We start from the raw sequence: 56636 nt of genomic DNA on the forward strand, positions 1-56636 counted from the left end.
GAGGAGGACGGGCTGACCCAGACCGGGTTCGGCTTCTCGGTGGGGCGGGAGCTGGGCGACCTGGTCCCGGCCGACGCCTCCGACGACGCGGTGATGCGCTCCACCCGCCTGCTGGGGGCGACCAAGCCGGCCAGCACCCGGGCCACGGTGGTCCTCGACCCCTACGTCACCGCCCAGGTCATCGCCATCCTGGGCTCGACCCTGTCGGGCGAGGCGGTGCTCAAGGGGCGCTCGCCGTTCGCCGAGCGCCTGGGCGACGAGGTGGGCTCGCCGCTGGTCACCCTGGTCGACGACGCCACCAACCCGTTGGCCTACACCGCCTCGGCCACCGACGGCGAGGGCCTGGCCAGCCGGCGCACCTCGCTGCTGGCCGACGGGGTGCTCCAGGCCTTCGTGCACAACGCCTACACCGGGCGGTGGGCCGGGACGGCCTCCACCGGCAACGCCGTGCGGGGCGGGTTCAAGTCCACGCCCGGCGTGGGGTGCCGGGCCCTGGCCCTGGCCCCGGGCCAGCTGGACCAGCCGGCGCTGCTGCGCCAGGTCGGCGACGGGGTGCTGGTCTCGTCGGTGATCGGCATGCACTCGGGGGTGAACCCGGTGAGCGGCGACTTCTCCACCGGCGCCGAGGGCCTGCGCATCGCCGGCGGTGAGCTGGGCGCCCCGCTGCGGGAGTTCACCATCGCCTCCACCCTCCAGAAGATGCTGCGCGACGTGGAGGCCGTGGGCTCCGACGTGGACTGGCTGCCCATGAGCGCGGCCGGGGTCAGCCTGGTCATCCGCGACGTCACCATCTCCGGCACCTAGCCCGACCCCGCCGGGCGGCGGCGGCCGGGATGACGGGACCGGTGTTGCCGTTCAGGCAGCATGAACGACGTGTCGTTCGTCGAAGCCGTCGTCCTGGGGATCGTCCAGGGGCTGACCGAGTTCCTGCCCGTGTCCTCGAGCGGTCACCTGCGCATCGTGCCGGCCCTGCTGGGGTGGGACGACCCGGGGGCCGCCTTCACCGCGGTGACCCAGCTGGGCACGGTGCTGGCCGTGGTCATCTACTTCCGGCACGACCTCTGGCGCATCGGCACCACCTGGCTGCGCTCGCTGCGGGATGCCGAGCTGCGGCGCACCCTCGACGCCCGGCTGGGCTGGTACCTGATCCTGGCCACGGTGCCCATCTCCGTGTTCGGCCTGGCCTTCAAGGACCAGATCGAGACGGGGGCCCGGAACCTGTGGCTGGTGGCCACCACGTTGATCGTCCTGGGTGGGGTGCTGTTCGTGGCCGAACGGGTCGGGCGCCGGACCCGGGGGATCGAGGACGTCGACACCCGCACCGCCGTGGTCGTCGGCCTGGCCCAGGCCCTGGCCCTGGTGCCCGGGGTGTCCCGGTCGGGGGCCACCATCAGCGCCGGCTTGTTCCTTGACCTGGATCGGGAGTCGGCCGCCCGCTTCTCGTTCCTGCTGTCCATCCCCGCCGTGGTCCTGTCCGGGGTGGCCACCGCTCCGGACGTCACCTCGGGGGACGGCCCCGGCGTGGCGGCCACGGTGGTGGCCACGGCCCTGGCCTTCGTGGTCGGCTACGCCGCCATCGCCTGGCTGCTGCGCTACCTGACCCGCCACCCCACGACGGTCTTCGTCGTCTACCGGGTGGCCTTGGGGCTCGTCCTGCTGGGCCTGCTCAGCGGGGGCGTGATCGAGGCCACCTGAGGTCGTGTCGGCGCGGTGGGAGCGCGCCGACGTCCTCTCCCGCCACCAGAGGGCAGGTGGGTCAGGCCGGCAGCTGGTAGCGCTGGAAGAACTCCCACATGGCCTCGCTGGCCGCGATGTCGTCGGTGGTGGGCCCGACGATCCTCTCGATCTGCTTCGAGAACTCGCTGCCGGGCCAGGAGTGCCCGCCGCCCACCACGATGACGAGCTCGACGGGGGCGCCGGCCGGGCAGCGCCAGGTGCGGTCGAGGATCTCCTCGGTCAGCTCCTCGTCGGAGGCCTCCGGGTCGCAGCCGTTGAACGCCGCCCACTGCCGGGCCGTCTCGGGGTAGCCCTCGCCGTCCAGGTCGGCCTCGGGCACCTCGACGCTCTCGGGGGCCTCCCCCCCGGTGACGATGCTCAGGTCGCCGATGCCGCCGTTGAAGTACAGGATCGGATCGGCGGTGCCGTGGAAGGCCAGGATGGGCACCGGGCGTCGGGGCTGGCACCCGTCCCAGGTGCTGAGGCCGGCCACGGGGGCGAAGGCGGCGAAGCGGTCGGCCCGGGTGCAGGCCAGCATCGAGGTCATCATGGCCCCGTTGGACAGGCCGGTGGCGTAGACCCGGGACGTGTCGATGCACCGGGCGGCCAGCACGTCGTCGAGCAGGGCGTCGACGTAGGGCAGCTCCGGCGAGTCGACGCCTTCGGCGAGCACCTCCCAGGCCACGGGCTGGCCGGTGCCGTTGGGGAAGGCGGTGGCGAAGCCCTGCTCCAGGCCCAGCTCGCCCATCTCGCTCATGAGGGAGTGGATCTCGGCCCCTTCGGACAGGCCGTGGAAGTCCACCACCAGGGGCACCGGTTCGGTCCCGGCCGGGGCGGTCAGCAGGTACCAGCGGGCCGCGCCCTCGTCGTCGTCGATCCCGTCCAGCTCATGGCGCTCCTTCGCCACCTGGTCGCCGGGGGTATCGGTCCGGCACCCGTCCGAGGGGACGCCCGGCCCGTCGGAGGGTCCGAGCTGCCGGGCCTCGGCGCCGGGCACCAAGTCGCCGGAGGTGCCAGTCCCGCCGGCCCCGTCCCCCGGCCGGGCCGTGGTCGCGGTGGGGTCGTCCCCGCGGGCCGAGGACGGGTCGTCGTCACCCCCGCACCCGGCGGCCAGCGCGGCGGCGACGAGGGCGAGGGCCAGGGCACGGCGGGTGCGAGGGATGGCGGGACCTCCAGCTCGAGCCTGCGGGGGACAGGGTCTGGCCTCGCACCGTATCCCGGTGCTGCGCCCCATGGTCCGGCTCCCCGGTGGGGCCAAGACTCAGCCGCCGGGTGGTCGGAGGGCCAGGACGAGGGGCCCGGCGGTGAGGGCGGCGGCCACGTCGGGCGCCACCGATGCGGCGACGGCCACCACCACCGCTTCCTCGGCCACGTCGACCACGGTGGCCCCGGCGGCCACGACGTCGGGCCCCGTGGCCCCGACCGGCAGGTCACCGGCCGGCCCGCCGCCAGGACCGCCCCCGGACAGCACGTCGACCCGGTCCCCGGGCCGGAGGTCCAGGCCGGGGACGGTGATGGGCACGGGCACGGCCCGCTGGCCAGCGGCGAGCAGGGCGGTGCCGCCCCCGGCCCCGGGCGGGCCCAGGCGCCGGTCGGCCACGGCCTCGCCGGCCACCAGGTCGGCCCGGGCGGTGCGCCCGGTCGGGGCGGTGGCCAGCGCCCCGGGCGGGACGAGCACCGAGGGCCACCGCCGCACCACCACGTCGGCCGCCGTGACCACCTCGCCAGCGGCGACGTCCCGGGCCACGACGGCCACCGGCCGGCTGGTCCCGTAGGCCCCCTCGGCGGCGTCGGCCCGCCGCAGGGCGGAGGCGACGAGCAGGCCCGTGGCCCCGGCCAGCAGCAGTGCCGCCGCGTACCAGGGGATGGCCCGCCGGGGCAGGCGGGGGCGGACGGGCCGCAGGCTGCGGCGGGGACGGAACGACATCACGGGCGCGACCTCACGGTGGGGGGACCAGCAGGGGAAGCGACGTTGAGCTGGGCTGGGAAGGCCGAGTAGCGGGTGGGCCACCGGACCGGAGGTGCGCCCCGATGGGCGATCCGACAGGAGGCGTGGACGGGTGGGTTCGGCCGGAGGGGGCTGGATGGGTCGTCCGGCGAGAGGGGGCTCGATAGGTAGTCCGGCGGGAGAGGCAGTCCGACGGTGGCTAGCTCACGACCACCTGGCGCTCCTCGACGGTGACGGGCAGGGACCCGGTGAGGACGAACGGGTCCTGGACGCCGGTCTCGCCGGTGGACGAGCGCCAGGTGACCTCGTAGGTGACGGCGGCCCGGAGGGTGCGGGCGCCGGTGGTCGTGTAGACGTGCCCGCACGCCGTGGTGGCGCCCCGGGTGCCGGGGTGGGGTCGGCCCGGCCCGTCGCAGGTGACGGCGGCCCCGCCGTCGCCCGGCCGCCACACCGCGCGCACCGGGGTGGCGGTGACCTCGGCCCAGACACCGGGGATCTCGGCCCGGACGGAGACGGCCCGCCACTCGCCCTCGTCCATCCAGAACCAGGTGCGCTTGCCGGCCAGCTGGGGCACCCCGTCGGGCGAGGTGTGGAGCCGGGGCACGCTCACCGTCACCTGCTCCCGGGCCTGGAGGGCCAGGACGGCGGCGATGGCCGGTGCCGCCGCGGGCGCCGGCACGGCCGCGCCCGTGTCCGCCATCCACGCCAGGACGCAGTCCGCGGGGTCGAAGCTGATCCCGGCGCACGGGTCCACCCACGGCACCGCCGCCGCGCCGGTGCCCCCCGGCCCCGACGACGACGGCCGCGGCCGCGCCGGCACCCGTCCCGGCCGCTCCGATCCGTCCCCCGGCCTCTCCACCCCCACCCCGATCGACTGCGAACCTTCGTCATGCGCGGCATCGGCTGATGCCGCAGAGCCAGCCGCGAGAACGGCCGTCAAGGCGACAAGGCTGAGAACAAGTCGAGTCACGCCGGACATATCTCGCTGTCTTCGGTTCTTGACTCCGTCGTCCTTTGGGAGAGCCTCCAGCCCGAGTCCGTCTGGACAGCCCTCGTGATGAAACGTCGAGCGGCAATCTCGTCATTGATCACTTCGCCGGTGTCGCCGTCCTTCAGCACATCAGCGTCAACGACACACTCAACGATCTCGGCTCGGTCACCGGTGACAGAGACATCCTCCACGGTGGTCCTCGAACGACCTTGAGGATCGCGCTCCGTCACGTGGCCATTGGCGGCATCGTCCTGGACGTGTCGGCGGAACTCGGTGAGGTAGTCGCCGGTGACGTAGCGCTCGGCGATGGCGGGATCCTCGCCGTCGACGAAGATCCGGCGCACTGCTTCGAACCACTCCTCGGCGAGCTGGCGCAGGGCCTGCTCGTCCTCCTGCTGCTGGGAGAGGGTGGTGGAGGGCTTGGTGGTGGTGGGCGCGGGGTCGGTGGTCTGCGGGGACGGATCGTCGTCCGAGCAGCCGCCGAGGAGGAGCACGAGGGCAAAGGTGAGGCCCACGATCACGGGGGACCGGAGCTTCCTCCACGATGGGGTGGGCATCACATCACCTGAGACGGGCCGAGGACCTGGCGGGGGGTGCCAGCCCTTCTACCCCAGTGCCCACGGCCACCACACCCCGCCGGGGCGGATCATGGCCGATGCCACCGATGAGGAGCGCGCCCCGGGGCGTGCCGGGCGGATCGGTCAGGTGGACGAGGCGGCGGGGCTGGAGGTGCTCGGGCCGGAGCCGGAGCCGGAGCCCGAACCGGAGCCGGAGCCGGAGCCCGAACCGGAGCCCTTGCCCTTGTCCGACGACCCCGAGCCCTTGTCCGACGAGCCGGAGGAATCGGAGCCCGACGAGGACGAGGACGAGTCGCCCGAGGTGGAGCTGTCCTTCTTGGCATCGCCGGAGGCGCCGTTGCCCGTCCCGCCGGCGGCTTCCTTGGCCTTGCCGGCGGAGCCCCGGCTGTCGGTCTTGTAGAAGCCGCTGCCCTTGAACGAGATGCCGACGTTGCCGAACACCTTCCGCACCGCGCCCTGGCACGACGGGCACTCGGTGAGCGCGTCGTCGGTGAAGGACTGGTAGGCGTCGAAGGTGTGGCCGCAATCCTTGCAGCGGTACTCGTAGGTGGGCATCGGGTCTCCTCGGTGCGGCGGCTCCCACCGGTGGGCGTGCGGGGCCGGTCGTCGTTGGCACTCGGTGGTCGAGAGTGCCAATGGTACCTGCGCGCCCCATCGGTCCCGCCAGCCCGGCGGGGGGAGTCGGGGCGGTGGGGCCGGGCGCGGTAGACACTCAGCCGTGCAGACCCCTCGGCGCGTCACCACCGCGGTCATCCCCGCAGCAGGCCTCGGCACCCGGTTCCTGCCGGCCACCAAGGCCCAGCCCAAGGAGATGCTGCCGGTGGTGGACAAGCCGGCCATCCAGTACGTGGTCGAGGAGGCGGTGCGGGCCGGCATCGACGACATCCTCATCATCACCGGGCGGGGCAAGCGCAGCCTCGAGGATCACTTCGACCGCAACTTCGAGCTCGAGTACCTGCTGGGCAAGAAGGGCAAGCACGACCAGCGCGACGAGCTGGTCGACATCGCCGAGCTGGCCGACATCCACTACGTCCGCCAGGGCGAGCCCCTGGGCCTGGGCCACGCCATCTCGGTGGCCCGCAAGCACGTGGGCGACAACCCGTTCGCGGTGCTGCTGGGCGACGAGTGGATGCGGGCCGACGTGGGGCTGCTGGAGGGGATGATCGCCACCTATGACCGCTACCAGCAGTCGGTGATCGCACTGAAGGAGGTCTCGGACGAGGAGATCTCCCGCTACGGGTGCGCCCGGCCCGAGCCGGTGTCCGACGGGCTGGTCCGCATCCTGGACGTGATCGAGAAGCCCGATCCGGCGACGGCGCCGTCGAACCTGGCGGTGATGGGGCGCTACATCCTGACGCCGGAGATCTTCGAAGCGCTGGGCCGCATCACCCCGGGCTCGGGTGGCGAGTTGCAGCTGACCGACGCCATCGCCCTGCTGCTGGAGCGCCAGGCCGTCTACGGCTACACCTTCACCGAGGGCCGCTACGACACCGGGCAGGTGCTCGACTACCTGAAGGTCATCGTCGAGCTGGCCAGCGAGCGCGACGACCTGGGGCCCGAGTTCCGGTCGTTCCTGTCCGACTTCGTGCACCAGCGCGACATGTAGGAAGCCATGCCGGCGCCGGCCTCGGGCGGCGCCGAGCCCCGGCCGGGCTACCGTCACGGCCCGTGCGACCGCTGTCGGAGGTGCGGGGCCTGGTCCTGGAGCGGTGCCGGCCCCGGTCGGCCCGGGAGGTCGAGCTGCGCCTGGCCCAGGGTTGCGTGCTGGCCGAGGACGTGGTGGCCGACGCCGACCTGCCCGGCTTCGCCAGCTCGGGGATGGACGGCTTCGCGGTGCGGGCCGCCGACGTGGCCAGCGCCACCGAGGACCTGCCGGTGGTGCTGGAGGTCATCGACACGGTGTCGGCCGGCCGGGCCTCGGAGCGGGTGGTGGGCGGGCGCCAGGCCATCCGGATCATGACCGGGGCGCCGGTGCCGAAGGGCGCCGATGCCATCGTGCCGGTCGAGGTGACCCGCCACTCCAGCGGGGCCCGGGGCGACGGGGAGACGGTCGCCGTCCTGGCTCCCTCGTCGGCGGGCCTGCACGTCCGCTCGGCCGGTGACGACGTGGTGGCGGGCACGACCGTGATGCGGGCCGGGACGGTCCTGACCCCGCCGCTGGTGGGGGTGCTGGCCTCCGTCGGGCGGGCCACCGCCTGCGTCCACCCCCGGCCCCGGGTGGGCGTCATCTCCACCGGCGACGAGCTGGTCGAGCCCGTGCGCGGCCTGGAGGTGGGCCAGATCCGCGACTCCAACCGACCGATGCTCCTGGCCGCGGTGGCCGCCGCCGGGGCCACGTCGGTCGACCTGGGCTGGGTGCGCGACGACGTCGACGCCGTGGCCGCCGCCCTGCGCTCGGCCGCCACCCGCTGCGACCTGATCCTCACCTCGGGCGGGGTGAGCATGGGCGAGGCCGACGTGGTGAAGCTGGTGCTGGGGCGCATGGCCGACCCGCTGTGGGTGCAGGTGGCCATCAAGCCGGCCAAGCCCTTCGCCCTGGCCACGGTGGAGGGGGTGCCGCTGTTGGGCCTGCCCGGCAACCCGGTGTCGTCGCTGGTGTCGTTCGAGCTGCTGGCCCGCCCGGCCCTCCGGCGCCTGGGCGGCCATGCCACCCTGGACCGGGTTCGGCTCGAGGTCCGGGCCGGGACCGCCCTGGGGCGCCGGGCCGACGGCAAGGACCACTACGTGCGGGTCACCTTCGACCGGGCCGCCGACGGGGCGCTGGTGGTGGTGCCGGTGGCCGCTCAGGGCAGCCACCAGCTGGTGGCCACCGCCGCGGCCCAGGGCCTGGCGGTGGTGCCGGACGGGGCCGGGGTGGCCGAGGGGGGTGCGGTCGAGGTGATCGTCCTCGACCCGGTGGCCGCCCTGGGCGCAAGGGGGCCGGGCGCCCCCTAGGCTCGGGAGGTGTCCCGCCCGCTCGTCGACGGCCACGGGCGCGTCCATCGCGACCTGCGGATCTCGGTCACCGACCGCTGCAACCTGCGCTGCACGTACTGCATGCCCGAGGAGGGGATGCAGTGGCAGCCCCGGGACGAGCTGCTGACCTTCGAGGAGATCGAGCGCCTGGCCCGGGTCCTGGTCGAGCGGTGCGGGGTCGACGGCATCCGCCTCACCGGTGGGGAGCCGACGCTGCGGGCCCACCTGCCGGTCCTGGTCGAGCGGCTGGCCGCCCTGGGCACGGACCTGAGCATGACCACCAACGCCACCACCCTCGACCGGACGGCCGCCGACCTGCGGGCCGCCGGGCTGCGGCGGGTCAACATCTCGCTGGACACGCTGCAGCGGGACCGGTTCGTGGAGCTCACCCGGCGCGACGACCTGCACCGGGTGCACGCCGGCATCGACGCCGCCCTGGCCGCCGGCCTGGCCCCGGTGAAGCTCAACGTGGTGGCCATGCGGGGCGTCAACGACGACGAGATCGTCGACCTGGCCGCCTTCGGCCGGGACAAGGGCCTGTCGGTCCGGTTCATCGAGTTCATGCCCCTCGACGCCTCGGGCGAGTGGGACCGCGGCGCGGTGGTGCCGGCGGCGGAGATCGTGGCCGCCATCGACACGGTGTTCCCGGTCGAGGCCGTGCCCCGGGGGTCGGCTCCGGCGTCGCTGTGGCGCTACCGGGACGGGGCCGGCGACGTGGGTGTCATCCCCAGCGTCACCGAGCCGTTCTGCGGGGACTGCGACCGCATCCGCCTCACCGCCGACGGGGGTCTGCGGACCTGCCTGTTCGCCACCGAGGAGACCGACCTGCGGGCCCTGCTGCGGGGCGGGGCCGCCGACGATGACATCGCCGCCGTGGTGGCCGCCGCGGTGGGCGAGAAGGGCCCCGGGCACCTGATCGGCCAGCCCACCTTCATCCGGCCCCGCCGCTCGATGTCGCAGATCGGCGGCTAGGCGAGGGCGCCGTTCCGGGCCACCGTCGGGGGTCGGTCGGTGCGGCGGGGGGTGGGGTGCGGGCGTAGCATCGGTCCATGCCGGACCGTGGCCTGACCCACCTGGATCCCCTCGGACGGGCGCGCATGGTCGACGTGACGCCCAAGGACCCGACGCACCGCCGGGCGGTGGCCCGGGGCCGGGTCTACATGCACCCGGAGACCACGTCGCTGGTGGCCCGGGGGGGCGTGGGCAAGGGCGACGTGCTGGCCGTGGCCCGGGTGGCCGGCATCCAGGCGGCCAAGCGGGCCTCGGACCTGATCCCGCTGTGCCACCCCCTGCTGGTGGGGGCGGTGCTGGTGAACTTCCGCATCGAGGACGAGTTCATCGAGGTCGAGGCCCACGTCGACACCGTGGATCGCACCGGTGTGGAGATGGAGGCCCTGACCGCGGTGTCGGTGGCGGCCCTCACCATCTACGACATGTGCAAGTCGGCCGATCGCTCGATGACCATCGGCGACGTGGCCCTGTGGGAGAAGACGGGCGGCCGGTCGGGGACGTTCCGCCGCGACGCCGTCACCCCCTTCGACCGGAGCATCGACACGGTGCTGCGGGACAACGCCCTGGACGGGGCCGAGCCCGCGGTGGGCGAGGGCGCGGCGGGGATGATCGGCCCCTCCGGCCTGGGCGACCCGGCCGAGATCTGATCCGCCGCCGGCCGGCCGGTTGCTGTCCGAGCCGTGGTCCCGCCACGGTGACCAGGGTGTCAGTGGCTGCGGGGTGGCCCCGCCGTCACGTTCGTAGTAGAACTGTCACATTGCGGGCCCCGGTCGACGAGGACCGGACCCGCACCCCGACCACCGACCGGCGGTATGGCATCCCCCAGTGACGGGCGCCACCTCGCTACGGTCCTGAGCCAGGAGTCGAGCTGGAGAGCATGGGCGTGCCGGTCCTGATCCTTTTGGCCATCGCATGGGCGATCGTGCTGGTTCCGCCCTTCGTGCGGAACCGCACCGAGAGCCGCCCCGGGTCGTCGGTGGTGAGCTTCAAGCAGGGCCTCGACGTCCTGGGCCGGGCCACCCCCGGCGCTGCGCTGTCCTCGTTCCGCGGCGCCCGCGACCGGCCGGTCGGCTCCGGCTCGCCCCGGGGCCGGGCCGCGGCCCGCAAGCGTCGGCGCGACGTGCTCTTCGCCCTCGGCGGTGCGGCCGCCTTCACCCTGCTGCTGGCCGTGGCCTTCGGTGGGTCGATGGTGGCCCTGCACCTCCTGGTCGACGCGGGCCTGGGCGGCTACGTGTACCTGCTGGTGCAGATGCGCAAGTCCGCGGCCGAGCGGTCCCACAAGGTGCGGTACCTGGCGGTGCCGCCGCAGAGCCAGCCCACGCTGGTGACGCTGCGCCGCTCCGCCTCCGGTTGAACGCCCGCCCCCGGCCGTGACCGCACCCCCGGGTGAGCCCGGCGCGACCCGGGCCCGGCTGGAGGGGATCACCGACACCATCCGGGTCGGCCTGGGTGCCGCCAACGCGGCCCGCGAGGCGGCCCTGCCCTCGTGCCGGGCCACCATTCGCAGCGCGTCGCGGGCCATCCGGGCCGTGCACCGGGGCGAGCTCGACGCCGTGGCCCGCCACCTGGCCGAGGCCGAGACGTCGGTGCGGGCCGCCCAGCGGACCCTGGCGCCGTTCCCGTCCCTGGCCCACGCCGGGTTCCTCCACGACGCCGAGAAGGAGTACGCCGAGGCCCGCCTGACCGAGGCGCTGGTGGCCGGCGTGCCCGCCCCCGGGCCCGACGAGCTGGGCGTCGAGGCCACGGCGTGGATGCGGGGCCTGGCCGAGGCGGCCAGCGAGCTGCGCCGCAACCTGCTCGACCGGTTGCGCGAGGGGGAGACGGACCGGGCCGAGGCCCTGCTGGGGGCCATGGACGACGTGTACGACGTGCTGTCGGTGGTCGACTACCCCGACGCCCTGACCAGTGGCCTGCGCCGCACCCTGGACCAGCTCCGGGCCGTGCTGGAGCGCAGCCGGGGCGACGTGACCACCACCGTGCTCCAGGCCCGCCTCCAGCGGGCCATCGAGAGCCGCTGACCGTCCTGATACCGCCGCTGGCCCGTCGCTGGCGAGCCCGGCGGGCCGCCCCGTTACGGTGACGAGATGCTGAGCGAGGACAGCAAGCGGGACCGGGGCCGGGTCAACGAGGCGGTGCGGGGCGTGGCCCGGCGGAGCGAGCGGCTCCGCGATCTCTACACCCGGTCCAAGGCGGCCCGCGTCGCCTTCCGGTCCCCGGGCGACCACGGCCTGTCCTTCGACGACCTGGTGCCCTCGGCCGCCTTCCGCATGGCCTACAACGTGATCCTCCAGCGGGAGCCCGACCCTCATGGCACCGAGACGCTGCTGCCGGCGGTGGAGGCCGGCGCCCTGAGCTACCCGGAGCTGGTGGAGACGCTGTGGGGCTCGGAGGAGTTCATGACCCACCGCCGGTTCTGGCGCCTGGGCCCGTCGCTGCACTCCAGTCGGTGCGAGTTCATCCGGACCCTGCCCCAGGGCCGGCGGATCCTCGACCTGGGGGGCACGCACCAGCACCGCGACGAGGGGGCGCTGGTGGCCATGGGCTACCCGTACGACTTCGACGAGCTGATCATCGTGGACCTGCCGGTGGACGACCGCCACGAGATCTACCAGGCCCGGGGGTCGCTCACCGAGGTGCCGACCGAGCGGGGCCCGGTGCGGTACCAGTACCACTCCATGGCCGACCTGAGCCGGTACGAGTCGGGGTCGTTCGACCTCGTGTACTCGGGCCAGACCTTCGAGCACGTCACCGAGGCCGACGGCGACGCGGTGCTGGAGCAGGCGCTGCGGGTGCTGCGGCCCGGCGGGCACATGGCCATCGACACGCCGAACGGCCGGGTGACCCGCCTCCAGCAGGAGGAGTTCATCGACCCCGACCACGAGGTCGAGTACGACGAGCCGACCCTCACGACCAAGATCCAGCGGGCCGGGTTCGAGGTCGTCACCGTCCAGGGGCTGAACCACCTGGGCGCCGGCGCCGCGGACGACACGTTCTCCATGGCCGAGGTGGCGCACCGCTCCGGCATCTACGCGGCGGCGGCCGACTGCTACCTGCTGGCCTACATCTGCCGGAAGCCCGCCTGACGGTCCGGCCGCGGTTGTGGTCGGGTCTGTTGGCGCCGGCCCGGTCGGCTAGCGGCAGCCCTGCATGAACACCTGGACGGTGAACACCCGCCCGCCCCGGGTGGCGTGGCCGACGCCCACGTAGTCCCAGCGGCTGTCGAGGATGTTGGCCCGGTGGCCGGCGGATGCCATGTAGGCGTCCTCGATGGAGCTGACGCTGCGGCCGTAGCCCACGTTCTCGCCCAGGGACCGCCAGCAGCTCGGGGCGCCGGACTGGACCCGGGAGTGCGAGAGCCGGTTGTCCCGGGCCAGCTTCTCGGCCCAGGCCTGGGCCTTGGCGTCGAGCTCGGGGTGGGTGGGGAGCGTGCGCAGGCGGTTGCTGGACCGGTCGGCGTTCATCTCGTTGAGGACCGTGGTCTGGCCGGTGGACAGGCACGCGCTGGTGAGGAGGGCCAGCACCGTGGCGACGAGCGCCAAGGCGATCCTGGGCCGAGTGATCTTCCGCATGTGTCCCGATCGGGGCACAACCGCCGAACTTGAGCACACAGCGTGGCGGAACCTACTTAAGTGGCGAAATGGTCCGAACGGCCCAGGCCCGCAGCCTCCCCGCGACCTGGACGAAGCGACATCAGCCGACATGAAAGGGCAACCGCGGTCCGTGGCGCCGCCGTTGACACATGACGCTGGCGGACGCGCGTAGAGCGACCGGCGGGACCGGTCCTTGTTTCCGGGGCGCCCCGAGCCCGGAGGTATGCTGCCCCTCCCTCGGGGGTGTAGCTCAGTTGGCTAGAGCGCTTCGGTCGCATCGAAGAGGCCGTGGGTTCGAATCCCATCACCTCCACTCCTAGTTCTGACAGGCAACGACCTAGGTAGCGGTCCGCCCGGCCTGCGCCGGCGAGGACCTGCCAGTCCCACCAAGTTGCCTTCCGTCTCGTCCGTTGAGTCACGCGAAGGCACGGAAAGCCGACCCCGCAGGTCCTGGCCTATGGGCATGGCTCGACGGGGCGTTACCAGGGACAGATCAGTCAGCGACTCTTCCACGGCAGTCCCGTCCGTCGGAGTGATCCGGGGGGTTAGGACTGAGAGGCAGCCTTGGCCTCGACTGCCACTGCGTCGACCGCAACACAGATCACTTGGACCAGCGCCACACATGCACGCGCTGGACCGCGATTGATCAGCGGCAGCTCACCACGATGGACGATGGCGTGGCGCTTCTCGGTCCACTCATCGAGCCGAATCTGCGCTCTTTCTTCTCCAGCAGCTTCGACGGCTGCCCAGACTGAGTTAGACGACTGGCCCATTCGTTGGACCGTGCTCGCCACGGCCTTGGCGCCGTGATTGCTCACCTGGTCGTAGAAGTGAGTGACGATGGCGTCACGGAGCACCCCACTGCGGTCGACGTCTGGTCCAGCGATAGCCAGCTCTATTGCGAGGGTCGGGACCGTCCTTTGGACGGCCTCAACGATCTTCCTGCCATCGCCGGTGGCGTGACCAAGCTCGAACTGGGCGATCATCACCTCCGCAGCGACCTCGGACAGGTATGCGTCCAGTGCTCCGATCGCGAAGGTCACCGCTCCTCGGGGAAGTTCGCGTCGCTTGTTGTCGGGGGCACCTGGGCCCGTCTGCATGCTCTCGTGAATATCTAGGAAGTAGCCAGCTCGCTGAAGATTGCGGGTCGCAATCTTCAGGGCACGAGTCGGCACACCCGCATACTTGCAGGCTGAGGAAGAGCCGTAACAAGTTGGCGTCACCGCTCAACCATCAATGTTCGGAAGGACCAAAAGGGCTTCGTCAGCCGACTGGGCGAAGTGGATGACGGGCTCGGTGCTTGATCGGAGGAGGTTAAAGATCTCAGCGGTTGAGGTGTTGCCGACGCGGAGCCAGATGGCCTTGGGTGGGGGGCCATGGAGGAAGGCGAGCTGGCGAAAGTCTGAGTCCTTGGAGACGATCACGAAGTCGTGCTGGCCGGCGTAGGTCCAGATCTCTTCGTCGGATGCGGTGTCGAGGCCGAGGTGGACGACGTGGGCGCTGCACGGCAAGGTCGGTGCGAGCTGGTCGACCAGGCGCCGAGAGAGGTTCTGGTCGAGGAGGAGCTTCACGCAGGGGTGGCGAGGCGGCGCTCGCGGGCGGCCGCGAACTCCAGGGCGGCACGGATGTGGGCCTCGGTCAGCTCGGGGAAGTCGGCCACGATCTCCTCGTGGATCATCCCGCTCGCCAGGTAGTCCAGGACGTCGTAGACCGCGATCCGGGTCCCGACGAAGCACGGCTTGCCACTTCGCACCCCGGGGCGCACGTCGATCAGCTCCGACAGGTCCATTGCCGCAGCCTACCGGCCCCCCTCAGCCTACCGGCCCCCCTCCTCCCAGGCCCGGGGTTCATCGCCCTAGGGGTCCTCCCGTTGGGGGGGCGGCGGTCACCGCCGGTCTCGGCGGGGCGATGACGCGTCGTGCGGTGACTCCAGAGTGAAAATCCGTGAAGGCACGGGTGGTTCGGGTGGCACAGCGTAGATTCACAGCAAAGACCCTGCTCAGAGGCGTGGGCGCTTGTCAGGGGTTCGGTCGCATCGAAGAGGCCGTGGGTCGAATCCATCACCTCCGCCACAAATGCCGGCGAACCCGCAGGTCACCCGGCACTCCTCCGTGTCCTCCCGCACCGCCGAGCACCGCCGGTATCGTCCACTCCATCGTCTGCGGGCGCGCGGCAGTGGGTGCACAGCAGGCACGTGAGCCCGGCACCGGCGATGATCTCCGCCGGTTCCGACGCCGCTCACGCGGGGTTCGAAGGGCGGCCGCTGTTGGGCGTCGATCAGGTGGACGTGGCTTCGATCGAGTCAGGAGCCCTCGGCCGCACGATGCCGAAGTAGATCGTTCCCAGCGATCCAGCGATGATCCCCACCACCGGGATCCAAGGAGCGATGCCGACCTCGCCCGGATACGGATTCGTGACCGTGCTGTCGAACGGGAGGCCGTGGTACAGCAGGAACACGAGTCCAGTGAGTCCGGCCATCCACGCGGCCAGTCGCGGCGCCCAGGTCGCGTCCCGGCGCAGGCCGGAGCACGCCACAAGCAGCACGGCCTCGAGCATGCCGACCGCGACTGCGGCGGTCCATGAATACCGGCCGCCGATCGCGTCCGCCGGGATCACCAGATGTAGGGCCTGGAAGACGTACACGGTGGCGATCGAGAGCCAGAGCAGTCGGCTGTTCCGCTCGGGAGCCACCGCGACACCCTAAGCAGTGCTCAGCGATGCCTCCCTTCCAAGTCACACCTGGCGAACTCCAGAGCCGTCGGATCGCGTCGCCGCGCGTCGTCGGCCTGCGCCCGGCGACTTGGAGCTGGTCGCACTCCAAAGCATCTCGGAACACCTCGAGATGCCCGAGCACAGCCACACGCCGCGCTCGGAGACGTGGCGGTTCGGTTTTAGGGAAGGACGGCCACCGCCTCGACCTCGATCAGGAGGTCGGGCTCGCCCAGGGCGGCGACGCCGATGAGAGTGATGGGGCGCACGGCGGTGATGCCCAGCTCGCCGGCGGCCTGGAGGAAGCCCTCGCCGAGCTGGTCCATCTTCTCGGACGACCAGTCGACGACGTAGACGGTGAACTTGGCGACATCATCGAAGGTGGCGTCTACCGCGGCCAGGGCCGTGTGCACGTTGGTGAAGGCCTGAGCGGTCTGGGCGGCCAGGTCACCGGGGCCCACCGGTTCGCCGTCGGCGGTGCGGGCCACCTGGCCGGCCAGGTAGACGGTGCGGCTCCCGGTGGCCACGGCGACCTGGCAGTAGACGTCCGGGGTGGGCAGGCCAGGGGGATTCAAGGTGATGACAGGCATGGCCCTTTCCTAGCCCGCCCCAGTCCGGGACACGCCTCACGCCACGTTCCCAACGGGCTCAGGAGATGCTCAGGCCACGCTCGGCCGGGGGACAGGGGGCCCGGGCATGCTGACTCCACCGAGATCTGGCGGAACCTCCCGGAGGCCGCCGTGAGCAACGTCGAACCGGAACAGCACGATCACGACCCTCAACGTCCCCATCGCGTCCGGAGACAGGAGGGCGGGTGAACGTAGGATGCGCGGCGGCCGGGGATGTCGTCGGTCGTCATCGGGTTCGAAAGGGCAGGACGAGCGATGCCGGATCCCGGGCGGGTCCTCATCATGGGGGCGAGGTGGCCTGGGGTGGCTCGCGCCCCCGACCGGCTCGGGCACCGCGACCGGCTCGGACTAGGGACGGGGGACGGTGCCGGGCGGGTTGCCGGTTCCGTGGTCGGCGGCGCTGGCTTCGCCGGGACCGAGGCGTGACTCGTGATTGACCTGTCGGTCGTCATGCCGGTCTACGACGAGGTGGCGGTGATCGAGCAGGTCCTGCGTGAGCACCGCGATGTCCTGGACCAGAGGTTCGCGGCGGGGGCGGCCGAGCTCGTCGTGGTCGACGACGGCTCGACCGACGGCACCGGTGCCCTCCTCGACCGCCTGGCCGGTGAGATCCCCGGGCTCGTCGTGTTGCACCAGCCCCGCAACGCCGGGCCCGGTCCCGCGCTCTACCGGGCCATGGAGACGGCCCGGGGAGCCTGGCTCCTTCACCTCGACGCCGACGGCCAGACCGTGCCCCACGACCTGTGGCGGCTGTGGGACCGGCGCGATGAGGCCGACCTGCTGATCGGCGTGCGCCGGCCGCGGCGCGACCCGGTGCACCGGCTGGTGGTCACCCGGATGACCCGCCTCGTGGTGTGGGCCGTCAGCGGGCGCCGCCTCGAGGACGCCAACGCCCCGTTCAAGCTCATCCGCCGGGCGCTGTGGGACGACCTCCGGCCCGCCATCGACCCCACCGCCTTCGCCCCCTCGCTCCTGCTCGGCCTGGGCGCCGTCCGCCGCGGGTGGCGAGTGGTCGAGATCCCGGTCAGCCACCGGCAGCGGCCCGTGGGCCGCAGCACCTTCCGGATGGGCCGCCTGGCCGGGGCGGTGCTGGCCGCCGGCCGCCAGGCCGTCACCTTCCGGCGCTCGGTCGGCCGCCTGCCCGAACGCTGAGGAGTCTCAGGCCCGGCGGGCGCGGAGCACGACGCTGACGAAGGTCCGCTCGTCGCCCCGCAGGTGGTCGTTGCGGCGATCGACCCGGCGCAGCACGGCCACGGCCGCACCCACCGCTCCACCCACAGCCCCGCCCCGCCCCGGGGCCGTCCCCTCGGCCGGGAACCGACCCACGGCGGCGCCCACCGAGGCCGGCAGGAGCCCTCGTTCGAGGAGGGGCTTGCCGACCCCGTAGACCAGCTGGTGCGAGAAGGGGAAGGCGTGGTGGGTCTGCTCCTCGACCTCCTCGACCACGAAGCCGGCAGCGGCCACCCGCTCGGCCAGGTCGGCGGGCCGGTACAGCCGTTCGTGGCCGGTCCAGATCCCGACCAGCGGCCCGGGCCGGCGGATGGGGGCGCGACCGGCGGCTTCGAGCGAGCGGTTCACCGGGTCCCACCAGAAGGGGTAGTCGGCGTGGGGCACGCTGAGGACCAGGAGCCCACCCGGACGCAGCACCCGGTGCAGCTCCGCCAACCCGGCCGCGTCGTCGGGAAGGTGCTCCAGCACCTCCGAGGCCAGCACCCGGTCGACGCTGGCCCCGCGCAGGGGGAGGTGGGTCACGTCGGCCCGCACCACGGCGGCGGCCGGCACCTCCCGGGCGGCCCGGGCGGCGCGAGCCGGCGAGGCATCGGCGCCCAGCAGGTCGAGGCGGTGCAGCCGGTCGAGGAGGCGCAGGTGCGAGCCCAGGCCACAGCCGGCGTCGAGCACCCGCAACCCGTCGGCCAGGTCCAGCCGGTTGAGCATCCACCGGGTGCGGCGACGGTAGGCCATGTCGGCCTCGGCGCCCATCAGCGTGTCGATCAGCTCGGCCCGACCGGGCGTCGGCGGCACCGACCGGGTGGGCCGGGCCGACGGGGCGAGGGACTGGACCGACCGCGCGTGAGGCAGAGCCGACCGGGCGGAGAGTCGGGGCAGCCGGGAGGGGGGTCGGGGCAGCCGGGAGGGGGGTCGGACCGCCCGGCCGGAGGGTTGGGTCGACGGGTCGGAGGGTCGGACCGACCGGTCCCGCCGGGGGACTGACAGGTCGGAGGGGCGGACTGACGGGTCGGAGGGTTGGGTCGACGGGTCGGAGGGTTGGGCCGACCGGGCGGGCCGGGCGGAGGGGGCGGGGCGCTCGGCCAGGCGCAGCAGGGCCGCCTCGTAGCGGTCGACGGACTCGGTCGGGGAGTAGGTGTCGTGCACGGCGGCCGCGGTGGGCACCGGGGGCGCGGGGTCGCGCAGGGCGGCCACCACGGCCCGGGCCAGGGCCGGGGGGTCGTCCGGGGGGACCAGCCAGCCGAGCCCGGTGCGGGTGACGACCTCGCGGGCGCCGGGGATGGCGCTGGTGACCAGGGGCGTGCCGCACAGCAGGGCCTCGAGCTGGACGGCGGCGAAGCAGTCGCTCCGGGACGGCACCACCACCAGGTCGCACAGGGCGTAGAAGTCGGCCAGGCGCTGGCGGTCGAGCAGCAGGCCGAGCTCGGTGACGTGCGGGGCGGCCGCCGCGAACAGCGGGCCGCACCGGGCGTGGAAGTCCTCGTAGGCGACGGCGGTGTCGCCGGCGAAGAGCAGGTGGGTGCCGGGGGTGCCGGCGACGATGGCGGGCACGGCTCGCAGGAGCACGTCGAAGCCCTTCTCGGCCACGAAGCGGCCGGCGAAGCCCACGACCGGCCGCCCGGTGAGGCCCAGCTCCCGACGCCACCGGGCCACGGCCTCGGGGCGCGGCGCCGGGATCTCCACCGGCGGGTGGATGGCGCCGACGGGGCGCCCGAGCGACCGCAGGAACGGCGACGAGCGGGCGTAGTCGGCGCCGAGGGTCACGACCTCGTCGGCCGATCGGAGAGCGGCCCGCAGCGTCACGTCCATGGCCCGCTGGACCACGGCGTTGGCCGGCCCCGAGGGCATGACCACGTCGCCCTGGTGGGTCACCAGGAGCGGCGTCCCCCGGGCCCGGGCCGTGGCCGCCACCAGCAGCGCCTCGGCCATGGGGGTGTGGAGGTGCACCACGTCGTGGTCGGCCACGAGGCGGGCCAGGGCCGCCGGGTAGCCCGGCATCACCATGGTCCGGCTGAGCCGCCCCGCGGTGGGCACCCGCACCACCCGCACCCCGGCCAGCTCCTCGTGACGGGGGAGCGACCGGTCGTGCCGGGCGGCCAGCACCGTCACCTCGTGGCCGCGTGCGGCGAGGCCCTCGGCCAGCCGGGCCGCCAGGGCGGTGAGGCCGGTCCAGTGCGGGCGGTAGTACGTGAGCGTCACGAGGACCCGCACCGGGCCTGTCTACCACCCACCCACCGACCGCCGGATCGGCCCGGGCGCCGGGGCCGCGCCTGCGCCGGGACCCGAAGGGCATGATGGGTCGGTGGGCGCGATCGGGCGATGGCGGGCGGCGGCGGCGATCACCGCCCTGTCGGCGGTGGCCCACCTGTGGCGGCTCGGGCAGCGCCCGCTGGCCCACGACGAGGCCATCGACGCCTTCTTCTCGTGGCAGGCCCGCAGCGGCGGGATCATGCGCTACGACCCCGTCTACCACGGTCCGTTGCGCTTCTACCTCGAGGGCGCCGTCCTGGGGAACCTCGGCACCAGCGCCTTCCACGCCCGGCTGGTGGCGGCCCTGGCCGGCATCGCCGCCACCGCGCTGCTCGCCGGGTCGACCCGCACGCTCGGGCGGGTCGGGGCCCCGGTGGCCGCCCTGCTGTTCACGGTGAGCCCCACCGTGCTGACCGTGACCCGGACCGGGCGGGAGGACTCCCTGGTCGCCCTGGTCAGCATCGGCCTGCTGCTGGTGGTGGCCCGAGCCCTGACCGAGCCCCGGCCGTGGCACCTGGTCGCCGGTGGCGCGCTGCTGGCCGCCAGCTTCGGGCTGAAGGAGACCACGTTCCTGTTCGGCCTGAACGCGCTGGTGTTCTTCCTCCTGGGCGGGGCCGCCGCCCTCCGGCGCCCGGGCGCGGCCCGGGATGCGGCGCGGCGGGTGGGCGCCCTCGGGACCCAGCCGTGGGTGTGGACGCTGTGCGCCTTCGCCGTCACCTTCATGGTGATCTTCACCTCCGGGTTCCGCTACGCCGAAGGCCTCGAGTCGGGGCTCCTCGACGGGGTGCGGTACTGGTGGAGCCAGCACGACGTCGGCCGGGGAGGACAGCCCTGGTTCTTCTACCTCGCCGTCTACGCCGGCTACGAGTGGCTGATCGGGGGGGTGGCGGCCATCGGCGTGGTGGTGGTGGTGGCCCGGCGGCGGTCCCTGGTGGGGGCGTGGTTCGTGGCCATGGCCGTCGGCCAGGCGGCCCTCTACTCCTGGGCCGGGGAGAAGTTCGCCTGGCTGGCGCTGCACCCCCTGCTGCCGACGGTGCTGCTGGCCGGGCTCGGGGCCCAGGCCGTGGCCGACCGCGTCCGCGCCCCCGCGGCCCGCCGCGCCCTGGCCACGGTGGCCGCGGTGGGGGTGGCGATCACCGCCGTGGTCGCCGTCCGCCCGGCCATCACCGACGGGGCCGACCCCCGAGAGCTGCTGGTGACCGTGCAGACGTCGGTCGACGTCCCGCCCATCGTCGACCGCCTGGCCGCCGGGCAGCGCGACGGCACCATCGACTCCATCATCGTCGACCAGTCCGGCGGCGGCTCCTGGCCCTGGGCCTGGTACCTCCACGACCTGGAGAACGTCAGCTACGGCACCCTCGACCCGGAGGTGCTCCCCACCGACTTCGACGCCATGATCCTCCTGGCCCTCGAGCTCCCGCCCGAGGCCCCCGCGGGGTACCGGGTCGAGCGGTTCCGCCTCCGCGAGTGGTGGGTGCCGGACTACGCCAACGCCGGCGCCGGCGACCTGCTCCGATGGTTCGCCACCCGCGAGGTCTGGAGCCCCACCGCCAGCGCCGACCAGTACCTGGTCATCCGTGAGGCCGACCGCTGACCGAGGCTCACCGCGGCGCCACCGGCAGGCCGCCGGGCTGGCCGGCCAGGCAGGGCTGGTCGACGGCGGCGACGAAGGACGGGCCGTCCCGGAACACGACGGTCAGGCACGGAGCGGTGAGCAGGGCCCGGCGGCTCCGGGGGGTGGCCGCCGCCGCCTCCGTGGTGCCGAACACGACGTAGCCCACCGAGTAGCGCTGCAGCACCGACGTGATGACCCGGCCGTCGCCGCTCTCGTAGAGGGAGGACACGTCGGCCACCCGGTTGTAGACCGAGGGCTCGTAGGACCGGCGCTGCTGGCTCTGGTGGTACGGCCAGACGATGACGCTCGGCAGCCCGGTGTGCACCGCCACCCGCCCGGTCCAGGAGTAGTCCTCGCCCGGCATCTCGGCCACCGTCGGCGTGCCCCGCACGTTGCCCTGCAGCCAGGCGATGAGGGGGCGGTCCTCACCGGGGTCGAACGAGGCCGCGCCGGCGGTGACGGTGAGGCCGGAGTCCAGGTAGGCCAACCCGTCGAGGGAGAGGCCGCCGCTGCTGGTGCGGTCGCCGAGGCGGACCGGCACCGCCAACTGGACGAAAGCCGTCAGCATCAGCACGGCCCCCACCAGCACCGCCCGGGCGGCCAGGCCGGTGGCTCGTGCGGCCGGCGGCTGGCCCCGGAGCCGACCGAGCAGGCGCACCGGCGGCGCGGCCAGGGCGCTCAGGGCGACGGCCGACCCCAGGGCCAGCAGCAGCCAGGCCTGGTACCAGCCCTTGAACACCGTGTTCATGCGGTCGAAGTCGTTGACCACGCTGAACTGCTCGATGCCGGCCACCATGGCCCAGCCCAGGGCCAGCAGCAACGACGGCGCCAGCCCGGTGCTGCCCACCGGGGCAGCGGTGCGGCGGGCCCGCCAGGCGACGGCGGCGCAGCCCAGGGCCAGCACCGCCGAGATGGCCAGGGTGGTCCGCTCCGGCGCCAGGCGGGAGACGACCAGCACCACCACCGCGGCGGCCGCCGCCCCGGCGCCGAGGGCCGCCCGGCGGGGGGCCCGGACCGCGGCCGCGGCCAGCACCACGACGGTGCCCAGGGCCAGGAAGCCGAAGTGGGCCAGCCAGCTGGTGAACGGGGTGTGCATCGACGCGGCCTCGACCCCGGCGTCGGTGACCTCGGTGCGCCAGGCGTACGGGGCCCAGGCCACGAACACCACAGCCAGGGCGGCCAGGGCCGTCGCCCCGCAGCGGCGCCACGGCGCGCCGGCCAGCGTCGCCCCGGCCGGGGCCAGCGCCACCAGCAGCAGGGCGAGGGGCAGGTCCCAGGTGTTGACGGCGCGGGCCGCCCCCGCCAGGAGGCCGGTGAGGACGGCCAGGGTGGCCGGTTCCCGCCAACGGGCGGCCACCACCAGCGACCGGTTCCAGGCCAGGGCCGAGGTGACCACGGCCAGGAGGACGGGCAGGTCCATCACGTGGGGGTGCACGTCGCCGAAGAGGAGCGACCAGAGCGGGAACTCGGTGACGGCCGGCGACCCCGGGATGGTCCGGCTCAGGCCCCACCAGTCGAGCTCGCCGCGCTCCGAGCCGACGATCCGCCCCAGGATCGAGGGGACGATGGCCGCGTTGGGCAGGAGCAGCACGAAGCCGGCGGCGACGAGCCCGGCCCGGCGGATCGCTCCCGTGGGGGCCGCCGGTCGGTCGGCCGACCGACCGGTTCGGCGGTCGGGGCGGCGGCCGGGGCGCAGGGCGGCGAGTGCGCACCCGGCCGAGTAGGCGGCGCCGCCCACCATGCTGCCGATGGCCCCCAGGGCCAGGTTCATGGTCAGGGCCGGCGACGTCCGCAGGATGCGGGCCGGCACCGACAGGAGCAGGTAGCCGCCGTAGTAGTAGTTGAGCGTGCCGCCGGCGTACCAGGCGTCGTAGGGCGGCAGGGTCCGGGTCCGCAGGACCGAGGTGAGCATGGCCAGCTCGAACGGCTTCTCGCCGCCGCGGAAGAGGTGCCACAGGTCCGGGTTGGCGGCGCGCAGCAGGAGCAGGGCCACGAAGGCGGCGGCGGCGACCACCTCGGCCTGCACCAGGGCCCGGCGGCGCTCCGCCCACAGCTCGGCCAGCAGGGCCCGGCGCCGGTGGGCGCACCACGCCCCGAGCCCGACCCAGGCCGCCCCGCAGGCCACCACCACCCCGCGGGTCAGGGGCACGCCGGCCCAGGTGACGGCGGCGAAGACGGCGAAGCCGGTGACCACCAGGCCGACGACCTTGGCCATCCCCAGCCCGGCGTCGGGCAGGGCGCGCAGGGCCGGGGCCAGCACCACGAAGGTGGCCAGGCCGAGCAGCTCCAGCAGGGCGAACCAGCCCAGGGCGTGGACCAGGGGGTTCCCGTCGGTGTCGAAGTCGTCGTCGAACGTGCCGATCCTGGCGTTGGCGGCCCGCTCGCCGGCGTGGAGCATGGCGCCGTTGGCCGAGCCGTGGTCGGGGTGCACGGCCACCGCGGTGGCCGCCGCCACCGGGTCGAGGCGGGCCAGCAGGCCCTCCGGCGGCACGTCCCGCACCCGCCGCCAGATCCGCACCTCCGGGTGGTCGTAGACGGAGTAGGCCTCCTCGGCCCCCGACTCGTCGAGCTGCCACGGCCCCAGCCTCGGCGGGCTGGTGAAGGTGGCGACCCGCTCGAAGCCCAGCCTCCCGGTGTCGAGCTCCTCGAAGAACCGGATGGTCGAGGGGTACCGGGCCGGGATGCGGGTCACGGTCCCCCACACCCGGGGCGAGGACTCGACCACGTAGTCGATGCGGCCGAGCTGCTCGGCCAGGCGCTCGACCTTGTCGACGGTGTCGACCCCGAACAGGTCGAGCTGCTCGTACTCGTACGCCGTGGGCTCGGCCGGGGCCACGGCCAGCGGGAGCCCGTCGTCCCACGCCTCCACCGAGACCACGGCACCGGGCTCGACGTTCTGGGCCATCCAGCGCGAGGCGGTGACGCGGGTGTGCTCCTGGCCGTGGACGCCAGCCACGAACGCCACCCCCCACAGCAGGGAGAGCCCGACCACGGCCGCCGCCCCGGCCGCCGCGGCCCGGGCCACGCGGGGCTCGCGCTGGCGCGCCGCCCGGGCCAGGGCCACCAGCCCGTACCCGCCGCAGACGTGGAGGGCGGGCAGCATGGGCACGAAGTACCGGCCCGTGGTGACGCTCTGGCGCAGGACCAGGGCCAGGGGCACCAGCCAGGCGGCCACCACCACGGCGCTGGGCCACCGGCCCACGGCGGCCCGCCGGCGGACGAGGAGGGCGGCCCCCAGGGCGGCGGCGGCGAAGGTGCCGGGCCCGACGGTGAAGGTCACCAGCTGGCGGAGGGCGTCGAGGACCGGGGTGCGACCGGCCCACTGCAGGGCCGGCGGCAGGTCGAGGGCGTTCACCTCCCGGGTCCGGCGCAGGTCGGCCCAGAACTGGTCGGAGAGGCCGAGGCCCAGCCCGTCGAAGGCCGAGGGGTAGAGCACCCGGAAGGCCACCCCCGCCCCCACCACCACGGCCCCGAGGCGGATCCAGTCGGCCCGCCGGCGGCGGGTGGCGGCGAGCCAGCCGCAGGCCACCAGCGGCACCAGCACCAGCGGGGCGGCGGTCAGCTTGGCCGCCAGGGCGGCACCGGCGGCCAGGCCGGCGACCAGCCCCGTGCGGGCCGCCGGCCCGGCCCGTGGCCCCCGGTCGAGGCCGAGGGTGGCCAGCACGGCCAGGGCCGCGGCCAGCCCCAGCACCGGTTCGGAGCCCAGGAAGTGGGCGTGCTGGATGCCGAGGACCGAGACCGCGGCCAGGAAGGCGGCCGCCACCCCGACCCACGGGTCGCGCAGGCGCCGGCCGATGAGGCCGACGACCACGACGGTGGCGGCATCGGCCAGGGCACCGAGGAGGCGGCCCACGAGGTCGACCTCGTAGGCGTCGTCGAAGCGGGCGTGGCCGTCCTCGTCGATGAGGGGCACCCCGGCCGTGTCGACCGCCCCGGCCACCAGCGCCGCCGGTTGGTCGCCGCCCTCCACGCCGTCGTGCAGCCACCCGGCGACGCCCCGGGAGACGGCCAGGGTGGCCGGCCCGTAGACGAAGGTGTCGGCCCCCCGGTAGGCGTTGGCCGGTGACCGCTGGCCGTCGAGCCAGTCCAGGACCGGACCGGCCACCGTGCCGTGGGGTGCCGGCGGGGGGGCCTGGGCCAGGGCCGAGGAGGTGAGGGACCAGTGGCGCTCGTCGGGGTGGAGGTGCTGGCGCTGGTCGTGGTCCAGGTTCCAGGTGCGCAGGAGCAGGCCGACGGCGGCGCAGGCCAGCACCGCGGCCCACCACAGGGCCCGGCGGCGGGCCGGGCCCCGGCCGGCGGCGGCCACGGCCTACACCTCGTAGATCTGGTAGTCGCCGCCGGAGAACACGGGGTCGCCGCGGCCCCGCCAGTAGGCGTCGGACGCCCCGTGCTCGAAGCGCTCCCGCGGCCCGATGGCCACGTAGTCGACGCTGTAGCGGGTCAGGAGGGCGTCCACGCCGGCGCTCCCCGAGAGGATCGTCCGGGTGGCCGCCAGCCGTTCCCGCCAGTCGGGCAGCCCCAGGTCGTCGGTCCAGCCCGGGTAGCCGGTGAGGGCCGGGACACCGCTCAGGGCCGCCACCGCCGAGGTGTTGCTGGCCCCGTAGACCAGGGTGTCGCCGGGCTCCGCGGTGGCCCGCAGCCAGTGCGCGGCGGCCACGTCGTCGGCGTCGACCCAGGGGATGGCGCTGGAGCGCTGCATGGCCCGCAGCGTGTCGAGCGCCCCGGCGGAGGTGAGCGCCACGAGGGCCACGGCGGCGGCGACCGCCGCCGCGCCCCGGACGGCGGGGTGGCGGTGCCGGATCGGCCCCCGCACGGCCCGGGTGAGCAGCGCGGCGACGACCACGCAGGCCCCGAACTGCCAGAACAGGAAGAACTTGGTGTTGTTCCACTCCGACGGGTGGAAGGCCACCAGGTTCGGCACCACGAACCACAGCCACAGCGGGGCGCTCAGCCGCCGCAGCCGGCGTGGCACCCCGCCCAACAGGGCGACGGCCAGGACGAGGGGGAGGAGCAGCCCGACGTTGCGGACCCAGAACCACGGCCAGGACTGGCCCGACTGGGCCGCCATCCATCCCGGCAGCCACCGCAGCCGGCTCGTCGGCGGCCGGATGGCCAGGGCCAGGGGCAGGCCCACGGCCATCGCCGGCCCCAGGAACCACCACCAGGTGGCCCGCCGGTCGACCACCAGGGCCAGCCCGCCCAGGGCCAGGGCGCTGAAGAGCATGTGGACGTGCGAGATGCCGGTGGTGCCCACCAGCAGGCCGGCGGCCACGAAGCCGCTGCGCACCCAGGCGGGCCGGGCCGCCAGCAGGAGGGTGCCGGCGGCCAGGCCGGTGACCACGCCCAGCAGGGTCGAGCGCTGGGCGTAGAGCGAGGCGGAGATGGTGTTGTCGACCCACAGGTGCTGCTCGGGCATGCGGGCGTAGGTCTGCGGGAGCGCGGTGAGCGTGCGCCACCCGCTCTGGCGGACGTCCTGGGCGAAGTACCAGGCGCCCACCCCGCCGGTGAGGGTGAAGAGCACCACGGTCAGCCCCGAGGTCAGGCGCGAGCCGGTGAGGCGCAGCACGAACGCGAACATCAGCGGCGGGAGGGAGGCGGCCAGGAGCCAGGCCGACCAGACCAGGGCCTGGGGGAGCTCCAGGCCGGTCACGGTGAAGAGGGACCCGAAGTAGTTGGCCAGGACGTGGTAGCGCAGCGGCTCCCCGGCCGACAGGGGGAGCTCCAGGACCCGGTTGTCGCCGTAGGCGAAGGAGCCGGCGTAGGCCAGGTGGGCGGCCCAGTCCGCCCAGGTGGCCAGGCTGCCGGCCCGGATGCCCTCGCCGTCGGTCTGGTAGGCCAGCGCCAGGATCCGGGTGGACACCGCCCCGGTGACGAGGGTGAGCACGGCCAGCGGGCGCAGGCTGGCCGGGCGACGCCACGGCAGGCGCAGGCGGGCTCCGGCCCGTCGTGCCTCGCCCCGCAGCACCCCCCGGTGCCGGAGCCCGCCGGCGACCGCCGGAGCCCCGGGGAGGACGAGCCCGCAGGCCAGCGCGGCCCAGCCCATGCCGAACGCCTCGAACCCGACGAAGGACCCGGCCGACACGGTCACGGCCCCGACCACGATGCCGATGGGGAGGCGCTCCTCCAGGCGGAGCCGGACCCCGGTCCACGTGGTGAGCCCGACGCCGATCGCCGCGATGGCCAGGACCAGCGCCGCGCTCAGGACCATGGCCGGCGACAGTAGCGGTGGGCTCCGGCCGGGGCCGGACCCCCGGGCGACGACCGCCCGCCCCGGGGGTGACCCTCCGGGCGGGCACCGCAACTATGCTTCCGCCCACTCGATCTCCCCTGCTTGGAACGGGCGCCACAGGATGAAAGCCAAGATCGCCAACCTGTGCCTGGTCCTGGTGGTCGTCCTGGGCTTCTCGCTCTACGTCACCGGGCTGAGCCGCTCGACCGGGCCCGGCCAGGACGTGGTCGAGGTGGCGGCCGACGGCGGGGGCCGCCCGGAGGACGAGGGCGTCACGTTCTACGCCGAGGAGGGCGACGGGGAGACCGTCGACACCACCAGCGCCGGGGAGCCCCAGGCCGGGGAGCCCCGCGCCGGGGAGCCCCGGGCCGACGCCACGCCGACGCGCACCCCGACGCCGGTCAACATCGGGAACTTCGTGTGGGACGACCTGGACGGTGACGGTCGCCAGGACAGCGGTGAGCTGGGGTTGGCGGGGGTGACGGTGCAGCTCTGGAACGCGGCCAAGACGCAGTTGATCGACCAGGCGGTGACGAACGGGAGCGGGAACTACACGGTGGTGGCGCCGGCGCCGGGCGACTACCGGCTCCGGGTGCTGCTGCCGGCCGCCGGCGACCAGTTCTCGCCCAAGGACCAGGCCGGGGGCGACAACCAGCTCGACTCCGACATCAACCCGACGGGGGGCGACACGGGGTTCACCGACGTGTTCACCATCGCCTCCAACGTCATCTCCACCACGGTGCACGACGCCGGCATCCGTCGCTTCGTCACGCCCACGCCGACCCGGACGCCCACGCCGATCAACGTCGGGAACTTCGTCTGGGACGACGTCGACGGTGACGGTCGCCAGGACGGCGGCGAGCCGGGGTTGGCGGGGGTGACGGTGCAGCTCTGGAACGCGGCCAAGACGCAGTTGATCGACCAGGCGGTGACGAACGGGAGCGGGAACTACACGGTGGTGGCGCCAGTGTCGGGTGACTACCGGGTGCGGGTGCTGCTGCCGGCCGCCGGGGACCAGTTCTCGCCCAAGGACCAGGCCGGGGGCGACAACCTGCTGGACTCCGACGTGAACCCGACCGGGACCAGCACCGGGTTCACCGACATCTTCAACCTGGCCCCCAACGTCATCTCCATCACCTCGATCGACGCCGGGATCCGTCGCTTCGTCACGCCCACGCCGACGCGGACCCCGACGCCCATCAACATCGGCAACTTCGTCTGGCACGACCTCGACGACGACGGCCGCCAGGACGGCGGCGAGCCGGGCCTGGCGGGGGTGACGGTGCAGCTCTGGAACGCGGCCAAGACGCAGTTGATCGACCAGGCGGTGACGAACGGGAGCGGGAACTACACGGTGGTGGCGCCGGTGCCGGGTGACTACCGGGTGCGGGTGCTGTTGTCGGGGGGGACCAACGACTTCTCGCCCAAGGACCAGGCCGGGGGCGACAACCAGCTCGACTCCGACATCAACCCCACGGGGTCCGACACGGGGTTCACCGACGTGTTCACCATCGCCCCCAACGTCATCTCCACCACGGTGCACGACGCCGGGATCACCGGTGCCGTCGACCCCACCCCGACGCCGACGCCCACGGTGACGCCCACGCCCACCGTGACCCCGACCGTGACCCCGACCGTGACCCCGACGGTCACGCCCGACCCGTCCGGCACCCCGACCCCCGATCCGACCGCCACGGCGACGGCGACGGCCTCCCCTTCCCCCTCGGTGGACGCCGACGGCATCACGCGGCCACCGGGCTCGGAGCGGACCACGTCGCCCCGCGCCGGAGGTGGCGGCGCTCTGCCCCGGACGGGGGCGACCCTGATGGGACAGGTGCTCCTGGCCGGCATCGTCGTCGCCTCGGTGGGGCTCGGGCTCACGCTGCTGGCCCGCCGGCGCTCGCCGGGCTGATCGGCTCCGGGCCCGACCGATCGCATGACCCGTTGACCGCCGAGCTCCGACACCGCGCCGGCTGACCGCCGGGTCGACTCAGGAGCCCAGCCCGACCCGCACTCCGGGCCCCAGGCGGCTGGAGCACACCTCGTCGGCCGGGGGGTCCTGCCACGGCCAGTGGGCCATGTGGGGCATCCAGCCGGCCAGCCACTCCGATGCCGGGGGCCGGAAGCGGTAGGCCGGCAGGGCCGAGGACGGCGCCCCCCCGGCGGCCAGCGCGTAGGCCGCGCTCATGGACGAGGGGCGACGGTCCCACCGCTCGTCCAGCCAGAAGACCCCCACCGGGTCGATGTGGCCCACCGAGCGGGTCAGATGCGAGGCCCAGTCGGCCGAGTCGACGACCGGGAACCAGCACAGCCCCTCGACCGGGACCCCGGCGCCCACGGCCACCTCGCACTGCTCCACCGCGTAGCGGAGCCAGCTGGCCCGATCCGACGCCGCCCCGCACAGGTTGGTCTCGCCCAGGGCGGTGGGCAGCCGGTAGCGGTCCCAGTACTCGACGAACAGGTCCGAGAGGGGCGGGGGGGCGGGAGCCACGTTGGTCCCGCCCCGGCCCGTCCAGTGCCACTGGTTGTGGGCGTAGTAGTCGAGGCCCAGGACGTCGACCGAGCCGGGCTCCACGTCGAGGAGGTGGGCCCCGCCGTGGGCGGCCAGGTGGCGGGCGAAGGGGCGGTCGCGATCGACGGGGAGGCCGACGAGCAGGTCGGTCAGCAGGAAGCGCCGGTCGTTGCACAGCTCGGCCGCGGCCTCGCCGCCCCGGTCCCAGGTGTGGCGCTCGGCCGCCTCCACGTGGACGTGGCGGGCCGCCGGCAGCGCGTCGCGCAGGCTCCGGCTGGCGGCGGTGACGGCGGGCAGCAGCGACGAGGCCACGGCCACGAAGCCCTCGTCGCCCCGCAGGTGCGGGGGCCACAGGCCTTCCTGGCCGCACAGCAGGACGGTGGTGAAGGGCTCGTTGCACACGGTGTAGGCCGGGAGCCACGGGTAGCGCTCGGCCACCGCCTCCACGAAGCGCACGAAGGCAGGGCCGAAGCCCGGGGCGGCCAGGTCGCCCACCCAGCGGGGGTGGCTGGTGTGGTGCAGCAGGTCCACGATGGGGCGCAGGCCGCGGTCGCGCATGTGGCCCAGCACGGCGTCGGTGTGGGCCCAGTCGAAGCGGCCGGGCTCGGGCTCGATGCGATGCCACCGCAGGGGGTAGCGGAGGGTGTGGACGCCGCAGCCCTCCAGCAGGTCGAGATCGGCGCGCCAGCGCCGGTCGTGCTGGGTGGTCTCGACCACGTCGCGGTCGAAGGCGGGCTGATAGGTCGACTCGAAGCCGCCCCAGATCTCGACCGTCACCGCTCAGCCGGCCGTGCCGGCCGCCGCCGGCTCGGGGCGCAGGGGCCCGTCCCCGGCCCCGGTGGCCACCAGCGCCGCTTCGATCTCGGCCAGCTCGTCGGGGCCCAGGGACACGGCCGCGGCGCCGATCCACCCGTCGACCTGGGCCGCCGAGCGGGCCCCCACGATGGCGGCGGTGACCGCCGGCCAGGCCAGGGTCCAGGCGATGGCCAGCTCCGGCACCGAGGCTCCCAACCGCTCGGCCAGCGGTCGCAGGCGCTCGACCAGGTCCAGGTTGCGGGCCAGGCCCGGGGGCTGGAAGTCGGGATGGGTGGCCCGCCAGTCGTCCTCCGGCAGGGAGAGGGCCCGCTCCTCGGTGAAGCGCCCGCTGAGGAGGCCCGAGCGCATCGGGCTGTAGACGATGACGCCGGTGCCGTGGGCCTCGCACCAGGGCAGGACCTCGGCCGCGGCCTGGCGCTCCAGGACGTTGAGCTGGGGCTGCACGGTGTCGACGTGGCGGATGGCCTCGCACCGCTCCAGCAGGTCGACCTCGAAGTTGCTGACCCCGACGGCCCCGACCTTGCCCTCCTCGACCAGGGCGGCCATGGTCGCCCACGAGGCCTCCAGGGGCGTGCCGTCCTCGCCCGGCCAGTGGACCTGGAGCAGGTCGAGGCGCTCGACCCGCAGGCGGCGCAGCGAGTCCTCGCACTCCCGCCGGATGGAGTCGGGGGCCAGCACGTTGGCCACGGTGGTGCCGCCCGGCTCCCACACCAGCCCGCACTTGGTGAACACGGCGGGACGGTCCTCGGGGGGGAGCTCGGCCACCGCCCGGCCCACGACCTCCTCGGCCCGGCCCAACCCGTAGGCCGGGGCGGTGTCGATCCAGGTGACGCCCCGGTCGACGGCGTGGTGGATGGCGGCGATGGACTCGGCGTCGTCCTGGGGGCCCCAGCCGCCCTGCCACTCGCCACCGCCGATGGCCCAGGCCCCCAGCCCCAGCCGGGTGACGTCCAGGCCGGTGGAGCCGAGGGGGACCTGGGCGATGGGGGAGGAGGGGGTCGTCATCGGATGCCCTCCCCGGCGTCGCCCTCGCCCCGGGGGATCCAGGTGGCCTCGGGCTCGCCGTGCAGCACGTGGTCGACCCATTCGACGCCCTGCATGGCCGAGTGGTCCATGTTGCCGATCTCGTAGAGCCAGCCCCCGAAGCGGCCCCGGGACCAGATGTCCTGGGACCGCAGCCAGGGCTGGATCACGCCCAGCGAGGCGTCCCTGGTCACCGAGGGCACCGGGTAGCTCATGTCGGGCGAGCACAGCCACGTGGTGACGATGCGGCCCCGGTCCTCGTCGTCCATCAGCCCGGTGGCGACCAGGCCGTCGACGACCCGCTCGACGATGGTGGCCGCGTCCTCCGGCTTGTGGGGCGACCGCGACGTCTCGGTCAGCAGCAGGGTCTGGTCCGGGGAGGCGGTCATGTAGGGCGAGTAGTTCGAGAGGTAGGTGACCCGGTAGAAGGGCACGTCGGGCTCGGGGAAGTAGATCCAGTTCTTGGTCGAGCCCGCCGGGCGGTCGAGGCCGACGCCCACGATGTGGCTGCCGCTCCAGTGCAGGCCGCCCACCGCCTCCCGCACCGGGTCGGGCACGCTCTCGGTGCTCTCCACCAGCCGGTTGAGGGGCATGGTCGAGAGCAGCACGTCGTAGGGCCACACCCGCCCGTCGGCGGTGCGCACCTCCTTGGCCACGGGGTCGACCGAGGCCACAGGGGTCTCCAGCTCCAGGTGGTCCTCGATCTGCCGGCGCATGCCCTCGTAGAGGAAGCCGGTGCCGCCCCGCATGGGGTAGCGGAACGTGTTGTTGGGTCCCCAGGACACCTGTGGCTCCCCCAGGATGACGTTGCGCAGCACGCTGCTCACGTCGACCACCGAGACCCGCTCGCCGATCCAGACGTGGTTCATCAGCTCCGCCGGGGTGGCCCAGACCTTGAAGTTGTAGGGCAGCATGAAGTGCTCGGCGATGCCGCGGCCGAAGGTGGCGTCGACCCACTGGCGGAAGTTGGTCACCTCGTGCGAGCCGCGCTGGGCCTCGATCAGCCCGTCGACGCAGGCGAAGACCGTCTCCGGGTCCAGGCCACCGATGTTGTTCTGGAACGGGTAGGGGATGAAGCGGTCCTCCATCCACACCCACGCCTCGCGCTGGAGCTCGGTGAACTCGCCGCCCATGAGCTTCTCGACCAGCCGGTCGTAGTAGTCGTAGTGGCTGAACATCACGTGGCCACCGATGTCGTAGGTGAAGCCGGCGTCGTCGGTGAACGACGTGGCCAGCCCACCGACGTGGTCGGAGGCCTCCAGGACCACCCAGTCGTCGTAGCCCAGCTCCTCCAGCCGCCAGCCGGCGCCCAGGCCGGTGGGGCCGGCGCCGACGATCACGATGCGGGGCTCGCGGGTCACGCCGTCACCTCCCCGGCCGGGACGGCTGGCGCGTCGAGGCGTTCGATCAGCCCCCGCATGCGCTCCGCGATGCGGTCCCAGTCCTGCCGGGCCAGGAGCGGCGCCAGCTTCCGGTCCCGGTCGGTGAGGTCGTCGCCCCGCACCCGGCGGCAGGCGGCGGCGAAGCCCTCGGCGTCGTCCTGCAGGCACACCACGCTGGAGTGGTCGGCCACCACGTCGGGGACCCTGGTGGAGACCACCGGCAGGCCGGCGGCCAGGTACTCCAGGGTCTTGGTGGGGCTGATGGAGGCGGTGGCCTCGTTGCGGGCGAAGGGCATGAGGGCCACGTCGAAGCCGCCCATCACCTCGGGCAGCGCCGAGTACGGCTGCTGGCCCGGGTAGGCGACGTTGGGGCGCGGGGGCAGGGACATCGGGTCGATCTTGGCCACCGGGCCGACCATCTGCACGTCCCAGCCGGGCAGGTGGTCGGCCAACCCGGCCACCAGGTCGAGATCGACCCGCTCGTCGATCACCCCGACGTAGCCGGCCACCGGGCGGCCCTCCGGCTGCCGGTGGCGTCGCCGCCGGTGGCGGCGGGCCGGCTCGTAGTGCGCCGGGTCGACCCCGCTGGGGAAGAGGTGCGTCCCGGTCGGGCGGTGGGCCACCACCGAGCGGTGCAGGGAGCGCCCGCCGGTGAAGACGATGTCGGCCTCGTGCAGGGTCCGGCGCTGGTGCAGCACCAGCCCCTCTGGGGCGCCGGCGAAGGCGGCCAGGTCGTCCATCACGTCGTAGACCAGGCGCCGGGGCTCGAGGGGGGCGACCATGTCGAAGGCCATCGGCGTCTGCAGCCAGACCCAGCGGTCGTCACCCGGACCCACCAACCGGCACAGGGGCTCGGCGTGGGCCTCGGCCAGGGCGCGGTCCCACGTGCGGCTGGCCTCCAGCTCCGGCAGCTCCATCCACACCCGGGTCACGGGCCCGTGGCGCTCGGTCCGGAGCCTCGGCTCCGACCCGGTGCCCGGTTCCGGCTCCTCCACGAACCACGTGCGGCGACCGGCGGCCAGCCGCGAGATCAGGTGCTGCGGGCGTTGCCAGACCCCGGTCCAGCGCAGGTGGGAGAACACGATCAGGTCGGGGGGCATGCAACCTCCGGGTCGTCTGCCGGTGCAGGGCGGCAGGGGACATCGACGACGGGCCCGTGACCGGGCCACGGCGCTGTGTTGTCAACGCCTGGGTGCTCGGCGGCGGGACCCGCCGCCGCCGCACGCCTCCCCGAGCCGTCGTCCGTGAACCAACTTCTCCCCGACGGGTGAGCGGCGTGTGGCCAGCCGGCCTGCGGCCCGGACCGCCGGGCCCATCCGGCGCCACCGAGCCCGTCTCGTGCAGCCGGTACTGTCGGACGATGATCGTCGTGTCGGGCACCATCGTCCTCAACCCGGAGAAGGTCGACCGGGCCCTGGAGCTGACCAGGGCGCTGGTGGCCGAGACGCGGGCCGAGCCCGGCAACCTGGCCTACGGGTACTACGCGGACCTGGACGAGCCGGGCCGCTACCACCTCTACGAGGAGTGGGAGTCCGAGGAGGCGCTGGACGCCCACTCGGCGTCGGCCCACCTGGCCGAGTTCTTCACCGCCGTGCCCGAGCTGGAGATCTCCCACCTGGAGATCACCCGCTACACGGTCACCGATGCTCGCAAGGTGATGTGACGGCGCGCTACTCGCAGGCCACGCCGTTGCCGTCGCGATCGAGGTCGTAGCCGGTCACCTGCACGGGCCCTGACGCGTAGGCCGGACCGTCCCCCGAACCGCCGGCGCAGCGGTCGTGGGGGGCCCGGTGGTCGGGGCGCCCGCCAGATCGGGCGGCGGCCGGGCTCTACCATGGGCGGCGATGTCGTCCCCCGCCTCCTTCGACGGCCACCCCGGATCGCTCACCCCGGCTGAGCTGGAGCGGGCCCTGGACGCCCACCGGCGCGAGCTCACCGGCTACTGCTACCGGATGCTGGGCGCCGGCTCCGAGGCCGAGGACGCCGTGCAGGAGACCATGGTCCGGGCCTGGCGGGCCATCGACGGCTTCGAGGGCCGCTCGTCGCTGCGGTCGTGGATGTACCGCATCGCCAACAACGTCTGCGTGGACATGATCCGCAGTCCGCAGCGCCGGGCCCGGCCCATGGAGATGGGCCCCGCCACCCGCACCGCGGACGTGGTGCTGGGCGACCAGCGCGAGGAGCACGCCTTCGTGCAGCCCGTCGCCGACGAGCGGGTCATCGACCTGGGCGGCGACCCGGCCGAGGTGGCCGCGGCCCGCGAGTCGATCCGCCTGGCCTTCGTCTCGGCCCTCCAGCACCTCCCGGCCCGCCAGCGCTCGGCCCTGATCCTCTGCGAGGTCCTGAAGTGGCCGGCGGCGGACGTGGCCGAGCTGCTCGACACCAGCGTGGCCTCGGTGAACAGCGCCCTCCAGCGGGCCCGGTCCACCCTGGCCGAGGTGCGGGACCGGCCCCTCGACCCGGTGACCGATCCGGGCCAACAGGCCCTGCTGGCCCGCTACGTCCAGGCCTTCGAGAGCTACGACATGACCGCCCTGGTGGCGCTGCTGCGCGACGACGTGGTGTTGTCCATGCCCCCGTGGGACCTCTGGCTCCAGGGGCCCGACGACCTGGTGGCCTGGTTCGTGGGCGAGGGCATCGTGTGCAAGGACGGCCGGCTGCTGCCCGTCTCGGTCAACGGCACCGCCGGCTTCGGCAACTACCACCACCTGGGCGACGGGGTCTGGGAGCCTTGGGCCATCCAGGTGATCGAGGTGGCCGACGGGCGCATCGGCGGCCACCACAACTTCCTCTACCCCGAGCTGTTCTCACGCTTCGGCCTCCCGGAGCGCATCGAGGCCTGAGCCCTGCCACCGCCCCGGGCCGGGGGAAGCCACCGGGTGGCAGGATGGCCCCATGGACGAGCGCATCGAGGTGCAGCGGCTGATCGCGGCCGAGCCGCCGGCCATCTTCCGGGTGCTGTGCGACCCGCAGGGCCACGTGGCCATCGACAGCTCGGGGATGCTGCAGGCCGCCACCGGCGAGGCGGTCACTGCGGTGGGCGACACCTTCGTGGTCCACATGGATCGCGAGGCCCTCAACGACTTCCCGCTCGGCCTCTACGACGTCACCGTCACCATCACCGCCTTCGAGCCCGACCGGGAGATCGCCTGGAAGGTCCTGGGCGCCATCCGCCCCCAGATCGGCCACGTCTACGGCTACCGGCTGGAGCCGGCCGAGGGCGGGACCCTGGTCACCTCCTACTACGACTGGTCGGACATCGACCCGGTGTGGCGGGAGGCGAGCATCTTCCCCATCATCTCCGAGGGAGCGCTGCGGGCCACCCTGGGCATCCTGGGCCGCACCGTCGCCCCCGCCCGCCCGGCCGACTGACGCACCACCGGCAGAGCTCGGCCGGGTCGCCACAGGACAGGGCCCGCCGGGCGGCTCGTCCTCGGCGTCCAGCCGGGGATCGGGGGCGGCCGGGATCGGTCGAGGCCGAGGGCGGGTCATCCGACCAGGAGGCTTCGAGGTGAGCCGACGCCGGGGTCGTGGGAGGCTGCCGCCGTGACGTCGGTCGAGGGGGCTCGGGTGGAGGGACACGTCGAAGGTCGGCGTCGAGGCGCAACCCGGTTGGCCGGGCCGGTGGGGGTGCGGGCCAACGGGCGGCTGGCCCGCCGGCTGCTGGTGGACCCCATCCCGGTGTTGGACGAGTGCGCCGCCGCCTACGGGCCCACCTTCGCCCTGCGGCTGGGGCCGGCCCGGCTGGTGGTGGTGGGGGATCCCGACGACCTGAGCACGGTGTTCGCCCAACCCAGCGTCTCCTACCGGTGGGGCCACCTGGCCAACGTGCTGGGCTTCATCGTCGGCCCGACCTCGATGATCGTGTCCGACGGCGAGGACCACCGCCGGCGCCGGGCGGCCAGCCAGCCGGGCCTGGCCCGCCGGCGCCTCGATCGCTGGATCCCCATGATCGTGGGCCAGGTCGACCGGGCCATCGACCAGCACCTGGCCCCGGCCCTGGACGCCGGCCGAGTGGTCGACGTCCACCCCCTGGGCACCGACCTGGTGCTGGCCGTCACGGTCAGGGCCTTCTTCGGGAACGGTCTGGAGCACCGCACGGCCGAGATCGGCGCCCTGTTCGACGAGCTCCAGTCCTACCTGGAGCGGCCCGGCCTGCAGCAGCTCCCGCATCGTCTCCCGTTCACGGCCCGGGCCCGGGCCCGAGCAGCCCGAGCAGCCTTCAACGGGATCGTCGACCGGGAGGTGGCCCGGCGGCGGGCCGCCGTCGGCGCCGGCCCCGACGGCGACGACCTGCTCGACGTGTTCGTGGACGAAGCGGCGTCGGGCCTCACCGCGGAGGAGGTCCACGACCAGGTCACCACGCTCATCGGCGCCGGCTACAACACCACGGCCGCCACCCTGGCCTGGGCCGTGCACCGGTCCCTGGCCACCCCCGGGGTGTGGGACCGCCTCCGGGCCGAGGCCCACGAGGTGCTGGGGCCGGTCGGGGACGGCCCGACGCTCGGCGCCGAGGCCCACCGGGACCTGTCCTACGCGGCCGCCGTGGCCCAGGAGACGCTCCGCCTCCACCCGCCGGGGGCCCTCTCTCCCCGCCAGGCCGTGATCGACGTGCCCGTCGGCGACCGGGTCATCCCCCGCCGGGCCATGGTGGCCTGGTCGCCGCACCTGGCCGGCCGCCACCCCGGAGCCTGGGACGAGCCCCTGGCCTTCCGGCCCGAGCGCCACCTCGACCCCACCCCGGAGCAGGCGGCCCGGATGGAGGCGGCCTGGGTGCCCTTCGGCCGTGGCCCGCGGCGCTGCATCGGCTTCGCCCTGGCCCAGATGGAGCTGGCCCTGGTCCTGGCCCGGCTGGCCCAGCGGGTCGACATGGAGCTGGTCGACCCGGCGCCACCCCGGCCCCACGGCATGGTGGTCAACCGGCCGGCCGGCGGGGTCCGGGTCCGCCGGCCTCTGGCATTGACCGGCGATGTCATCCCCTCGATCGACGGCCTCCGGCGTCGCACGCCCGGCTGAGCTGGAGCGGGCCCTCGACGCCCACCGGCGCCAGTTCACCAACCGGCCCCCTGGGCGGGCTCGACGCCCAGGGCCTCAGGCACGCCGACCAGGTCGAGGAGCTCGTGCAGCTCGGAGCGGACCTCCACCAGCCGCAGGGTGGCGCCGTGGCGGCCGAGGGCCAGGCGGAGGGCCAGGAGGTCGTCCACCAGGTGCAGGTCGCAGGGCGCGGCGGCCCCGACCGGGCCCAGCGGGTGCTCGCGGCCGCCGACCAGCAGCACCAACCTGGCCCACGGCGCGTCGTCGTCCACCCCGTGCAGACGGCACGGGGGCCCGGAACTCAGCGCCCGGTGACCGGCGCCGGCGGGGCGGTTACTCAGCGGCGGTGGTCGTCGGGATGTCGATGCTCTCGGTGGCGCACTTGCTGCTGGCGGCCTCGACGGCGGCGGTGTTCTCGTCGCTCAGCGGCTCGTTGGTGTCGGCGCCGTAGAAGTCGTTGATCTCCTCCTGGTCGAGCTGGGCGAACAGCTCGTCGACGATGCAGGCGTCGATGTCGTTCTCCAGGCCGCTCTTCTCGGAGAAGTCCTCGAGGAACCGCTCCTTGGAGATGTCCTCGTCGCCGCCGCACCCGGTGGCGGCCAACCCGGCGCCGGCGAGCAGGCCGAGAGCGAGAGCCCCGGGGAGGAGCCGGCGGATCAGAGACGAGGCCATGCGAGGCCCTTTCGGGTCGAGGGGCAGGCCGCGGACCCTAGCCCAGGGTTCCCGGCGGGAGCCGGGACGGCACCCCTCCGGACCTCAGCCCGGCTCGGCGGCCAGGCACTCCCGGTTGATGACCTCGAGCGTGCCCTCGGCGTCGTCGGGCAGCTCCTTCACGGTGGCGGCCTGGACGATGGCGTTGATCTGGCCCTGCTCGAACTCGGCGTAGACCCGATCGGTGATGCAGGCCGCCGCCGCCTCGGGGATCTCGGTCCGCTCGACCAGCTTCTCCTCGAAGTCGTCCCGGGCGATGTCCTCGTCGCCGCTGCACCCCACGGTGCCGGCCACCAGGGCCACCACCGCGACGGCGACGGCGACGAGGCGGGCGGGGGATCGGGACGGGCGGGCTGCGGGCACGGGGCGCTCCTCGGGTGCGGACGCCCGAGGATACGGCGTGGGCGTCGGCGGCCACGATCCGCGCCGGTCCAGCCGACGGCGGGCGCCCGCGCCGGTAGGGTGGCCGGGTCCCATCGGTCCGCGTGAGGGGTCCACCATGCGCGTCGTCGTCGACTACGACCTGTGCGAGAGCAACGCCGTGTGCATGGCCGTCGCCCCCGAGGTGTTCGAGGTCCGCGACGACGACTTCCTCTACGTCCTGGACGACACGCCGCCCGAGGCGCTGCGGGCCAAGGTGACCGAGGCGGCCCTCCGCTGCCCCAAGCAGGCCATCACCGTCGAGGACTGAGGGCCCGCCGCCGCGCCCTCGACCCCAGCCCCGCCCCCATGGCCGTCCCCTCCTCGATCGTCGTGGTCGGCGCGTCCCTGGCCGGCCTCCACGCCGCCCGGGCCCTGCGCGGCGCCGGCTACGACCGCTCCCTGGTGCTGGTCGGGGCCGAGCCCCACCGGCCCTACGACCGGCCGCCGCTGTCCAAGCAGGTGCTGGCCGGCACCTGGGAGCCGGAGCGCACCGCCCTGGCCGGCGCCGCCGACGACGCGTTGGCCGTCGACTGGCGCCTGGGCGTGGCCGCCACCGGCGTGGACCTGGCGGCCCGGACGGTGGCCCTGGCCGACGGCACCTCCGTGGCCTGGGACGGCCTGGTGATCGCCACCGGGGCCACCCCCCGCACCCTGCCCGGGGCCGAGGGCCGGCCCGGGGTCCACGTGCTGAGGACGCTGGACGACTGCCTGGCCCTGCGGGCCGACCTCGACGCCGGCCCGGCCCGGGTGGTGGTGGTCGGTGCCGGCTTCGTGGGGGCCGAGGTGGCGGCCACCTGCCGGGGCCGGGGCCTGGACGTGACCCTGGTCGAGCCCCTCCCGGTGCCACTGGGCCGGGTGCTGGGGGGCGTGGTGGGCGACACCGTGGCCGCCGTCCACCGCGACCAGGGCGTCGACGTGCGCCTCGGCGTCGGCGTCGAGGCCGTCCTGGGCCACGACCGGGTCACCGGCGTGCGCCTGGCCGACGGCACCGACATCGCCTGCGACGTGGTGGTGGTGGGCATCGGGGTCCGGCCCGCCACCGGCTGGCTGGAGGGCTCGGGCCTGCCCCTCGACGACGGCGTGGTGGCCGACGCCACCTGCCGGGTCGCCCCCGGTGTGGTGGCCGCCGGCGACGTGGCCCGCTGGGCCCACCCGGGCTACGGCGAGCGCCTGCGGGTCGAGCACTGGGACCACGCCATCGCCCAGGGCGGCCACGCCGCGGCCACCCTCCTGGCCGGGGACGGCGGAGGGGAGCCCTTCGCCCCCGTGCCCTGGTTCTGGAGCGACCAGTACGACCGCAAGATCATGCTGGCCGGCCGCACCGCCGGAGCCGAGGAGGTCCGGGTGGTGGAGGGCAGCCTGGACGAGCGGCGCTTCGTCGCCCTCTACCGCCGGGGCGACCGGGTGGTGGCCGCCCTGGGCATGAACCGCCCCGCCCCCCTGGCCCGGTGGCGGGCCCGCCTGGCCGAGCCCGTGGCCTGGGACGAGGCGGTGGCCGCCACCGCGTAGGGTGCCGCGGTGGGCGAGCTGACCGGGGGCGCAGGGGTCCTGCTGGCCGTGGCCGCGGTGGCCGCCGTCGTGAACTGGGTGGGGGTGTGGCGCGACGACCAGCGCCTGGTCTACGGGGCCAAGCCCGCCACCCTGGCCCTGCTGATCGGCGCCGCCCTCGCCCTGCACCCCGACGACGGGACGGTCCGGGCCTGGTTCGTGGCCGGGCTGGTCCTGTCCCTGGCCGGCGACGTGTTCCTCATGCTGCCCGAGGACACGAGCACGCCGCTGCCCCCCTTCCTGCTCGGCCTGGGGTCGTTCCTGCTCGGCCACGTGGCCTACATCGCCGGCCTGGCCGGCGACCACCGGTCGTGGACCGCCACCGGGGCCGGGGTCGTGCTGGTGCTGGGCGCCCTGGCCGTCATCGCCCCCCGGGTCCTGGCCGGCGTCCGCGAGCGGGACTCGGCCCTGCGGGGGCCGGTGCTGGCCTACATGGCCGTCATCTCGGTCATGGTGGTGGCCGCCTTCGGCCGGACGGTGGCCGCCGGCGTGGTCGGCGCCCTGCTCTTCTACGCCTCGGACGCCACCCTGGCCTGGAACCGCTTCTTCGGGCCCCGCCGGAGCTGGCGCCTGGCCGTCATGGTCACCTACCACCTGGGCCAGGCCGGCCTGGTGCTCTCGCTGGTGGGCTGAGCGCCGTCGGGGGCCGGGGCGTGGCCCGGGTACGGTGCGGCCCGTGACGGGTCGAGACAGCGGCGCCAGGCGCCGGCGGACCCGGGTCGCGGGTGCGTGGGCGGCGGTCGCGGCCCTGCTGGGGGCGTGCGGCCAGCCCGCCACGCTGGACGACGACCGCACCGAGGCCAGCATCCGGAGCCGCCTGGCCGACACCTACGGGGTGTCGGTGGGGTCGGTCTCGTGCCCCGACGACATCGAGGTCGCCGACGGCGCCCGCTTCCGCTGCCGGGCCACGGTGGCCGGCGGCGCGGTGGAGGTGGACGTGCGCCAGACCGACGGCGACGGCGCCCTGGCCGTCGAGCCCACCCGGGCCGTGCTGGTGACCGACCGGGTGGCCGACGACATCGTCGAGGTCCTGGCCGATCGCTTCGACCGCGACGACGCCACCGTCACCTGCGAGGGCCCGGCCGTGCGGGTGGAGCGGGTCGGGGCCTCGTTCCGGTGCCTGGCCGCCGACGGCGACGAGGCCCGCGTGGTCGAGGTGCGGGTCCGCGACGTGCGGGGCGCCCTCACCTACACGCTGGTCCCCCCGGCCGGCGCCTGAACCGGGTCCAGGGCGACGGCCTCACCGGCCCCGGCGGGCCGGGCCACCGGGTCGGTCGCCGGCCCCACCGACCCCTGGACGGCACGGTCACGGCCCGCGGCCTTGGCCGCGTAGACGGCGGCGTCGGCACCGGCCATCAGCAGGTCGGGGTCGTGCGCCTCGGTGGTGGTGACGAAGCCGGCCGAGAACGTCTGGCCCATCGGCGTGCGCTCGGCCACCCGGGCCAGCACCCGCCGGGCCTCGTCGGCCGCGGTGTCGAGCATGAGCACCGCGAACTCCTCGCCGCCCCACCGGGCCAGCACGTCCGACGTCCTGAGCGCCCCGGTCCACCTGCCGGCCACCGCCTTGAGCAGCTGGTCACCGGCCAGGTGGCCGTGTTCGTCGTTGTACGCCTTGAAGTGGTCGAGGTCGAGGACCGCCACCGTGAGGGGGCGCCCCGTCCGGCCGGCCCGGGCCACCTCCCGGGCCAGGTGGTCGTCCCAGGCTCGGCGGTTCATCAGGCCGGTGAGGGGGTCCTGGCGGGCCAGGGCGGCCAGTTGCTCGACCATCTCGGCCCGCTCGATGGCCGCCGCCGCCTCGGTGGCCAGGAGGGGGAGCGACACCCGGACCGACGCCGGCAGGGCCCGGCGGCGGGGCTGGCACCAGCCCACGCTCAGCACCACGGCGGCGGCGCCGTGGCGGGCCGCCGGCTGGTGCATCCACGCCCGCATGCCCAGCGACTCCGAGGCGCCGGTCGCGGCCCGGGGGTCCCGGGCGGTGTCGAGCACCACCTGGGCCTCCAGCGTGGCCACCGCGGCCCGCAGGTGGGGGGTGACGGCGCCGGGGGGGATCACCACCCGGGGGAGGGCCACCCCGGACGACCCGGTCACCCGCAAGCCGTCGCCCGCCGGCTCGAGCATGACGACCAGGTCGGCCCCGGCCAGCTCGCGGGTGGCCTCGCAGATCAGGTGCCGGGGGTCGTCGCCCCGCATGGTGGAGCGGGCCAGGGCGCCGATGGAGTGGATGAGCCGGCGTTCCCGGCGCACGTCGCGCACGAGCTGCTGGATGACCCCGCCGATGATCGTCGACATGAGGGTCAGGAGGAGGACCTTGCGCCACTCCGTCGCCGGGTAGGTCGGCGCGCCCAGGGCCACGATGGGCACGGCCACGGTGGTGGCCACCAACCCGATGGTGGCCACCATCTCCCGCCGGTCGCCGTAGGCGCCCTGCCACACCACGACCAGCAGGAGGAGGCTGGCGTAGCCGGAGGCGGCGCCGCCGGTCGCCTCCCGGACCACGCCCACGCTGGCGCAGAACAGGACCACCACCGCCAGCCGGGACCAGATCACCGGCCGCTCCCAGCGGAGGGCGACGATCAGGGTGCCGCACAGGGCGAAGCCGGCGGTGGCCACGGCCAGGAGGGGCAGCCGGTTCGGCGGGCCGGGGGGGAGGGCGGCCAGGGCCACGGCGGCGCCCACGGAGACGACGAACGGCACGACGCGGGTGACCCGGTCCCACCGCTGGAACAGCGCCCGGGCGGGGGGGTCGCCGGCCGGGTCCCGGGTCCGTGCGCCTCGATCTGGGTCCACGGGCGCTCCTCGCCGCTGGCCGGCCCGGGGCGGGCCCGGGCGGTGCCGCGCCGGCCCTTCCTTCGTCGGTCAGGCCCGGGCCGATGTGAGGGCGGCGGCCAGGTCGGCCCCCACCCGCCGGCGCAGGGCCACGTTGGCCCGCATGCGCTCGCGGTGCTGGGCCAGGGGCTTGACGCTCTGGGGCACCGGGTGGTCGTCGAGGAAGGCCTCGACCTCGGCGGCCAGGGCCGGGTCGGTGATGGTGCGGATGCCCTCCAGGAGGCGGGCGATGCTGTTGGACCGGAACCGGGCGTTCACCTCGTCCCACCGGTCGGCCACCACGCGCCAGGCCCGGGCGGCCTGGGCCCGGTTGGTGAGGGCCCGGCGGATCACGAACGGGCCGTCCTGGGCCCGCACCGCGTCGGTGAGGGTGCTGGCCAGGATGGCCTCCATCTCGGCGTCGCCAGGCAGGTCGGCCAGGGCCCCCAGGTAGCGCAGGCGCTCCTGGGGCGTGTCGGCGGCGTCCATGCGCCGCCGCAGGTCGGCCGCGGTGGCGGCATCGCCGTGGGCGGCCAGGACCTTCACCGCGGCGTCGACCAGGTCGGCCGGGACCGGGCCCGGCCCGTCGGTCGCGGCCAGGACCTCCTCGGCCCGGCGGCGGGCGTCCGGGTCGGCCCCGGTGGTGCCCAGGGAGGCCAGCAGGGCGCCCCGCAGGGAGCCGGTGCGGGCCGACTCGTCGGGGGCGGGCTCGGCCCCCAGGCGCAGGAGCGCCGGGGCGACCAGGGCCCGCACCCAGGCCTGCAGGTCGGGGCGGGCCCCGTCGTCGACCAGGCGGTCGAGCGAGCCCAGGACGCCGAGCACCCGCTGCCACACCGACAGGTCGGTCTCCGAGGCGTAGGCCCGCACCAGGTCCAGCACCGCGGCCACGTCGGTGGTGCCGGCCAGCAGCGAGGCCCAGGCGTCGTCGACCAGGCCGTAGCGCTCCAGGGCGGTGAGCTCGGCCGCCCCGCTGGTCAGGGCCCGCAGGTCCTCGGGGCCGTACCGGACCCGGAAGAAGCCGCTGCCCCCGCTGTTGGCCACCACCCAGGCGGCCCGGGCCCCGAGCGGGACCTCGGCCTCGGGCCCGTCGAGCAGCACCCGCTCCAGGCCGGTGCTGGAGGCAGCGGCGCCGTCCCCACCACCGGTCTGCTCCGAGGCCCAGCGCACCAGCACCGGCACCGCCCACCGGGGCTCGTCGGCCCCCTCGCCGTCGTCGCCGTCACCCGTCAGGTACCGGGCCCGGCGCTGGGTCAGGTGCAGGGTGGCGTCCCCGTCCCCGCCCCGCTGCTCGACGCCGACCTCCGGGTGCCCGCCCTGGAAGATCCACGAGTCCATGATGCGGCGCACCGGCTCGCCGGTGGCGTCCTCGATGGCGTCCCACAGGTCGGTGGTCTCGGTGTTGCCGTGGGCGTGGCGCTCCATGTAGAGGCGGATGCCGTCCCGGAAGCGGTCCTGGCCCAGGTACTGCTCCAGCATGCGGACGACGGCCGCCCCCTTCTCGTAGGTCAGCACGTCGAACATGCCCTCGGCCTCGGCCGGCGAGACGACCTCGTACTCGATGGGCCGGGTCGAGGACAGGGCGTCGGTGTCGAAGGCGGCGGTGCGGGCGATGCCGAAGTCGGTCCACCGGTCCCACTCGGGCCGGAAGGCGTCGGTGCAGCGCATCTCCATGAACGTGGCGAAGGCCTCGTTGAGCCAGATGCCGTTCCACCAGCCCATGGTGACCAGGTCGCCGAACCACATGTGGGCGATCTCGTGGTGGATGACATCGGCCACCCGCTGGAGCTCGGGCTGGGTGGCCCGGTCCGGGTCGACCAGCAGCAGCGCCTCCCGGAAGGTGACGCAGCCCAGGTTCTCCATGGCCCCGAAGGCGAAGTCGGGCACGGCCACCAGGTCGAGCTTGTCGGCCGGGTAGGGCCGGCCGAAGTAGTCGGCGAAGTGCCGGAGGGCGAAGGCCCCCGACTCCAGGGCGAAGGCGGTGAGGGCGCCCTGGCCCACCGGGTGGACCACCCGCAGGGGCACGCCGTCCACGTCGACGGGCTCGGTGGCCTCCAGGGGGCCGACCACGAAGGCCACCAGGTAGGTGGACATGACCATGGTCTCGGCGAAGCGGACCCGGCGCCGCCCGTCGCCCACCGGCTCGGAGCCGACCTCGGCGGAGTTGCTCACGGCCACCAGGTCGTCGGGCACGTCGAGGGTGACGGCGAAGGTGGCCTTCATGTCCGGCTCGTCCCAGCACGGGAAGGCCCGGCGGGCGTCGGTGGCCTCGAACTGGGTGGTGGCGATGGTGCGGGTGGCGCCGGTCGTGTCGGTGAAGGTGGAGCGGTAGAAGCCCCGCAGCTTGTCGTTCAGGACGCCGGCGAAGGCCAGGTGCACGGTGGCGGGCCCGGCCGGCACCGGCTCGGGGAGGGTGAGGGTGGCGCGCTCGGCCTCGCTGTCCAGGGCCACGGCGGCCTCCAGGCGCCGGCCGCCGGCCTCGATCCAGGCCTCGTCCACGGTGAGCTCGATGGCGTTGAGCACCACGGTGGCGGTGGCCTCGGCCACCTCGACCTCGACCGCCACCGTGCCCGTGAAGGTGGCCGCCTCCAGGTCGGGGACCAGGTGCAGGTCGTACCGGCGGGGCAGGACGGTGCGGGGCAGGCGGTGGGGATCAGCGACCATCGGCCGACCCTACCGGCCCGATTTTGGGCCGTGCCCCCGTCTACCAGCCCCGGTACGTGGGGTCGCGGCGCTCGACGAAGGCGGCGATGCCCTCCTGGGCGTCGGCGGTGTGGAGGGCCAGCTCCTGGGCCAGGGCCTCGTCCGCGAAGGCGCCGGCCCGGTCGCTCTCCAGAGAGCGGTTCACCAGCCACTTGGTCAGGGCCACGGCCCGGGTGGGGCCGGCGGCCAGGCGGGCGGCCCACTCGGCGGCCGTGGCGGCCAGCTCGTCGGCCGGCACCACCCGGTTGACCAGGCCCAGCCGCTCGGCGTCGGTGGCGGCCAGGGCGTCGCCGAAGAACATCAGCTCCTTGGTGCGCTGGGGGCCGATGAGGCGAGGGAGCAGGTAGGCCCCGCCGCCGTCGGGGACGATGCCCCGGCGCACGAAGACCTCGATGAAGCGGGCCCCCTCGGCCGCCAGCACCAGGTCGCAAGCGAAGGCCAGGTGGGCGCCGAGGCCGGCGGCGGTGCCGTTGACGGCGGCGATCACCGGCACCTCGCAGTCGAGCACGGCGGCGATCAACCGCTGGGCCCCGTCCCGCAGGGTGCGGGCCACGTCGCCCACGGCCCGCTCCGGCGCCCCCTCGGGCCGGGTGGCCGGTACCCGGGGGGCCCGCAGGTCGGCCCCGGTGCAGAAGGCGGTGCCGGTGGCGGTGAGGACCACGGCCCGGGTGGCCAGGTCGGCCGAGGCCGCCCCCAGGAGCTCGATCACCCGGTCGCGCTGGCCGGGGGTGACGGCGTTGCCGACCTCGGGCCGGTTGAGCGTGATCCAGGCCACGCCGCCCTCGGCCCGGTGCTGCACCTGCTGGTCGAGGGGCTGGTCAGCCATGCCCCCACCCTAGGAGTCACCCCCTCCCCCTCGAACCGAGCACGAACGTGCCCGACATCCCGGTGCTTCGGTGCTCGGTTCGAGGGCAAGGAAGGACGAGCCAGGGGGTGGGGCCTAGCCTGCGGCGCCGTGCCCGAGCCTGTCGTGACCCTCGCCGCCGAGGCCAAGCTGACGCTCTCGCTGCGAGTGGTGGGGGTGCGAGACGACGGCTACCACCTGATCGACGCCGAGATGGTGAGCCTGGACCTGGCCGACACCCTCACCTTCGCCCCCGGGGACGGCCTGGAGGTGGTGGCCGCGGCCACCGGCCTGGAGGTGCCCGCCGGTGACGACAACCTGGTGCGCCGGGCCCTGACCCTGGTGGGCCGCACGGCCCGGGTCCGCCTGGAGAAGCGCATCCCGGCCGGCGGGGGCCTGGGGGGTGGCTCGGCCGACGCCGCCGCCGTGCTGCGCTGGGCCGGGGTCGACGACCCCGACCTGGCCGCCCTCCTGGGGGCCGACGTGCCGTTCTGCCTCCGGGGCGGGCGGGCCCGGGTCACCGGCATCGGGGAGCGGCTCGACCCCCTGCCGGCCCGCCCCGCCCCCTACACGCTGGTGGTGCCGCCCTTCGGGTGCGCCACCCCGGCCGTCTACCGGGCCTGGGACGAGATGGGCGGTCCCACCGCCGAGGGCCCCAACGACCTGGAGCCCGCCGCCCTACGGGTCGAGCCCCGGCTGGCCGCCTGGCGGGACCGGCTGGGCGAGGCCACCGGCGCCACCCCGGTGCTGGCCGGCAGCGGCAGCACCTGGTTCGTGCCCGGCGCCTTCCCCGGCCCCGACCGCCTGGTGGTGACGGCCACTGCGGGGGTCGATCAGCCGGTGCTCCCGTCCCATCCCGACCCCTCCTGAACAGCTCTGATCGGCCCCCCCTCAGAACGACCCGTCACGGTCGAGGGTGTAGGGACCGGCCACCCGGTCGGAGCCGATGGGCCGCACCCGCACGGTCAGCTCGCCGGTGTCGTCCCGGCCGCAGCGCTCGCCCAGCCGGGCCACCGCCGGGCGGCCGCCCTCGCTGACCCGGGTGGCCAGCACCTCGGCGCCCCGGGCCACCCGCAGTTCCAGGACCATGCCCTCGGGCCCGTCCAGGGTGAGGGTCAGGCGGCCCGAGCAGTCGAGGTCGAAAGCGTCCTCCACTGGCACGGCGAAGGTGTCGACGTCATCGCGGGGGACGATGGTGGCCTCCAGGGCCCCGGCCCCGTCGGCCAGGACGGCGCCGTCGGGCCGGTCGTCAGCCCCGGCCTCACAGCCGTTGCCGGTGTCGCCGTCGTAGTCGTCGAAGCCGGGGAGGCACGTGTCGCCGTCGGTGCCCGGGGCCGGCGCCCCCAGGCCGGCGGGGCCGCAGGGCCGGTAGCGCTGCGGCGTGCACGGCGGGGTGGTCGGGGCCGTGGAGGCCGGCGCCGCCCGGCTGGCCGGCCCGGGGCGCTCCGCGGCGGCGCCGTCGTCGTCGCCGCCCACCACGGCGACCACCCCCCCGACGGCCAGGAGCACCGCCACCGCCCCCACCCCGGCGGCGGCCACCACCCGGTTGCGGCGCACGGCGTCGGCCAGGCCGGTCCGCGGGCTGGTGCCGCCCACCCCGCCCCGGAGCCGGGCCGCCGAGGGGCGGCGCGCCGGGGCCCGGTCGAGGGCGGCGGTCAGCAGGGCCCGCAGGTCGGGGTCGAGGTCGCGGGGCGGGCGCCCGACGCGGCCCTGGGCGGCCCGGTGCATCAGCACCCGGGGGTCGCCGGCCGCCGGACCGAACGGCCCCTCGCCGGTGAGGGCGAACAGCAGGGTGGCCCCCAGGGAGAACACGTCGGCGGCGGCGCTGGCCGGCTCCCCCCGGGCCTGCTCGGGGGCCATGAACGCCGGCGTGCCCACCACCATCGAGGTGGCGGTCAGGCCGGGGGTCTGGTCGGTGGCCCGGGCCACCCCGAAGTCGACCAGCTGGGGGTCACCGGCTGCCGTGAACAGCACGTTCTCGGGCTTGATGTCGCGGTGGACGACGCCCTGGCGGTGGGCGGCGGCCAGGGCGTCGAGCAGCCGGTCGGCCAGGGCCCGCACCTCGTCCGGGGCCAGCGGCCCGGCGGCCGCCACCCGGTCGTGCAGGCTGCCCCCGGCCAGGTAGGGCATGACCAGCACCACGTCGTCGCCGTCGTCGAGCAGGTCGAGCAACCGGACGATGCCCGGGTGCCGGAGCGAGCCCAGGACCTCGGCCTCCCGGCGGAGGCGGGCCCGGGCCCGGGTGATCTCGTCGGGCGTGCCGTGCAGCGAGAGGCGCTTGAGGGCGACCTCGGCCCCGGCGGGCCCCACGGCCAGGTCGACCACGCCCATGCCCCCCCGGCCCAGCCGGCGCACCACCCGGTAGCTCGTCCCGGGACCTTGGTGCGCCACGGCCGCAGCCTACGGCTCCCCCCGGCCCCGCCCCGGAGGCGGGACGGCCCCCACTTCACCCTGCCGGGTCGATCCGACCCGCCGTGCGCGTGGTGGGGCCCGGGCCGGGGGGTAGAGTCGGCGGCGTGACTGCGACGACCGACGCCACCGTGATCGCTGAAGCGCTGACCGTGATCGATCGGGCCCTGGCCCAGGTCGGTTCGCGGGAGCTGGTGTCCTCGGCGGAGATGTCCGATCTGTTGCTCGACCTGCGCCTCCTGCTCATGTCGGCGGAGTCGGGCCGCCCCGCGGCCAGCGTGGGCGAGGGCAGCCTCCCCGCCTGACCCGGCGCCGGGCGCCGAGGGGCTCGGCCTCAGGTCAGGGCCAGGAGCTCGTCGAAGGCGGCCTCGATGCCGGCCCGCAGCAGCGCCGGGTCGGCCACGGCCCCGGTGTCCACGTGCAGCCCCATGTCGAGGCTGCCGTCGACCGAGATGGTGGTCAGGTTCCAGGCCGTGCCGCCCAGGGGGCCGATGGGGTGGTTGGCCTCGATCCGGGCCCCGGCGATGTAGAGGGGGAAGGGGGCGCCCCGCACGTTGGAGGTGGTGAAGTCCACCGTCGCCGTCTGCTGGCGCACCAGGCGGACCAGCACCGGCGCCGGGAGCAGGTTGCCCAGGCCGGCCACCGCCCCGGTCAGGCCCACGGCCCGCTCCTCCTTGGTGACGGCCAGGCGCTGGTGCACGGCCCGGAACCGGTCCCGGGGGTCCTCGTCGACCGGGACCCGCACCCGGGTGGGGGCGAAGGCGTTGCCGGCCGCCGAGCGGTCGGAGCGGGTGCTGATGGGCATGGCCATGCGCAGCTCCTCGACCGGGGTGCCGACGGCCCGGTGGTACGCCCCGGCCCCTCCGGCCGCCCCGGCCACGAACAGGTCGTTGACGCTGCCCCCCAGGGCGGTGGCCGCCGCCTTGGCCTCGGCCAGGGGCACCCGCAGCAGCTCCAGCCGGCGCTCCAGGGTCCGCTCCCGCCACAGCGGGGAGAGGGCCTCGCCGGTGACGCCCAGCTGGCGGGCCAGCGAGCGGGCGGTGGCGGCGGCGTCACCCGGCAGTGTGACCAGGCGGGACGGGTCGCCGACCAAGCCGGCGGCGCCCTCCACCGCTTGGCGGGCCAGGCCCAGGGGGGCCCGGGCCAACTCGGCCAGGGGCCCGACGACGGCGTCGAAGGGGCGGGTCGCCTCGGGCCCGGCCTCGGCCTCCGGCTCCGGTCGGGGCGGTGCCGGGGGCGCCTCGGCGTCACGCTCCAGGTCGATGAACTGGACCGACATCCGCACGCCGCCCTCGCCGTCGGTGATGGTGTGGTGCAACTTCTGCACCATGGCCCCCCGCCCGTCGGCCAGCCCGTCGACGATGACGAACTCCCACAGGGGGCGGTCCCGGGCGAAGGGGGCGCCGGCGATGTCGGTGGCCAGGGCCAGGAGCTGGTCCAGGTCCCCCGGCTGGTCGAGGGTGACCCGCCGCACGTGGTGGTCCAGGTCGACGTCGGGGTCCTCCACCCACGAGGGGGCGGCCAGGCCGGCCATCCCGCCCTCGACCCGGCGGCGCAGGCGGGGGATGACCCGGAGGGCGTGGGCCATGCGGGCCCGGAAGCGCTCGGCGTCGGGGGGCCGGTCGAGCAGGGTGACGTTGGCGAAGGTGGAGGACAGGTGGGGATCGGCGTCGAGGGTCCACAGCAGGGCCTCGACGTCGGTCAGGTGGCGGTCCTCCACACGGCGAGGGTAGGCCGCGCCGTCCCGACCGGGCTCAGTGCGAGATCGACGTGTGCTTGAACTCGTTGAGGGCGGGGGCGTCGACCAGGAGGTCCACCACCCGGTCGATGGTGCGGCGGGCGTGGGCGCCGTCGTCGCCGGGGCGGTCCATGAGGCGGACGAAGGCGGCCTGGCCGCCGGCGACGAACGTGGGCACGCCCCACACGGAGTGCTCGGCCGCGGCGGCCTCGTGCTCGGCCCGCACCGCGGCCAGCAGGGAGCCGTCGTCCACGGCGGCCAGGGCGGCCTCGGGGTCCAACCCGGCGTCGGCCAGGACCTTGGCCAGCACGTCCCGGTCGCGCAGGTCGCGGCCCTGGTCGTGGCGGGCCGAGAACAGGGCGCCGTGCACGGCCGGGAAGGCGTCGGGCGCCGTGTCGCGCACGTGCACCCCCACCTGGAGGGCGACCAGGCCCGAATCGTCGCCGGGGCGGTCCCAGATGGGCGCGTCGCCCTCCTCCACGTGCACCTGGCCCAGCGAGAAGGGCACGAAGGCCACGTCCCAGGCCGCCCCGGCGGCCAGGCCGGCCAGCACGTGCTCGTGGGCGTTGCGGGCGAAGGGGCAGCGGTAGTCCCAGGTGACGGCGAAGCGGGTCATGGGCCCTGCAACCTCCCCGCCCCGCCCGATCTTCCGTCGGCGGCCGCCGCCGGCCCGGGGCTCAGCCCTGGCGGTTCAGCGTTGGCGCCACAGCCGGCGGGCCACCTGGCCCACCACCACCCCCACGGCCACCCCCCCCAGCACGTCGCTGGCGTGGTGGATCTTGACGTGGACCCGGCTGGCCGCCACCAGGCCCCCGAGGGCGAACCACCCGACGCGGGTCGACCGGACGCGCCCGTCGGCCAGCAGCGTGGCGGCGCACATGGCGGCGCTGGCGTGCCCGCTGGGGAAGCTGGTGGTGACCGGGATGCGCAGGTGGTGGGGCCGCTCGAACTCGGGGATGGGCCGCTGCCGGCGGAACAGCGACTTGAGGCCGGCGTTGACCAGCGTGGACTCGACCGCCAACACGGTCGAGAGCCGCACCGCAGCGGCCGCGTCGCGCTCGGAGCCCAGCCCCCGGGTCGCCCCCAGCAGGTGCCAGAGCAGGCTGAAGTCGGCCAGCTCCGTGACCGAGTACATCAGCCGGTCGACGGCGGGGTGGCCGCGGAGCCGGTCGAACTGGGCGTCGACGGCGTCGTCGAAGCGGCTCAGGCGGGTGTCGAGGGCCACGGCCCCGGCGGTGGGGGCCGGGGTGGTCAGCTCGTCGACCACCTCCAGCACGGTCTCGACCGGCCCCTCGGGGCCGTCGTCGTCGGCCTCGCCGGGGGGGATGTCGTCGGTGCCCGGGTCGGTGACGGCCATGCCGCCGATGCTACGAGGCCATCGCCGCCAGCTCGGAGTCCGCCCTGACCGTCGACGACGCCTGGGCCGGGTCGCCGCCGAACTGGGGGCACCACTGCTGGAAGCTGCACCAGTTGCACAGCGGGCCGGGCTTGGGGCGGAAGTCGTCGTGGGCGCAGGCCCGGGTGACGGCGTCCCAGATGGCGCCCACGCGGGTGCGCAGGCCGCGGGTGCTCTGGTCGGTGGGCACGGCGGTGATGGCCACCGGCTCGTTGAGGTGCAGGAGCTGGACCCGGGCCGGGCGGCGGCCGAACATCTCCTCGCACAGCAGCGAGTAGAAGTGGATGCCGCCCAGCTTCCCCTGCTCGTAGCGGTCGGTGGGGGCCTTGCCCGTCTTGTAGTCGGTGACCACCAGCTCACCGTCGGCGTCGAGCTCCAGCCGGTCGATGATGCCCACCAGTTGCAGGTCGCCCACCGGCACCTGGAGGCGCAGCTCCAGCCCGATGGGCCGGATGGCCCGCGGGTCCTCCAGGACGAAGTAGTTGCGGACCAGGCGCTCGGCGTCGGCCAGGAAGGAGGCCTCCTCCTCGGGGGGCAGGGCCAGCTCGTCCAGCTCGCGGCCGGGGGCGCGGAGGGCCTCGGCGGCGGCGGCCAGGCAGGCCACGGCGGCCTCGACCGTGCGGTCGGCGGGCTCCAGGGCGAAGAGCCGCTCCAGGGCGGCGTGGACCAGGGTGCCCTTGGCCATGGCCGGGGTGGTCGGCTCGGGGATGCGGTCGATGGCCGAGAACCGGAAGGCCAGGGCGCAGTCCTTGAACGCCGTGACCTTCGAGGGGGAGAGGGTGACGGGCACCGGGAGAGCCATGGGCCCGACTGTAGGACGGCCCTGTGACAGCCCGGAGGACCGCCCGTCCGCCCTGGTCAGGGGTGGGTGGCGGTGCTGCGGGGGCTGGGCGCCACGGCGCCCAGGTCGTCGAGGGCCCCGGCCTGGACGCTGGCCACCAGGCGGCGCAGGTCCTCGGGGCGCAGCAGCGCCGGCCCCTCCAGCAGCACCGACGGGACCAGCCCGGGGGGCACGCAGGTGGCCGGCGGGCACGGCTCGTCGCGGTCGGTGACCAGCAGGGCGTGGACGAAGGGCACCCAGGCCACCTGGTCGGCCAGCGACGAGCGGATGACCGAGGCCAGCAGGCCCACGGCCCGGGGCACGTCGGCCCCGCCGTCGTCGAGGGCCAGGACGTGGGCCCCGGTGGGGCCCAGCACGAACCGGGCGTCGCCGACGGGCCGCACGACGTAGCCGTCGGGCAGGGTGTCGAGGACGCGGTCCAGGTCGTCAGGTCCGTGGTGGCGGGGCCATCCCATAGCTCGTGGTCCATCGGATGGGCCGAACGGATCATGAGGGGTTCGCCACGGGGAGTGGTCAAGGCCGGTGACCAGGGCGGTCGCCCGATCCGACGGCGCCGCTACGGTGGCCCGATCACCGCGCCGCTGCCCCCGCCGTCCCCCGACCTCCCCGGGGACGAGGCCGCGGTGGCCGACGTGGTGGCCCGCTTCTACGCCGCCTTCGAGGCCCGGGACCTCGACACCATGTCCGACCTGTGGGTCCACGACGACCGGGTCTCGTGCACCCACCCCGGGTGGGCCGCCCTGCACGGGTGGGCGGCGGTGTCGGCGTCGTGGTTCGCCATCTTCGACCAGTCCCCCCCGCTCCAGGTCTTCGTGACCGAGGAGCGGGTCCACGTCTCCGGCGACCTGTCCTGGGTGACGGTGGACGAGAACCTCCTGGGCGCCGGGGCCGAGGACGGCGGCACCACCGTCTCGGCCCTGAAGGTCCTGAGCCGGGAGCCGGCCGGGTGGCGCATCGTCGCCCACCACGGCTCGGTGGTGGTGGGCCGCCCCGACTGAACCTTGGACCGAACGCCGCCCCACGCATCGTCAGCGGTCCAAGGTCGGAGGTCGTTGGTGACCGCCTGGGTGACCTCCGCCCTTCGGGGTCAGGCCGGTTCCGGCGCGCCCTCGGCCCGGCGCCGGGACTCGCCCTCGGCCCAGCGGAACACGCCCTTGGCCATCAGCGACGGCTCGGCCCCGGCCCGGGCCCCGAACACCTCGGCCCGGGCCCGGTGGACGCCGGGGTCCTCGGGGGCGGCCTGGGCCGCCAGCTCGGCCAGGTGGCCGGCCAGGCGCAGGTCGGCGTCGCCGCCCGCCGCCACCAGGGCCAGGGCCCGGTCGGCCAGCGCCGCCGGCCCCCCGGCCAGGGCGGCCAGCTCGGCGGCCAGAGCCGCGTCGGGGGCCGGCTTGAGGTGGGCCGGGTTGCCGTCGTACCAGCCGCCGTAGAGCCGCCACACGCCCCGCACCACGAACTCGGGGTCGTCGTAGACGGGGCGCAGGTAGGGCTTGGCCAGCAGCTCGTCGGGGGCCCGCACCTCGTGGACGATGTCGTCCAGGCGGGCCCCCTCGTTCATGAGGGCCAGGGTCCGGTCGTGGAGCACCTCCAGCACCTCGGCCGTGTCGAGCAGCACGGCCCGCACCTGGTCGGCGCCTCGCACCGGGAGGCCGTGGCCGGGCAGCAGCAGCTCGGGGCCCAGGGCGGCCATGGCCCGCAGGGCCACGGCCCAGTCGGCCGCGTAGCGCTGGACCTTCTGGGGGTTGCCGGCGTTGGGGGTGCACCAGATGACCAGGTCGCCGGTGCACACCGTCCGCCGCTCCGGCACCCACACCCAGGTGGCGTCGTCGGTCTCGCCCCGGGCGTGGTGGAGCTGGAGGTCGAGGCCGCCCACGGCCAGGTCCATGCGCTCCCGGTAGGTGGTGTCGGGCCGGCGGTACTCGGTGGGCCAGCGCAGGCCGGGGGCCTGGAACTGGCGCTGGTTGATGACCGCGTTGTAGCCGGCGCAGGTGCAGTAGCGGTCGAAGCGGGCGTCGACGTCCTCGTGGGCCACCACGGTCACCGCCGGGTCGCCGCCGGCCGCCGCCTCCTCCTCGAAGGGGGCGGTGCCGAAGACGTGGTCGATGTGGCCGTGGGTGTAGACCGCGGTGTGGAGGCGGGACCGGTCCCAGGCCCGCACCGCGGCGTGGATGGTGCCGGCGGCGAAGGGGCTGCCCGTGTCGACCAGCACCAGCCCGTCGCCGGTGCGCAGGGCCGACACGTTGGCGAAGGACTGGACGAAGGCCGTGCCCTCGCCCACCTCGGCCAGCTCGTTGGAGGGCGAGAAGGGGTGGTGGTCCTCGATGTCGGCCGCGCCGGCCAGGATGCGATCGGACAGGTCGAGCAGGTCGGTGCTCATCGAACCCCCAGGGACGGCCGACGGTCCGCGCACCCTACGACCCCGGCGGTGGGCGCCGCCGGGGGTCCCACCGCGGGCCCCCACCGGCCGCTCCCCTAGGCTCCGGCCGATGGAGAACGGGGCCAGCGCCAGCACGGGCCCGCTCACGGCCACCCCTGACGAGGGTGACGAGGCCCCCGTCGACGGGCGCACGGCCCGGGCCCAGCGCACCCGCGAGGCCATCGTCGAGGCCTGCGTCGCCCTGGTCGAGACCGGTGACGTCCGGCCCACCGCGCCCCGCATCGCCGAGCAGGCCGGCGTGTCGGTCCGCTCGGTGTTCCAGCACTTCGACGACCTCGAGACGCTGTTCGCCATGGTGGCCGAGCGGGCCGTCACCGGGCTGGCCGGCCTGGTCACCCCGGTCGACGCCGAGCTGCCCCTCGACGAGCGGATCGGGCAGTTCGTGGCCCAGCGGGCCGAGCTGCTGGAGGCCCTGACCCCCATCCGCCGGGCCGCGGACGTCCACGCACCGTTCTCCCCGGCCATCCGGGAGCGACTGCAGCTCGGCCACGACTTCTTCCGGGCCGAGCTGAGCCGGGTCTTCGCCCGCGAGCTCGACGCCCTGCCCGCGGCCCGGCGCCCACCCGTCCTGG

54 protein-coding genes, 1 tRNA gene and 1 pseudogene (2 of these 56 cut by a window edge) are annotated in these 56636 nt (G+C 74.9%); 25 read left to right on the forward strand and 31 right to left on the reverse strand.

Annotated elements, in window-relative coordinates; all coding sequences use genetic code 11:
• Together VEW93_12970 and VEW93_12975 are read left to right on the forward strand one after the other, a co-directional pair.
• Positions 1 to 804 carry the 3' portion of a TldD/PmbA family protein gene (locus VEW93_12970; protein ID HYI62705.1) on the forward strand. It extends 549 nt beyond the left edge of the window, so only the last 804 of its 1353 coding nucleotides appear in the window; the start codon falls outside the window, past its left edge; the stop codon is at positions 802 to 804.
• A 69-nt stretch (positions 805 to 873) separates the two neighbouring features.
• Entirely contained in the window at positions 874 to 1695 is an 822-nt protein-coding gene (locus VEW93_12975) for an undecaprenyl-diphosphate phosphatase (protein HYI62706.1), read from the forward strand.
• A 61-nt stretch (positions 1696 to 1756) separates the two neighbouring features.
• On the opposite strand, the gene VEW93_12980 is transcribed toward VEW93_12975, so the two are convergent.
• The 5 genes from VEW93_12980 to VEW93_13000 all read right to left on the reverse strand — a co-directional run bounded on the left by VEW93_12980 (position 1757) and on the right by VEW93_13000 (position 5788).
• Positions 1757 to 2623: a PHB depolymerase family esterase gene (locus tag VEW93_12980; GenBank protein ID HYI62707.1), complete on the reverse strand. Its 867-nt coding sequence runs from the start codon at positions 2621 to 2623 to the stop codon at positions 1757 to 1759.
• Positions 2624 to 2977: 354 nt separating this feature from the next.
• Positions 2978 to 3643, reverse strand: coding sequence for a Flp pilus assembly protein CpaB (gene cpaB, locus VEW93_12985; protein HYI62708.1), 666 nt, complete (start codon positions 3641 to 3643; stop codon positions 2978 to 2980).
• A gap of 220 nt (positions 3644 to 3863) precedes the next feature.
• A complete protein-coding gene (locus VEW93_12990) occupies positions 3864 to 4364 on the reverse strand; it encodes a hypothetical protein (GenBank protein HYI62709.1) in 501 nt (166 codons plus the stop codon).
• A 266-nt stretch (positions 4365 to 4630) separates the two neighbouring features.
• Positions 4631 to 5176: a hypothetical protein gene (locus VEW93_12995; protein ID HYI62710.1), complete on the reverse strand. Its 546-nt coding sequence runs from the start codon at positions 5174 to 5176 to the stop codon at positions 4631 to 4633.
• Between the two features lie 180 nt (positions 5177 to 5356).
• Positions 5357 to 5788 carry an FmdB family zinc ribbon protein gene (locus VEW93_13000; GenBank protein ID HYI62711.1) on the reverse strand — a complete coding sequence of 144 codons (432 nt, stop codon included), beginning with the start codon at positions 5786 to 5788 and terminating at the stop codon, positions 5357 to 5359.
• A 163-nt stretch (positions 5789 to 5951) separates the two neighbouring features.
• On the opposite strand from VEW93_13000, the gene galU reads away from it, so the two are divergent.
• The 7 genes and pseudogenes from galU to VEW93_13035 all read left to right on the forward strand — a co-directional run bounded on the left by galU (position 5952) and on the right by VEW93_13035 (position 12282).
• A complete protein-coding gene (gene galU / locus VEW93_13005; GenBank protein ID HYI62712.1) occupies positions 5952 to 6839 on the forward strand; it encodes a UTP--glucose-1-phosphate uridylyltransferase GalU in 888 nt (295 codons plus the stop codon).
• A 62-nt stretch (positions 6840 to 6901) separates the two neighbouring features.
• The gene (gene glp, locus VEW93_13010; GenBank protein HYI62713.1) at positions 6902 to 8167 is read left to right on the forward strand and encodes a gephyrin-like molybdotransferase Glp; all 1266 of its coding nucleotides are present in this window, start codon (positions 6902 to 6904) and stop codon (positions 8165 to 8167) included.
• 9 nt (positions 8168 to 8176) lie between these two features.
• Entirely contained in the window at positions 8177 to 9160 is a 984-nt protein-coding gene (gene moaA / locus VEW93_13015; protein ID HYI62714.1) for a GTP 3',8-cyclase MoaA, read from the forward strand.
• A gap of 77 nt (positions 9161 to 9237) precedes the next feature.
• A pseudogene (gene moaC, locus VEW93_13020) lies at positions 9238 to 9714 on the forward strand (cyclic pyranopterin monophosphate synthase MoaC).
• A gap of 407 nt (positions 9715 to 10121) precedes the next feature.
• Positions 10122 to 10553, forward strand: a complete 432-nt coding sequence (locus VEW93_13025) for a hypothetical protein (protein HYI62715.1) — start codon at positions 10122 to 10124, stop codon at positions 10551 to 10553.
• Between the two features lie 16 nt (positions 10554 to 10569).
• On the forward strand, positions 10570 to 11217 hold the full coding sequence (locus tag VEW93_13030; GenBank protein ID HYI62716.1) for a hypothetical protein: 648 nt from the start codon (positions 10570 to 10572) through the stop codon (positions 11215 to 11217).
• Positions 11218 to 11283: 66 nt separating this feature from the next.
• On the forward strand, positions 11284 to 12282 hold the full coding sequence (locus VEW93_13035) for a methyltransferase domain-containing protein (GenBank protein HYI62717.1): 999 nt from the start codon (positions 11284 to 11286) through the stop codon (positions 12280 to 12282).
• A gap of 48 nt (positions 12283 to 12330) precedes the next feature.
• Here the strand turns inward: VEW93_13035 and VEW93_13040 are convergent, their stop codons facing one another.
• Positions 12331 to 12738: a CAP domain-containing protein gene (locus VEW93_13040; protein ID HYI62718.1), complete on the reverse strand. Its 408-nt coding sequence runs from the start codon at positions 12736 to 12738 to the stop codon at positions 12331 to 12333.
• Between the two features lie 290 nt (positions 12739 to 13028).
• Between VEW93_13040 and VEW93_13045 the strand changes: the two genes are divergently transcribed.
• Positions 13029 to 13102: transfer RNA gene (locus tag VEW93_13045), tRNA-Ala, on the forward strand.
• 232 nt (positions 13103 to 13334) lie between these two features.
• Here VEW93_13045 and VEW93_13050 read toward each other — a convergent pair.
• From VEW93_13050 to VEW93_13070, 5 genes are all read right to left on the reverse strand, one after another.
• Positions 13335 to 13832, reverse strand: a complete 498-nt coding sequence (locus VEW93_13050; GenBank protein ID HYI62719.1) for a hypothetical protein — start codon at positions 13830 to 13832, stop codon at positions 13335 to 13337.
• A 183-nt stretch (positions 13833 to 14015) separates the two neighbouring features.
• A complete protein-coding gene (locus VEW93_13055; GenBank protein ID HYI62720.1) occupies positions 14016 to 14360 on the reverse strand; it encodes a DUF5615 family PIN-like protein in 345 nt (114 codons plus the stop codon).
• Positions 14357 to 14578, reverse strand: coding sequence for a DUF433 domain-containing protein (locus VEW93_13060; protein HYI62721.1), 222 nt, complete (start codon positions 14576 to 14578; stop codon positions 14357 to 14359). The genes VEW93_13055 and VEW93_13060 overlap by 4 nt, the downstream gene beginning before the upstream one ends.
• Before the next feature lie 488 nt (positions 14579 to 15066).
• Positions 15067 to 15480, reverse strand: coding sequence for a hypothetical protein (locus tag VEW93_13065; protein ID HYI62722.1), 414 nt, complete (start codon positions 15478 to 15480; stop codon positions 15067 to 15069).
• A 200-nt stretch (positions 15481 to 15680) separates the two neighbouring features.
• The gene (locus VEW93_13070) at positions 15681 to 16088 is read right to left on the reverse strand and encodes a RidA family protein (GenBank protein ID HYI62723.1); all 408 of its coding nucleotides are present in this window, start codon (positions 16086 to 16088) and stop codon (positions 15681 to 15683) included.
• 468 nt (positions 16089 to 16556) lie between these two features.
• Between VEW93_13070 and VEW93_13075 the strand changes: the two genes are divergently transcribed.
• Positions 16557 to 17279, forward strand: coding sequence for a glycosyltransferase family 2 protein (locus VEW93_13075; protein ID HYI62724.1), 723 nt, complete (start codon positions 16557 to 16559; stop codon positions 17277 to 17279).
• Between the two features lie 6 nt (positions 17280 to 17285).
• Here VEW93_13075 and VEW93_13080 read toward each other — a convergent pair whose 3' ends face one another.
• Positions 17286 to 19565: a glycosyltransferase gene (locus VEW93_13080; protein ID HYI62725.1), complete on the reverse strand. Its 2280-nt coding sequence runs from the start codon at positions 19563 to 19565 to the stop codon at positions 17286 to 17288.
• A gap of 91 nt (positions 19566 to 19656) precedes the next feature.
• Between VEW93_13080 and VEW93_13085 the strand changes: the two genes are divergently transcribed.
• Positions 19657 to 21198 carry a flippase activity-associated protein Agl23 gene (locus tag VEW93_13085; protein HYI62726.1) on the forward strand — a complete coding sequence of 514 codons (1542 nt, stop codon included), beginning with the start codon at positions 19657 to 19659 and terminating at the stop codon, positions 21196 to 21198.
• A gap of 7 nt (positions 21199 to 21205) precedes the next feature.
• Here the strand turns inward: VEW93_13085 and VEW93_13090 are convergent, their stop codons facing one another.
• Entirely contained in the window at positions 21206 to 25525 is a 4320-nt protein-coding gene (locus VEW93_13090; GenBank protein HYI62727.1) for a DUF2298 domain-containing protein, read from the reverse strand.
• A gap of 3 nt (positions 25526 to 25528) precedes the next feature.
• Positions 25529 to 27427, reverse strand: a complete 1899-nt coding sequence (locus VEW93_13095) for a hypothetical protein (GenBank protein HYI62728.1) — start codon at positions 27425 to 27427, stop codon at positions 25529 to 25531.
• A gap of 142 nt (positions 27428 to 27569) precedes the next feature.
• Here VEW93_13095 and VEW93_13100 point away from each other — a divergent pair, with 142 nt between their 5' ends.
• Complete coding sequence (locus tag VEW93_13100; GenBank protein ID HYI62729.1) at positions 27570 to 29360, forward strand: SdrD B-like domain-containing protein; 1791 nt, start codon at positions 27570 to 27572, stop codon at positions 29358 to 29360.
• A 78-nt stretch (positions 29361 to 29438) separates the two neighbouring features.
• Here the strand turns inward: VEW93_13100 and VEW93_13105 are convergent, their stop codons facing one another.
• From VEW93_13105 to VEW93_13120, 4 genes are read right to left on the reverse strand one after another with little or no spacing between them, the layout of a single operon-like run.
• Entirely contained in the window at positions 29439 to 30737 is a 1299-nt protein-coding gene (locus tag VEW93_13105; protein ID HYI62730.1) for a family 1 glycosylhydrolase, read from the reverse strand.
• Between the two features lie 3 nt (positions 30738 to 30740).
• Entirely contained in the window at positions 30741 to 31781 is a 1041-nt protein-coding gene (locus VEW93_13110; GenBank protein HYI62731.1) for an aldo/keto reductase, read from the reverse strand.
• Positions 31778 to 33160, reverse strand: a complete 1383-nt coding sequence (locus VEW93_13115; GenBank protein HYI62732.1) for an FAD-dependent oxidoreductase — start codon at positions 33158 to 33160, stop codon at positions 31778 to 31780. The genes VEW93_13110 and VEW93_13115 overlap by 4 nt, the downstream gene beginning before the upstream one ends.
• Positions 33157 to 34281, reverse strand: coding sequence for a glycosyltransferase (locus tag VEW93_13120; GenBank protein HYI62733.1), 1125 nt, complete (start codon positions 34279 to 34281; stop codon positions 33157 to 33159). The genes VEW93_13115 and VEW93_13120 overlap by 4 nt, the downstream gene beginning before the upstream one ends.
• Before the next feature lie 260 nt (positions 34282 to 34541).
• Between VEW93_13120 and VEW93_13125 the strand changes: the two genes are divergently transcribed.
• The 4 genes from VEW93_13125 (at position 34542) to VEW93_13140 (ending at position 38197) form a co-directional block, all read left to right on the forward strand.
• Positions 34542 to 34844, forward strand: a complete 303-nt coding sequence (locus VEW93_13125; protein HYI62734.1) for a putative quinol monooxygenase — start codon at positions 34542 to 34544, stop codon at positions 34842 to 34844.
• A 181-nt stretch (positions 34845 to 35025) separates the two neighbouring features.
• Entirely contained in the window at positions 35026 to 36024 is a 999-nt protein-coding gene (locus VEW93_13130) for a sigma-70 family RNA polymerase sigma factor (GenBank protein ID HYI62735.1), read from the forward strand.
• Between the two features lie 52 nt (positions 36025 to 36076).
• The gene (locus tag VEW93_13135; GenBank protein ID HYI62736.1) at positions 36077 to 36553 is read left to right on the forward strand and encodes a hypothetical protein; all 477 of its coding nucleotides are present in this window, start codon (positions 36077 to 36079) and stop codon (positions 36551 to 36553) included.
• A gap of 240 nt (positions 36554 to 36793) precedes the next feature.
• Positions 36794 to 38197, forward strand: coding sequence for a cytochrome P450 (locus VEW93_13140; protein HYI62737.1), 1404 nt, complete (start codon positions 36794 to 36796; stop codon positions 38195 to 38197).
• A gap of 35 nt (positions 38198 to 38232) precedes the next feature.
• Here VEW93_13140 and VEW93_13145 read toward each other — a convergent pair whose 3' ends face one another.
• From VEW93_13145 to VEW93_13155, 3 genes are all read right to left on the reverse strand, one after another.
• Positions 38233 to 38487: a hypothetical protein gene (locus VEW93_13145; GenBank protein HYI62738.1), complete on the reverse strand. Its 255-nt coding sequence runs from the start codon at positions 38485 to 38487 to the stop codon at positions 38233 to 38235.
• A gap of 61 nt (positions 38488 to 38548) precedes the next feature.
• On the reverse strand, positions 38549 to 38887 hold the full coding sequence (locus tag VEW93_13150; GenBank protein ID HYI62739.1) for a hypothetical protein: 339 nt from the start codon (positions 38885 to 38887) through the stop codon (positions 38549 to 38551).
• 84 nt (positions 38888 to 38971) lie between these two features.
• The gene (locus tag VEW93_13155) at positions 38972 to 39289 is read right to left on the reverse strand and encodes a hypothetical protein (GenBank protein ID HYI62740.1); all 318 of its coding nucleotides are present in this window, start codon (positions 39287 to 39289) and stop codon (positions 38972 to 38974) included.
• Between the two features lie 136 nt (positions 39290 to 39425).
• On the opposite strand from VEW93_13155, the gene VEW93_13160 reads away from it, so the two are divergent.
• Genes VEW93_13160 through VEW93_13175 form a run of 4 tightly spaced genes read left to right on the forward strand, consistent with a single transcriptional unit; the run spans position 39426 to position 42116 of the window.
• Complete coding sequence (locus VEW93_13160; protein ID HYI62741.1) at positions 39426 to 39617, forward strand: ferredoxin; 192 nt, start codon at positions 39426 to 39428, stop codon at positions 39615 to 39617.
• A gap of 38 nt (positions 39618 to 39655) precedes the next feature.
• Positions 39656 to 40858, forward strand: a complete 1203-nt coding sequence (locus VEW93_13165; GenBank protein ID HYI62742.1) for an FAD-dependent oxidoreductase — start codon at positions 39656 to 39658, stop codon at positions 40856 to 40858.
• A 9-nt stretch (positions 40859 to 40867) separates the two neighbouring features.
• A complete protein-coding gene (locus tag VEW93_13170) occupies positions 40868 to 41530 on the forward strand; it encodes a lysoplasmalogenase (GenBank protein ID HYI62743.1) in 663 nt (220 codons plus the stop codon).
• Positions 41531 to 41573: 43 nt separating this feature from the next.
• A complete protein-coding gene (locus VEW93_13175) occupies positions 41574 to 42116 on the forward strand; it encodes a DUF4333 domain-containing protein (protein ID HYI62744.1) in 543 nt (180 codons plus the stop codon).
• Here the strand turns inward: VEW93_13175 and VEW93_13180 are convergent.
• The 3 genes from VEW93_13180 to VEW93_13190 all read right to left on the reverse strand — a co-directional run bounded on the left by VEW93_13180 (position 42086) and on the right by VEW93_13190 (position 47228).
• Positions 42086 to 43684, reverse strand: coding sequence for a GGDEF domain-containing protein (locus tag VEW93_13180; GenBank protein ID HYI62745.1), 1599 nt, complete (start codon positions 43682 to 43684; stop codon positions 42086 to 42088). The two genes, VEW93_13175 and VEW93_13180, sit on opposite strands and share 31 nt — an antisense overlap.
• A 69-nt stretch (positions 43685 to 43753) precedes the next feature.
• Positions 43754 to 46363, reverse strand: a complete 2610-nt coding sequence (locus VEW93_13185) for a M1 family aminopeptidase (protein ID HYI62746.1) — start codon at positions 46361 to 46363, stop codon at positions 43754 to 43756.
• 40 nt (positions 46364 to 46403) lie between these two features.
• Positions 46404 to 47228 (reverse strand): enoyl-CoA hydratase-related protein, encoded by an 825-nt coding sequence (locus tag VEW93_13190; protein ID HYI62747.1) that lies wholly within the window; start codon positions 47226 to 47228, stop codon positions 46404 to 46406.
• Positions 47229 to 47357: 129 nt separating this feature from the next.
• On the opposite strand from VEW93_13190, the gene VEW93_13195 reads away from it, so the two are divergent.
• Entirely contained in the window at positions 47358 to 48116 is a 759-nt protein-coding gene (locus VEW93_13195; protein HYI62748.1) for a 4-(cytidine 5'-diphospho)-2-C-methyl-D-erythritol kinase, read from the forward strand.
• 21 nt (positions 48117 to 48137) lie between these two features.
• Here the strand turns inward: VEW93_13195 and VEW93_13200 are convergent, their stop codons facing one another.
• Positions 48138 to 49637 carry a serine/threonine-protein kinase gene (locus tag VEW93_13200; protein ID HYI62749.1) on the reverse strand — a complete coding sequence of 500 codons (1500 nt, stop codon included), beginning with the start codon at positions 49635 to 49637 and terminating at the stop codon, positions 48138 to 48140.
• Between the two features lie 125 nt (positions 49638 to 49762).
• On the opposite strand from VEW93_13200, the gene VEW93_13205 reads away from it, so the two are divergent.
• Positions 49763 to 49960 (forward strand): hypothetical protein, encoded by a 198-nt coding sequence (locus VEW93_13205; protein ID HYI62750.1) that lies wholly within the window; start codon positions 49763 to 49765, stop codon positions 49958 to 49960.
• 29 nt (positions 49961 to 49989) lie between these two features.
• Here the strand turns inward: VEW93_13205 and VEW93_13210 are convergent, their stop codons facing one another.
• The 5 genes from VEW93_13210 to VEW93_13230 form a co-directional block, all read right to left on the reverse strand.
• The gene (locus VEW93_13210) at positions 49990 to 51375 is read right to left on the reverse strand and encodes a wax ester/triacylglycerol synthase domain-containing protein (GenBank protein ID HYI62751.1); all 1386 of its coding nucleotides are present in this window, start codon (positions 51373 to 51375) and stop codon (positions 49990 to 49992) included.
• Between the two features lie 34 nt (positions 51376 to 51409).
• Entirely contained in the window at positions 51410 to 52009 is a 600-nt protein-coding gene (locus VEW93_13215; protein HYI62752.1) for a DsbA family protein, read from the reverse strand.
• A gap of 75 nt (positions 52010 to 52084) precedes the next feature.
• The gene (locus tag VEW93_13220; GenBank protein ID HYI62753.1) at positions 52085 to 52750 is read right to left on the reverse strand and encodes a phosphatase PAP2 family protein; all 666 of its coding nucleotides are present in this window, start codon (positions 52748 to 52750) and stop codon (positions 52085 to 52087) included.
• A 10-nt stretch (positions 52751 to 52760) separates the two neighbouring features.
• Positions 52761 to 53591 carry a PD-(D/E)XK nuclease family protein gene (locus VEW93_13225; GenBank protein ID HYI62754.1) on the reverse strand — a complete coding sequence of 277 codons (831 nt, stop codon included), beginning with the start codon at positions 53589 to 53591 and terminating at the stop codon, positions 52761 to 52763.
• Between the two features lie 56 nt (positions 53592 to 53647).
• The gene (locus VEW93_13230; GenBank protein HYI62755.1) at positions 53648 to 54085 is read right to left on the reverse strand and encodes a hypothetical protein; all 438 of its coding nucleotides are present in this window, start codon (positions 54083 to 54085) and stop codon (positions 53648 to 53650) included.
• 33 nt (positions 54086 to 54118) lie between these two features.
• On the opposite strand from VEW93_13230, the gene VEW93_13235 reads away from it, so the two are divergent.
• Complete coding sequence (locus tag VEW93_13235) at positions 54119 to 54628, forward strand: nuclear transport factor 2 family protein (protein HYI62756.1); 510 nt, start codon at positions 54119 to 54121, stop codon at positions 54626 to 54628.
• Between the two features lie 89 nt (positions 54629 to 54717).
• Here the strand turns inward: VEW93_13235 and VEW93_13240 are convergent, their stop codons facing one another.
• On the reverse strand, positions 54718 to 56004 hold the full coding sequence (locus VEW93_13240; protein HYI62757.1) for an alkyl sulfatase dimerization domain-containing protein: 1287 nt from the start codon (positions 56002 to 56004) through the stop codon (positions 54718 to 54720).
• A gap of 109 nt (positions 56005 to 56113) precedes the next feature.
• On the opposite strand from VEW93_13240, the gene VEW93_13245 reads away from it, so the two are divergent.
• Positions 56114 to 56636: the 5' portion of a TetR/AcrR family transcriptional regulator gene (locus tag VEW93_13245; GenBank protein ID HYI62758.1), read on the forward strand. 128 nt of this gene lie beyond the right edge of the window; 523 of the gene's 651 nt are visible here — the first part of the coding sequence; it begins with the start codon at positions 56114 to 56116; the stop codon falls past the right edge of the window.

Source organism: Acidimicrobiales bacterium, from assembly GCA_035630295.1.
Taxonomy (GTDB): Bacteria; Actinomycetota; Acidimicrobiia; order Acidimicrobiales; family Iamiaceae; genus Iamia.

Coding starts and splice junctions, on each gene's coding strand:
- cpaB (HYI62708.1), bottom strand. CDS start 3,643: ATGTCGTTCCGTCCCCGCCGCAGCCTGCGGCCCGTCCGCCCCCGCCTG.
- VEW93_12990 (HYI62709.1), bottom strand. CDS start 4,364: ATGGCGGACACGGGCGCGGCCGTGCCGGCGCCCGCGGCGGCACCGGCC.
- VEW93_13000 (HYI62711.1), bottom strand. CDS start 5,788: ATGCCCACCTACGAGTACCGCTGCAAGGATTGCGGCCACACCTTCGAC.
- VEW93_13035 (HYI62717.1), top strand. CDS start 11,284: ATGCTGAGCGAGGACAGCAAGCGGGACCGGGGCCGGGTCAACGAGGCG.
- VEW93_13060 (HYI62721.1), bottom strand. CDS start 14,578: ATGGACCTGTCGGAGCTGATCGACGTGCGCCCCGGGGTGCGAAGTGGC.
- VEW93_13070 (HYI62723.1), bottom strand. CDS start 16,088: ATGCCTGTCATCACCTTGAATCCCCCTGGCCTGCCCACCCCGGACGTC.
- VEW93_13095 (HYI62728.1), bottom strand. CDS start 27,427: ATGGTCCTGAGCGCGGCGCTGGTCCTGGCCATCGCGGCGATCGGCGTC.
- VEW93_13100 (HYI62729.1), top strand. CDS start 27,570: ATGAAAGCCAAGATCGCCAACCTGTGCCTGGTCCTGGTGGTCGTCCTG.
- VEW93_13110 (HYI62731.1), bottom strand. CDS start 31,781: ATGACGACCCCCTCCTCCCCCATCGCCCAGGTCCCCCTCGGCTCCACC.
- VEW93_13120 (HYI62733.1), bottom strand. CDS start 34,281: ATGCCCCCCGACCTGATCGTGTTCTCCCACCTGCGCTGGACCGGGGTC.
- VEW93_13125 (HYI62734.1), top strand. CDS start 34,542: ATGATCGTCGTGTCGGGCACCATCGTCCTCAACCCGGAGAAGGTCGAC.
- VEW93_13130 (HYI62735.1), top strand. CDS start 35,026: ATGTCGTCCCCCGCCTCCTTCGACGGCCACCCCGGATCGCTCACCCCG.
- VEW93_13135 (HYI62736.1), top strand. CDS start 36,077: ATGGACGAGCGCATCGAGGTGCAGCGGCTGATCGCGGCCGAGCCGCCG.
- VEW93_13150 (HYI62739.1), bottom strand. CDS start 38,887: ATGGCCTCGTCTCTGATCCGCCGGCTCCTCCCCGGGGCTCTCGCTCTC.
- VEW93_13160 (HYI62741.1), top strand. CDS start 39,426: ATGCGCGTCGTCGTCGACTACGACCTGTGCGAGAGCAACGCCGTGTGC.
- VEW93_13165 (HYI62742.1), top strand. CDS start 39,656: ATGGCCGTCCCCTCCTCGATCGTCGTGGTCGGCGCGTCCCTGGCCGGC.
- VEW93_13185 (HYI62746.1), bottom strand. CDS start 46,363: ATGGTCGCTGATCCCCACCGCCTGCCCCGCACCGTCCTGCCCCGCCGG.
- VEW93_13190 (HYI62747.1), bottom strand. CDS start 47,228: ATGGCTGACCAGCCCCTCGACCAGCAGGTGCAGCACCGGGCCGAGGGC.
- VEW93_13215 (HYI62752.1), bottom strand. CDS start 52,009: ATGACCCGCTTCGCCGTCACCTGGGACTACCGCTGCCCCTTCGCCCGC.
- VEW93_13220 (HYI62753.1), bottom strand. CDS start 52,750: ATGGCCGTCACCGACCCGGGCACCGACGACATCCCCCCCGGCGAGGCC.
- VEW93_13225 (HYI62754.1), bottom strand. CDS start 53,591: ATGGCTCTCCCGGTGCCCGTCACCCTCTCCCCCTCGAAGGTCACGGCG.
- VEW93_13230 (HYI62755.1), bottom strand. CDS start 54,085: ATGGGATGGCCCCGCCACCACGGACCTGACGACCTGGACCGCGTCCTC.
- VEW93_13235 (HYI62756.1), top strand. CDS start 54,119: ATGAGGGGTTCGCCACGGGGAGTGGTCAAGGCCGGTGACCAGGGCGGT.
- VEW93_13240 (HYI62757.1), bottom strand. CDS start 56,004: ATGAGCACCGACCTGCTCGACCTGTCCGATCGCATCCTGGCCGGCGCG.